This is a genomic window from Streptomyces sp. 3211.6 (assembly GCF_003634815.1).
In the GTDB taxonomy this organism is placed as follows: domain Bacteria; phylum Actinomycetota; class Actinomycetes; order Streptomycetales; family Streptomycetaceae; genus Streptomyces; species Streptomyces katrae_A.
On the sequence record NZ_RBXC01000001.1, the window covers coordinates 892,856 to 950,526 of the forward strand.

General features: G+C 71.7%; 43 protein-coding genes and 1 pseudogene (2 of these 44 running past the window's edge). 23 read left to right on the top strand and 21 right to left on the bottom strand.

Features of this window, described 5'->3' with window-relative positions; genetic code table 11:
* On the bottom strand, nucleotides 1-1,336 hold the 5' end (the start) of the coding sequence (locus tag BX286_RS04380) for a serine protease (protein ID WP_121014572.1). The gene continues 2,945 nt to the left of window position 1, outside the view; 1,336 of the gene's 4,281 nt are visible here — the first part of the coding sequence; its start codon is at nucleotides 1,334-1,336; its stop codon lies beyond the left edge, outside the window.
* A 1-nt stretch (nucleotide 1,337) separates the two neighbouring features.
* On the bottom strand, nucleotides 1,338-1,655 hold the full coding sequence (locus BX286_RS04385; protein ID WP_121014573.1) for a trypco2 family protein: 318 nt from the start codon (nucleotides 1,653-1,655) through the stop codon (nucleotides 1,338-1,340).
* Between the two features lie 309 nt (nucleotides 1,656-1,964).
* On the opposite strand from BX286_RS04385, the gene BX286_RS37365 reads away from it, so the two are divergent.
* Genes BX286_RS37365 through hemC form a run of 8 tightly spaced genes read left to right on the top strand, consistent with a single transcriptional unit; the run spans nucleotide 1,965 to nucleotide 9,415 of the window.
* Nucleotides 1,965-2,417, top strand: coding sequence for a hypothetical protein (locus BX286_RS37365; RefSeq protein ID WP_261993354.1), 453 nt, complete (start codon nucleotides 1,965-1,967; stop codon nucleotides 2,415-2,417).
* Nucleotides 2,414-3,793 carry a phosphotransferase gene (locus BX286_RS04390; RefSeq protein ID WP_261993355.1) on the top strand — a complete coding sequence of 460 codons (1,380 nt, stop codon included), beginning with the start codon at nucleotides 2,414-2,416 and terminating at the stop codon, nucleotides 3,791-3,793. The genes BX286_RS37365 and BX286_RS04390 overlap by 4 nt, the downstream gene beginning before the upstream one ends.
* A gap of 38 nt (nucleotides 3,794-3,831) precedes the next feature.
* The gene (locus BX286_RS04395) at nucleotides 3,832-4,311 is read left to right on the top strand and encodes a GNAT family N-acetyltransferase (protein ID WP_187344084.1); all 480 of its coding nucleotides are present in this window, start codon (nucleotides 3,832-3,834) and stop codon (nucleotides 4,309-4,311) included.
* Entirely contained in the window at nucleotides 4,308-4,814 is a 507-nt protein-coding gene (locus BX286_RS04400) for an NUDIX hydrolase (RefSeq protein ID WP_315974696.1), read from the top strand. Before BX286_RS04395 ends, BX286_RS04400 begins: the two co-directional genes overlap by 4 nt.
* Complete coding sequence (locus BX286_RS04405; protein WP_121014576.1) at nucleotides 4,815-5,480, top strand: M15 family metallopeptidase; 666 nt, start codon at nucleotides 4,815-4,817, stop codon at nucleotides 5,478-5,480.
* A 31-nt stretch (nucleotides 5,481-5,511) separates the two neighbouring features.
* Complete coding sequence (gene fxlM, locus BX286_RS04410; protein ID WP_121014577.1) at nucleotides 5,512-7,884, top strand: methyltransferase, FxLD system; 2,373 nt, start codon at nucleotides 5,512-5,514, stop codon at nucleotides 7,882-7,884.
* Entirely contained in the window at nucleotides 7,881-8,456 is a 576-nt protein-coding gene (locus tag BX286_RS04415) for an AAA family ATPase (RefSeq protein ID WP_121014578.1), read from the top strand. Before fxlM ends, BX286_RS04415 begins: the two co-directional genes overlap by 4 nt.
* Nucleotides 8,456-9,415 carry a hydroxymethylbilane synthase gene (gene hemC, locus BX286_RS04420; RefSeq protein ID WP_121014579.1) on the top strand — a complete coding sequence of 320 codons (960 nt, stop codon included), beginning with the start codon at nucleotides 8,456-8,458 and terminating at the stop codon, nucleotides 9,413-9,415. Before BX286_RS04415 ends, hemC begins: the two co-directional genes overlap by 1 nt.
* A gap of 285 nt (nucleotides 9,416-9,700) precedes the next feature.
* Here hemC and BX286_RS04425 read toward each other — a convergent pair whose 3' ends face one another.
* From BX286_RS04425 to BX286_RS04450, 6 genes are all read right to left on the bottom strand, one after another.
* Nucleotides 9,701-10,162: a hypothetical protein gene (locus tag BX286_RS04425; RefSeq protein ID WP_187344085.1), complete on the bottom strand. Its 462-nt coding sequence runs from the start codon at nucleotides 10,160-10,162 to the stop codon at nucleotides 9,701-9,703.
* A 2-nt stretch (nucleotides 10,163-10,164) separates the two neighbouring features.
* Nucleotides 10,165-12,330, bottom strand: a complete 2,166-nt coding sequence (locus tag BX286_RS04430) for an integrase (protein WP_148710254.1) — start codon at nucleotides 12,328-12,330, stop codon at nucleotides 10,165-10,167.
* On the bottom strand, nucleotides 12,330-14,072 hold the full coding sequence (locus BX286_RS04435) for a hypothetical protein (RefSeq protein WP_121014581.1): 1,743 nt from the start codon (nucleotides 14,070-14,072) through the stop codon (nucleotides 12,330-12,332). Before BX286_RS04435 ends, BX286_RS04430 begins: the two co-directional genes overlap by 1 nt.
* The gene (locus tag BX286_RS04440; RefSeq protein ID WP_187344086.1) at nucleotides 14,072-15,538 is read right to left on the bottom strand and encodes a site-specific integrase; all 1,467 of its coding nucleotides are present in this window, start codon (nucleotides 15,536-15,538) and stop codon (nucleotides 14,072-14,074) included. The genes BX286_RS04435 and BX286_RS04440 overlap by 1 nt, the downstream gene beginning before the upstream one ends.
* Before the next feature lie 90 nt (nucleotides 15,539-15,628).
* Nucleotides 15,629-15,982, bottom strand: a complete 354-nt coding sequence (locus tag BX286_RS04445) for a hypothetical protein (RefSeq protein WP_121014582.1) — start codon at nucleotides 15,980-15,982, stop codon at nucleotides 15,629-15,631.
* A 163-nt stretch (nucleotides 15,983-16,145) separates the two neighbouring features.
* Entirely contained in the window at nucleotides 16,146-16,853 is a 708-nt protein-coding gene (locus tag BX286_RS04450) for a hypothetical protein (RefSeq protein ID WP_121014583.1), read from the bottom strand.
* Between the two features lie 463 nt (nucleotides 16,854-17,316).
* On the opposite strand from BX286_RS04450, the gene BX286_RS04455 reads away from it, so the two are divergent.
* Nucleotides 17,317-17,844 carry a GNAT family N-acetyltransferase gene (locus BX286_RS04455; protein WP_261993356.1) on the top strand — a complete coding sequence of 176 codons (528 nt, stop codon included), beginning with the start codon at nucleotides 17,317-17,319 and terminating at the stop codon, nucleotides 17,842-17,844.
* A gap of 80 nt (nucleotides 17,845-17,924) precedes the next feature.
* Nucleotides 17,925-18,467 (top strand): NUDIX domain-containing protein, encoded by a 543-nt coding sequence (locus BX286_RS04460; RefSeq protein WP_121014585.1) that lies wholly within the window; start codon nucleotides 17,925-17,927, stop codon nucleotides 18,465-18,467.
* A 177-nt stretch (nucleotides 18,468-18,644) separates the two neighbouring features.
* Here the strand turns inward: BX286_RS04460 and BX286_RS04465 are convergent, their stop codons facing one another.
* A complete protein-coding gene (locus BX286_RS04465) occupies nucleotides 18,645-19,529 on the bottom strand; it encodes a DUF5655 domain-containing protein (protein ID WP_121017559.1) in 885 nt (294 codons plus the stop codon).
* Between the two features lie 1,660 nt (nucleotides 19,530-21,189).
* On the opposite strand from BX286_RS04465, the gene BX286_RS04470 reads away from it, so the two are divergent.
* The 3 genes from BX286_RS04470 to BX286_RS04480 all read left to right on the top strand — a co-directional run bounded on the left by BX286_RS04470 (nucleotide 21,190) and on the right by BX286_RS04480 (nucleotide 27,942).
* Nucleotides 21,190-22,212 (top strand): hypothetical protein, encoded by a 1,023-nt coding sequence (locus BX286_RS04470; protein WP_121014586.1) that lies wholly within the window; start codon nucleotides 21,190-21,192, stop codon nucleotides 22,210-22,212.
* 668 nt (nucleotides 22,213-22,880) lie between these two features.
* On the top strand, nucleotides 22,881-23,273 hold the full coding sequence (locus BX286_RS04475; protein WP_079423985.1) for a CU044_2847 family protein: 393 nt from the start codon (nucleotides 22,881-22,883) through the stop codon (nucleotides 23,271-23,273).
* A gap of 16 nt (nucleotides 23,274-23,289) precedes the next feature.
* The gene (locus BX286_RS04480; protein WP_121014587.1) at nucleotides 23,290-27,942 is read left to right on the top strand and encodes a serine protease; all 4,653 of its coding nucleotides are present in this window, start codon (nucleotides 23,290-23,292) and stop codon (nucleotides 27,940-27,942) included.
* Between the two features lie 222 nt (nucleotides 27,943-28,164).
* Here the strand turns inward: BX286_RS04480 and BX286_RS37370 are convergent.
* Together BX286_RS37370 and BX286_RS04485 are read right to left on the bottom strand one after the other, a co-directional pair.
* A pseudogene (locus BX286_RS37370) lies at nucleotides 28,165-28,299 on the bottom strand (integrase); the annotation flags it as partial.
* Nucleotides 28,300-28,877: 578 nt separating this feature from the next.
* On the bottom strand, nucleotides 28,878-30,578 hold the full coding sequence (locus tag BX286_RS04485; RefSeq protein WP_079423989.1) for a hypothetical protein: 1,701 nt from the start codon (nucleotides 30,576-30,578) through the stop codon (nucleotides 28,878-28,880).
* A gap of 412 nt (nucleotides 30,579-30,990) precedes the next feature.
* On the opposite strand from BX286_RS04485, the gene BX286_RS04490 reads away from it, so the two are divergent.
* The 5 genes from BX286_RS04490 to BX286_RS04510 all read left to right on the top strand — a co-directional run bounded on the left by BX286_RS04490 (nucleotide 30,991) and on the right by BX286_RS04510 (nucleotide 37,006).
* Entirely contained in the window at nucleotides 30,991-32,358 is a 1,368-nt protein-coding gene (locus tag BX286_RS04490) for an MFS transporter (RefSeq protein WP_121014588.1), read from the top strand.
* Between the two features lie 13 nt (nucleotides 32,359-32,371).
* On the top strand, nucleotides 32,372-34,273 hold the full coding sequence (locus BX286_RS04495) for a GAF domain-containing protein (protein WP_121014589.1): 1,902 nt from the start codon (nucleotides 32,372-32,374) through the stop codon (nucleotides 34,271-34,273).
* A gap of 110 nt (nucleotides 34,274-34,383) precedes the next feature.
* Nucleotides 34,384-35,265 carry a MetQ/NlpA family ABC transporter substrate-binding protein gene (locus BX286_RS04500; protein WP_121014590.1) on the top strand — a complete coding sequence of 294 codons (882 nt, stop codon included), beginning with the start codon at nucleotides 34,384-34,386 and terminating at the stop codon, nucleotides 35,263-35,265.
* Nucleotides 35,262-36,347 (top strand): methionine ABC transporter ATP-binding protein, encoded by a 1,086-nt coding sequence (locus BX286_RS04505; RefSeq protein WP_187344087.1) that lies wholly within the window; start codon nucleotides 35,262-35,264, stop codon nucleotides 36,345-36,347. Before BX286_RS04500 ends, BX286_RS04505 begins: the two co-directional genes overlap by 4 nt.
* Nucleotides 36,344-37,006 (top strand): methionine ABC transporter permease, encoded by a 663-nt coding sequence (locus BX286_RS04510; RefSeq protein ID WP_079423999.1) that lies wholly within the window; start codon nucleotides 36,344-36,346, stop codon nucleotides 37,004-37,006. Before BX286_RS04505 ends, BX286_RS04510 begins: the two co-directional genes overlap by 4 nt.
* A gap of 126 nt (nucleotides 37,007-37,132) precedes the next feature.
* Here the strand turns inward: BX286_RS04510 and BX286_RS04515 are convergent, their stop codons facing one another.
* Together BX286_RS04515 and BX286_RS04520 are read right to left on the bottom strand one after the other, a co-directional pair.
* Nucleotides 37,133-37,915, bottom strand: coding sequence for a bifunctional 2-polyprenyl-6-hydroxyphenol methylase/3-demethylubiquinol 3-O-methyltransferase UbiG (locus BX286_RS04515; protein ID WP_159036887.1), 783 nt, complete (start codon nucleotides 37,913-37,915; stop codon nucleotides 37,133-37,135).
* Complete coding sequence (locus BX286_RS04520) at nucleotides 37,912-39,123, bottom strand: MFS transporter (protein ID WP_121017561.1); 1,212 nt, start codon at nucleotides 39,121-39,123, stop codon at nucleotides 37,912-37,914. The genes BX286_RS04515 and BX286_RS04520 overlap by 4 nt, the downstream gene beginning before the upstream one ends.
* Nucleotides 39,124-39,195: 72 nt before the next feature.
* Here BX286_RS04520 and BX286_RS04525 point away from each other — a divergent pair, with 72 nt between their 5' ends.
* Entirely contained in the window at nucleotides 39,196-39,951 is a 756-nt protein-coding gene (locus BX286_RS04525; protein WP_079424001.1) for a DeoR/GlpR family DNA-binding transcription regulator, read from the top strand.
* A 90-nt stretch (nucleotides 39,952-40,041) separates the two neighbouring features.
* Here BX286_RS04525 and BX286_RS04530 read toward each other — a convergent pair whose 3' ends face one another.
* The 4 genes from BX286_RS04530 to BX286_RS04545 form a co-directional block, all read right to left on the bottom strand.
* Nucleotides 40,042-40,782, bottom strand: a complete 741-nt coding sequence (locus tag BX286_RS04530; protein ID WP_121014591.1) for an SOS response-associated peptidase — start codon at nucleotides 40,780-40,782, stop codon at nucleotides 40,042-40,044.
* Between the two features lie 70 nt (nucleotides 40,783-40,852).
* Nucleotides 40,853-41,149: an SHOCT domain-containing protein gene (locus tag BX286_RS04535; protein WP_121014592.1), complete on the bottom strand. Its 297-nt coding sequence runs from the start codon at nucleotides 41,147-41,149 to the stop codon at nucleotides 40,853-40,855.
* A 147-nt stretch (nucleotides 41,150-41,296) separates the two neighbouring features.
* A complete protein-coding gene (locus tag BX286_RS04540; protein ID WP_079424006.1) occupies nucleotides 41,297-41,962 on the bottom strand; it encodes a response regulator transcription factor in 666 nt (221 codons plus the stop codon).
* Nucleotides 41,959-43,164 carry a sensor histidine kinase gene (locus BX286_RS04545; protein ID WP_121014593.1) on the bottom strand — a complete coding sequence of 402 codons (1,206 nt, stop codon included), beginning with the start codon at nucleotides 43,162-43,164 and terminating at the stop codon, nucleotides 41,959-41,961. The genes BX286_RS04540 and BX286_RS04545 overlap by 4 nt, the downstream gene beginning before the upstream one ends.
* A 247-nt stretch (nucleotides 43,165-43,411) precedes the next feature.
* Here BX286_RS04545 and BX286_RS04550 point away from each other — a divergent pair, with 247 nt between their 5' ends.
* The 3 genes from BX286_RS04550 (at nucleotide 43,412) to BX286_RS04560 (ending at nucleotide 46,636) form a co-directional block, all read left to right on the top strand.
* A complete protein-coding gene (locus tag BX286_RS04550) occupies nucleotides 43,412-43,663 on the top strand; it encodes a hypothetical protein (protein ID WP_079424010.1) in 252 nt (83 codons plus the stop codon).
* Between the two features lie 168 nt (nucleotides 43,664-43,831).
* Nucleotides 43,832-44,332: a hypothetical protein gene (locus BX286_RS04555; RefSeq protein WP_187344088.1), complete on the top strand. Its 501-nt coding sequence runs from the start codon at nucleotides 43,832-43,834 to the stop codon at nucleotides 44,330-44,332.
* A gap of 159 nt (nucleotides 44,333-44,491) precedes the next feature.
* Nucleotides 44,492-46,636: a SpoIIE family protein phosphatase gene (locus BX286_RS04560; protein ID WP_121014595.1), complete on the top strand. Its 2,145-nt coding sequence runs from the start codon at nucleotides 44,492-44,494 to the stop codon at nucleotides 46,634-46,636.
* Nucleotides 46,637-46,701: 65 nt separating this feature from the next.
* Here the strand turns inward: BX286_RS04560 and BX286_RS04565 are convergent, their stop codons facing one another.
* The 4 genes from BX286_RS04565 to BX286_RS04580 all read right to left on the bottom strand — a co-directional run bounded on the left by BX286_RS04565 (nucleotide 46,702) and on the right by BX286_RS04580 (nucleotide 54,476).
* Nucleotides 46,702-47,922 (bottom strand): PP2C family protein-serine/threonine phosphatase, encoded by a 1,221-nt coding sequence (locus BX286_RS04565; protein ID WP_261993357.1) that lies wholly within the window; start codon nucleotides 47,920-47,922, stop codon nucleotides 46,702-46,704.
* Between the two features lie 100 nt (nucleotides 47,923-48,022).
* The gene (locus BX286_RS04570) at nucleotides 48,023-50,080 is read right to left on the bottom strand and encodes a prolyl oligopeptidase family protein (protein ID WP_100864705.1); all 2,058 of its coding nucleotides are present in this window, start codon (nucleotides 50,078-50,080) and stop codon (nucleotides 48,023-48,025) included.
* Between the two features lie 64 nt (nucleotides 50,081-50,144).
* Entirely contained in the window at nucleotides 50,145-51,059 is a 915-nt protein-coding gene (locus tag BX286_RS04575; protein WP_100864706.1) for an oxidoreductase, read from the bottom strand.
* Nucleotides 51,060-51,236: 177 nt separating this feature from the next.
* On the bottom strand, nucleotides 51,237-54,476 hold the full coding sequence (locus tag BX286_RS04580; RefSeq protein WP_121014597.1) for a TIM-barrel domain-containing protein: 3,240 nt from the start codon (nucleotides 54,474-54,476) through the stop codon (nucleotides 51,237-51,239).
* Between the two features lie 782 nt (nucleotides 54,477-55,258).
* On the opposite strand from BX286_RS04580, the gene BX286_RS37375 reads away from it, so the two are divergent.
* A protein-coding gene (locus BX286_RS37375) for a D-alanyl-D-alanine carboxypeptidase (RefSeq protein WP_261993358.1) crosses the window boundary here: on the top strand, nucleotides 55,259-57,671 show its 5' portion. The gene runs 527 nt beyond the window's last position; the window shows 2,413 of its 2,940 coding nt (coding positions 1-2,413); the start codon lies at nucleotides 55,259-55,261; its stop codon lies off the right edge, out of view.

Genomic DNA, 57,671 nt, shown 5'->3' on the forward strand with positions numbered 1-57,671 from the left:
CCACCTCGTCCGCGGTGAAGGTCCGCACCCCCGCGTAGAAGTGCCGGCTGTAGGCGTGCACGGCTGCCCAGCATTCCTCATCGTCGTACGACAGCAGGTTGACACGCCTGTTGGGCAGCTGGTCTTCCACACCGGTGGTGCGCAGGAGGGTGGCTTCCACCGGACGGCATGTCACCACCGTGGGAATGCGTAGCCGTACTAGTGAGGTCAACAGTTCGACAACTACGTTGCGGGTGTCGTCACTGTGTAAGAGCAGGTCGAGGGTGTCGAGGAGTAGGACTGGGCGCTTCTTCGACTGCGCCAGTTCCGCGAGTGCGGCGTGCAGCTGCGGCGGGGAGATTCCCGCCGTGCTCTGGCCTTCCCGCCTCAGGCCAGCGAGCAGATCGCTGGCGCGCACGAGCACGGGCTGCCGTCCTTGGGCGTTCAACTGATGGTGCAGACCCCACAGCAACGTGGTCTTGCCGTGTCCTGCCTCGCCGACGACCAGGGTGACCTTCCCCTCGTCTAGGCGGCGCAGGATATCCGCCTCGACGTGGCGGCTTACGTACATGCCGCCTGAGAGCGTCAGCAGCTGCTCGTCAGGGCCCTTGGCCACGACGTCCGCGTCGGAGACGGCGCCCTCCGACAGGCGAATCATCAGACCAAGGGCATACTCAGCTTGCGCGTTGGGCTGCCCATCCGCGGAGATGGTCCTCAGTACGGGCGCTTCCGCATGACGCTGCATCAGTTCGACGAATCCCGGATGGGTCACGAAGGTGTGGACCGGGCAGGCGTGGAGCCGACGGTTCGCAAAGGCGTCGTCGTCGTGGATGGCCACACCGACGAGATGGTCGTAGCAGAACACCGCGCTGCCCGAAACACCCCCCCAGGCCTTCTTGAAGTCCGCCGGCCCCGCCGGGGCGACATCCTGGTCCAGGGCATAGTTCTTGCCCGGGCTATTACCCCCGGTCAGTAAGGCCAGGGTGCCCCGGAGGTGCTCAGGCTCCCGTCGACCGTCGCCCTTGACACTTGCTTCCGGGAAACCCATCCCCTCGTACTGCAGTGGCTTCATTCCGACTGGTTGTGCCCAACGCACCTGACCCGATACCGATACCGGTTCGTCCAGCAGGAGCACGGCGGCATCCCGCTCGGGATGGACCCACGCCACCGTCGCGGAATACTCCACCCGGCTGCCCGGCCTCGGATGGCCGACGCGCACGGTGATCCGCGGCCACGCGGAAGCAACAACATGCCGGGCCGTCAGCACCAGCCTCGGAGCGATGAGGTACCCGGAGCCGAGTTCCCTATATCCGTCCGCGTCGCCGCAGCGGACATCCGCCAGCCTGTGATCGTCCAACTCAGTCCTCGTCGTCCCACGAGCCGGTCCGGTTGTGCGAGATTTCAGGGCTCGAGCCGCCAGCCGCCCTGTCCTTGACCTTCAGCTTGAGCGTCAGCTTGTGCGTGCGGGCCGAAGCTCGCGAACCCCCGAGGCCTCCCCTTACCACCCCGAACTCCAACTTTCCGTCGGCCTGGCCGGTATGGCGCAGCTCCAGCGTGAGCTCCAGCTGAGCCTCCTCGACCTGGAAGGAAAACTGTTCACCGCTACCTTGCTCCTGGGCCTGATACAGCTCCTCCCGCAGCTCCTCGATTGCCGCAGCCAGTCCGATCGCCGCCATCCGACCTCTACCTTCGTCCTCGCGGGGTTCGGGTTGTGCCGAACCAAGTGAGCCAGCAGTTTGCCAAGGGATCACCCTATTACAAAACAGCTTCGCAGCAGGCGAGTTGGGCCGAGCTGCCCAGCGGCCCGCCTGCGCAGACGACGCCTCCCTCCGACGGATCGCGGCTGCACATCACTCACCCGAAGGATTGATCGCTAGCAGGCCAGCAACCAATACCGAGTTCACCGACGAACAGGTGAGGGAGCACCCCGTGACGCTCCCCCGGCCACTCGACCGGAGGCAAAATTGTTAGTTCAGAGAAACTGGATGGACCGCCCGGCAGTGCTGGCCATGGCCGACCGGGTGGCCTCGCCGCACGCCGCCGTCGCGATCATGGGCGACGGCAGCCTGTGGACCCACCAGGCCGAATGGACCGTCGCGCTCCAGGGCCTGATCCAGTCCCACCTCGGAACAGACCGCCGCGCTGGCACCACCGGCACCTACCGCGAGCCCGGCCGCCGCTACGAAGACGACCTCTCCGAATCCGCGTTCAGCGACATCGCCGAGCACCGCATCCCCTTCACCCGCACGTGGACCCCCCGCAGCGTCCTGGGATGCCTGCGGTCCACCAGCTTCGCCAGGCCCGACCTCTTCGCCGACCACGCCGGATTCGAGGACCAGGCCCAGACGCTCCTGCTCCAGCACGCGCAGGACGGAGTCCTGCACGAGGACGGCGTGTTCACCGTGCTGCTCGCCCGCCGCCCCGGGGCCGCACGGTGAGCGGCGGGGCCCGGCACACGGTGCCGGTCGACGTCCACCTCATCCTGCGCCGCGACGGCGAAAGCGGACCGCAGGTGCTGCTGTCCCGCCGGGCCGGACCGGTGTACGCGTCGGGCCTGTGGCATCTGCCGTCCGGGCACCTCGACCCCGACGAGGACATGGTCGAGGCCGTCATCCGGGAAGCCCTGGAGGAAACAGGCGTACGCATCGAGACGGAGGACGTGACCGCGGCGGTCACCGTCCACCACCGCCCACCGGTGGGATCCCGGTCCCGTATCGGCGTCTTCTTCGAGGTCCGCCACTGGTCGCGCCGGCCCCGGATCATGGAGCCGGACCGGTGCGACGGCATGGACTGGTACCCGCTGGACACCCTGCCCGACCCGATGGTGGCGTACTGCCGGGCCGGTCTGGACGCTTACCACGCCGGTCTGCCCGCCGCCGTGCACTTCCAACAGCCGGGCGACGCCATCGAGCACCGGTCGGACGGCCCCGACCGCACCCGCCTGCTGAGCGGACCGCCCGTCGGCGGGATGGAGTTGCCGTACGGGCTGCGGGTGTTCGCCGAGCAGGCCGTCGGCCGGATCGTGGAGGCGACGGAGGTGTCCTGGGTGCGCACCGGCAGCCGGGTATGGCGACTGACCGGGCCCGGGGGCGGCACCTGGTACCTCAAGCGGCACCGAGGGGAGAAGTTCCATGACCGGGAGGTCACCGCGTACCGGTCCTGGGTGCCGGCCCTTGGAGGGCGCGCTCCCCGTCTCGTCGCCGCCGACACCCCAGCGCGAGCCGTCGTCGTCACCGCGCTGCCCGGACACCCGCTGCACGGCATGGTCCTCGGCGCCGCCGACGAGGCGCGCGTCCAGCAGGCCCTGGGCCGTCTCGTGGGCGTCCTTCACCGCAGCGCACCCGAGCGGCCCGCCGCAGCCGCCATGGCCGCGGACAAGATCAAGCGTCATCTGGACGGGGCCCGCCCGTACTTGGCCGACGGGGATGAGGATCTGGTCCTCGCCCTGGCCCGCGCATATGCGGACCTCCCGAAGCCCACGCTCGTGCCCACGCATGGGGACCTGCAGTACCGCAACGTCCTGCTGGACGGCGACGGTGAACCGCTGCTGTTCGACTTCGAGCGGTCCGAGTACAACACCGCGACCCGGGACATGGTGCGGCTGTGCGACACCTGGACCGGAAGGCCTGACCTGCGCGCCGCGTTCCTTGACGGGTACGGCAGGGTGCTCACCCCTGCCGAGGAGCTGCGCCTGGACTGCGACGCCGCCTTCGACGCCGTGTCCGGCATCGCCTACGGCACCAGCCACGACGACCCCGAGGTCACCGAGCGCGGCCACCGCACCCTGCGCCGACTCCGAACCCAACATCCCTAGCCTGTCTGCAACTTCTACCCGTTCGAGGAAGGACCCCCGTGCCCGAACCCCGCCTCGCCACCCCTGCCGATGCCGCCGAGATCGCCTGCCTGCGGTCGGAAAACATCCTCAGCGAACCCCTCGACGAAACCAGGCTCACCACGTGCACCGACCAGCTCGCCTTACGCCTCCAGAACGGCGGTGGCGCCCGCGCATACGTCGTCGACTCCCCCGCCGGCGGGCTCGCCACCTGCGCCCTCGGCCTGGTCCACCCCGTCCTTCCCGCCCCGAAATACCCCAAGGGTCTGGCCGCGCGAATCCACGCGGTCGCCACCGACCCCGCCCACCGGCGCCGCGGCTACGCCAAGGCCGCCCTCTCCGCGCTGCTCGACCACCTGGAGCACGAGGGGGTGACCTTGTACGAGCTGTACGCCAGCGATGGTTCCGCCCCGCTGTACGAGCAGCTCGGGTTCGCGGCCGACCCGGCGCTCATGCGGATGACGCGTTTCCCCGCCGCCGTCGAAGGGAGCGCGTCGTGAGCAAGCGGAAGTGGCTGCCTCCGGAGGAGTTCGCTGCGATGCTGCCGAAGGCCACGGTCTTCGGGGCTGTGTTCTTCACCGACGAGGACGAGCGGCCCGTCCAGCTGCGGGCCACGTACTCCACTACGCACCCCTGGCAGTGGCCGGGCGGCGTCGCCGACCCGGGCGAGCGCCCCTGGGAGACCGCGGTGCGGGAGTGCCTGGAGGAGACCGGCCTCCGCGTGGAGGGACCGCCGAAGCTCCTGGCCACGGTATTCGGGCTGCCGGGCAAGGACTGGCCGCTGGCCACCGTCGGGTGGGTTTTCGACGGCGGCCGGCTCACCCCCGGGCAGCTTGCGGGGATCGTGCTGGACCCGGACGAGCATGACGAGGTCCGTGCCCTGGCCGTCCCCGAGTGGCAGGGCCTGATGCCGGGACGCGACCACGCCCGGCTCGAGGCCGTGATGGCCGCCCGCCGCACCGGGATCCCGGCGTACTTCGACACCTGGGACTGGGAGGTCTAGATGAGCATCGTCCTGATGTCCGACCCTCGGGTCGCCGCGATCCCGGTCGCGGAGAACGGCGAGCCCCTGGCCGACGTTCGGGCCGGCGGAGAGCTCCTCCTTGATGACCGCCGCTCCGATCCCGCGTACGCCTTCGCGCACCTGCGCTCCGGCGTCCTCGACCGGCTCCTGGAGGCGCAGCTGCTGCTGCCCGAAGGGCTGCGCCTGCTCGTCGTCGAAGGGTTCCGCCCGCCGGCTCTGCAGCAGCGGTACTTCGAGGAGTACGCGGCCGAGCTGCGCGCGGCCCACGGCGACTGGCCGGCGGAGGAGCTGCGGGCGCAGGCGAGCCGGTACGTGTCACCGCCCGAGATCGCCCCGCACAGCGCCGGCGCGGCCGTCGACCTGACCCTCGCCACCGCGGACGGCGCCGAGCTCGACATGGGCGCCCGCGTCAACGCCAGCCCGGAGGAAAGCGGGGGCCGCTGCTACACCCTCGCCGAAGGCCTCTCCCCCGGGGCCCGGCTGCACCGCGCCACCCTCAGCCGTGCGCTCACCGCCGCCGGGCTCGTCAACTACCCGACCGAGTGGTGGCACTGGTCCTTCGGCGACCGCTACTGGGCCTTGATGGCCGGCAAGCCGGCAGCCCTCTACGGACCCGCCTCCCAGCATCCCTCCGAACTCTCCTGAGCCACCCGACGAACAGGGAGCCCCGCAGCACATGAGCACCACGCACACCGCACAGGACTGGCACGCCCACTACGCGGCCGGCCGCGACTTCCGCCCCCTGAGCGACACCGAGAAGACCATCCTCACCGAGCACCTGGCCCTGCCTGAGGACGCCCAGGCGGCCCGGGCCCTGGACGTGGCCTGCGGGACCGGTGAGCTCGCCCGCTTCCTCGCCGCCGCCGGGTACCAGGTCGACGCCGTGGACTGGGCCCAGTCCGCCGTCGACAAGACCAGCGCGGCCTCGGACCAGGTCAGCTGCCACCACCTCGACCTGACCAGCGGGGACCTCTCCGCCCTCTCCCCGGCCGGCACCGGCGGCTATCGGCTGATCACCATGCGCCGGGCCCTGGCCCACCTGCCCGACCGCACCCGCACGGTCGCCGAACTCGCCGCCCTCCTCGACGAGGACGGCACCCTGTGCGTGATCACCCCGCACGCCGACCACCACCCCGAGGAGCTGCGCGGGATCTGCCTGGACGACACCGAGATCGACCTCCTCGCCGACGGCTGGCAGCACACCGAGCGCATCGAGGCCGGCGACCTCACCGTCCTGCTGCTGCGCGGGCCCAAGACCGACCCCGTCGCCTACAGCGAGAAGCAGACCCCGAAGCCGTCCGCGATGGCCGGCGTCGCCGTCGTGGTCACCAACGACCGCGGGCAGGTCCTCCTCGGCTGGAACCCCTCCCGCACAGTGTGGGAACTCCCGGCCGGCAAGGTGGAGCCGGGCGAGGCCTTCGAGGCCACCGCGGTACGCGAACTCGCGGAGGAGGCGGGCCTGCACGCTCGGCCGGAGTCGGTGCTCCTGCTGGGCACGTTGTGCGACTCCACCCACGGATTCACCCGGGTCACCGAGATCGCCCGCCTCACCGACTACACCGGCGAGCCGACCGTCCTGGAGCCGGAGTTGATCACCCGGTGGGAGTGGCACAGCCCCTTCGCGGTGCGGAGCCTTCCCCAGCCGATCTTCACGGCTTCTGCCCAGGCCCTGAACGTGGTGTGGCCGGGCCTGCTGCCCGACGTCCCACCCGCGCACCACACGCCCAGGCCCACCGGGGACGTGCCTCTCAAGTTCGGCGAACCGGCCGCAGCGCTCCGGCTCCGAGAGCAGCTGGTCCAAGGCCTCACCGAGGCCAGCTGGACCGACACCCCGGAGCTGCGGGCGGCTTTTTCGGTCGTGCCCCGGCAGGCGTTCCTCCCCGAGCAGTCACTCGCCCGGGCCTACGTCAACGAGGCGGTGGCCACCGTGTTCGACGAGGGCAGCGGGCGGTCGATGAGCTCGGTGTCCCAGCCCGAGATGCAGGCGGTCATGCTGCGCCGCGCCAACCTCCGGCCGGGAGCGCACGTGCTCGAGATCGGAGGTGGCGGCTACAACGCCTGCCTGATCGCCGAACTCGTGGGTCCTCAGGGGTCGGTGGTGTGCATGGAGATCGACCCGTACGTGCATGCGCGTACGGAGCGGTTCCTGGCTGAGACCGGGTACGCAGGCCGGGTCCGGGCTGTCCTGGGCGACGGCACCCACGGCGCCCCCGGGCACCTGATCCCGGCGGACGGCTTCGACGCCATCATCGTGACGGTCGCCTCGAACGGCGTGGCGCAGCCCTGGACGAGCCAACTCGCCCAGGGCGGGCACCTGGTCTTGCCCCTGCGGATCGGCGGGTTCACCCGGGCCGTCGGTCTGCGCAATGAGGGCTCGGCTCTGGTGTCCACGGAGATCAGCCCGTGCGGGTTCGTCCCCATGCAGGGTGCCGGCCGGTGGGACGAGACCCCGGCCCCGATCGGGGACACCGGCTACGGAATCCGCTGGGAGGACACCCCGCCCGCCGCGCTCGACGGCCTGGACCGAGCCCTGGCCGCGGGCGGCGTAGAGCTGTGGACCGGGGTGAAGGTGCTTGGCGGGGAGACGCTCGAGGACCTGCAGCTGTGGCTGGCCACCTCCCTGAGCGGGTTCTGCCGGATGGAGGGGGATCCGGACCGGCCAGGGCCGGTGCGGCTGCCGAAGCGGTCGGGTGCCGAAGCGATCGTCCTCGGTCGCTCGCTGGCCTGCCTGATGACGGAGCGGCGTGGGCACGACGAGGCCGGCGGCCCGTCCACCTGGGAGTTCGGAGTCCAGGGCTTCGGGCCGGACGGCAAGGCCGCCGCCGACACCCTGGCCGCCGCCGTCCACACCTGGGACCGCGACCTGCGGGGCCGGGCCACGCCCCAGCTGACGGTGGCACCCGCAGGTACCCCCGACTCCGCGCTCCCCGCCGGAGACGTCGTGGAGAAGAACGACTGCCGCATCGTGGTCTCCTGGCCCGGCCGTGACGAGGCCCCCGGCCCTGCCGTTGGACGGAACACGGCCGAAGGGAGGTCCGACGAGCGGTGATCACCTGGATCAACGGGGCCTTCGGCAGCGGCAAGAGCACCCTGGCGGCCGGCCTGCATCAGGCACTGCCCGGGTCGGTGGTGGCCGATCCGGAGGAGATCGGCGACCTGCTGCGCCGCACCCTGGCCGGGCACCCCGGAAAGCTCCGCGACTACCAGGATTACCCGGCCTGGCGGCGCCTGACCACGGCCTACATCAGCGAGATCGCCGCGCACACCAGCGGTCACGTCCTCGTGCCCATGACCGTGCTCAATCCCGCGTACGCCGCCGAAGTGTTCGCGCCCTTGCGCCGCTCGCCCGGGCTCGTCCACCTCGTCCTCCACGTCGAACCGGACGAGCTGAAAGCCCGGATCGACGCGAGTGTGGAGTTTCCGGGAGGCGAGACCCGCAGCGAGGCCGTACGTGCGTACCGGCGGCGAAGGGCGGTGGACTACGCCACTGCCTCTGCGTGGATGCACGCCGACGGCCACGTCATCGACACCAGTGCCCTACCGGCGCACACGGTCCTCCAGGCCGCCCTCAGCCGTATCTCGCCCGCACACCCCGTAACCGCCGATGGAGCCCGACCCTGATGACCAGCAGCACCACCCGCACCACCGTCCGGCTGGGGACCCGGCCCAGCCCTATGGCCCTGGAACAGACCGGCCGCTTCGCCGATGCCTTCCGCGCCCGCTACCCGCAGGCGGTCCTCGACATCGTCGAGATCGTCTCCGAGGGCGACCGGCACCGCGGCCCGCTCTCGGCGATCGGCGGGAAAGGGGCCTTCACCCGCAACGCGGACCGCTACCTCCTCGACGGCCTCGTCCAGGCCACGATCGCGTGCGCCAAAGACGTGCCCGGCCCGCACGACCGGTCCCCCGGCATCTGCATCGGAGCGGTCCTGCCCCGAGAGGACACCCGCGACGCCCTCGTCCTCCCCACAGGCCATCCCGCGGCGACGCTCGCCGAACTCCCTCCCGGCACCAGGGTCGGAACCAGCGCACCCCGCCGCTCGGCCCTCCTCAAAGCCCTCCACCCGAAGCTCGTACAGGTGCCGATCCGCGGCAACGCCGACAGCCGGCTCTCGAAGCTGGACGAGGGAACGCTCGGCGCGGACGTGATGATCGCCGCCCTGGCCGGCCTGCGCCGCCTTGGCCACGAGGACCGGGCCTCCGAGATCCTCGACCCCACCGTGTGGCTGCCCGCGGCTGGCGCGGGAACCGTGATCGTCGAGCACCGTGCTGACGACCCCGCCACCGGTGAGCTGCTCGCACCGCTCACCCATGGCCCTACTCGGATTCTGCTCGACGCCGAGCGGGCCGCGCTCGCCACGCTGCACGGCGGGTGCCTGACAGCCGCCTCCGCCCACGCCACCCTCGACGCCGCGTCGGGAGTCGTCACCGTGCACGCCGCCGTTCTCGACCCGGCTGGCGGCGACCCTCTGCGCGCCTGCGCGTCCGGCCCCTCGGCGTCAGCCCATGAAGTCGGGCAGGACGCAGGCCGACAGCTGCTGGACGCGGGAGCGGAGCGTCTTCTGGGACGGTCCGCATGACCGATTCGAAGGCCCGGCAGGCAGTATTCGCGCCGCCGGCCCAGACGTCCGACCAGCAGCGGATGCGTAGCCGGCACGAGCGAGCTGCCCGTGCCTTCTCCGTGACCGTGTCCGGGCCGGAAGCCTGGGGGTGGGAGGGCCGAACCCTGGGGCGCCGAGCGGGCCGGTGGTGGCTGCGGCTGGTCAGTGCTCCTGTCGACAAGCGCAACGTCCGCCTGTGGGAGGGCACTGCCGCCGCGGACTCCGCCCTGCCCGGCTCCGTTCCCCGGCCTCGCCTGCACGACGTCACCGAGTGGACCGATGACGCCGCCGTCTACCGGGCCGAGCTGTCCGAGTACATCGCCCAACCGGCGCTCCAATCCGGCGGACCGGTCCTGACAGGCGACGTCGACCTGCCCCGCTCCTGGTGGGGAGACCTCGGGTGGCGATCCGCTTCCGCAGCTCGTCGACCTGTTGCTTGAGCCGCTCGACCTGGGCGTCCCGCGGGTCGACGATCTCTCCGGCAGCCCGGAGTTCCTGCAGCCGCCGTTCGAACTCCTCGGCGAGGTGCTGATAGGGCCCGGGCCTGGGGGTGCCGTCGCGGTTCTTCTTCGGGTAGAAGCCGGTACGGGTGACGCCGGCCGTCGCGGCGAGGGTCTTCAGGTCGGCTTTGCCGCCGGGCGGGAGACTGCCGGCCAGGATACGGTCCATGGCGGTGCGGATCGCGGCCTCGTTACGGGCCTTGTCCGTTTCGGTGAGGCGGGCCACGGTCAGCTCCTCCCTGCGGGGACGGGGGCGGCGGCGTCGATCTCCGCGACGACCCGCAGGGCACGGTCGAGTTCGGGAACGAGCCGCTGCTTCTCGCCCTTGGCGATGCGGGGGCTGGTGATGAAGACGTCGATGGTCTGGGCTTGCCCGGCCCAGACCGGACGGTGACAGGGGTGGTGGGTGGCCTGCGGGCACCGGGCCGAGTCGCACATCCCCACCAGCGGTCTCTTCGCGTCAGGGGTTCCGGCCAGCCGTAGGCACAGGGCCTTGGACGGGTCCCTAAACCAGCAGAAGTTCGCCGGCCCGACGTGGAGGGTCCTGGCGAGCTTGCGCAGCAGGTTCTCCAGGTGCCTATCGGCGTGAAGGATTTTCGGATCGGTGCGGGCGGCGTCCTTGAGCTCCCCATCGATGTGCGTGAAGGCGTCGATGAGGCCACGGGCTCCGGGACCGGCGGGCATGATCCCGGCCTGGGCGTCGCGGAATGCCTGGACAGTCAGGCCCAGGTGCTCCTCTTCCTCCGCGGCCTCGACCTCCGCGTGGAAGATGCGCTGGGAGCCGCCGGGGCGCGCGGCATATCCCTCGGTGGTGGCCACGCTGATGTGCTTCAGCGCCACCTTGGCCGCGAGCAGGCCGCCGGGCCGCTTGGCGATCGACAGCGCCAGCGTCCGGCGGAGCATGCGGGAGCCGCACGGCCCGCTCGGAATCACGGGCAGTCCCCAGCGTGCGCGCAGACCGGTGCGTTCCAGCCAGGCTCGCATCGTCCGCACCCGCACGGTGAGGTCGACGTTGCCGAACAGCGCCGTGCCGCGGGGACGGCCAACGAGCCGTTCGGCCAGGGCGATGGCCCGGTCGACCTGCTCGACGACCACCCACTCGTCCGGGGCTCCGCCGAACCGCTGGTTCTTGATGACCTTGCCGGACAGTCGGAAGCGGCGGCCGCCGCCGGCCACGGTCCGTGCGGGTGTGCGGCAGCCCACCTCCAGTTCCAGCAGTTCGGAGGAACGCATCCCGGAAAGCGCCGAGGTCACCACGGCGCAGGCGGCCATCATGTTGCCCACGGCGGTACGCAGGTCGTCGGCAGCCAGCGGCGCCGTCCACGGGACTGGCTCGTCGTCCCCGTAGCGGGGGATGCTCGGGGCGTCGCGTGCCCAGGCCCCGGCGAAGCCCACGTCCTCGGCCACCTCCAGGAGGGCGGGGGCCAGATGCGGCTTGGCCGTATACGCGATCTTCCGGAAGCCCGCGAGGCTCACCAGATGTCCCCAGGCCAGCGGGCGCAGAAGATCATCGTGCCGGTCGGCGTACCGGGCGATCTGGTTGGCGGCGACCTTCGGCAGCGGCTCCGCCCGCTCGCGGAACTCTTCGCACAGCGCCTGGAGGCGGGGGACGTCGGCGATACGCGCCACCGGCCCCTTCGCCCGGGCCGCCTCGTGGGTCCGCCGGGCCTCCACCACCTCGGCGAGGCGCGGACCGACCACGTCGACCAGGTACAGGCACGTCGCCAGAAGCGGCTGCAGCAGCTGGTCCGGCACGGGCGGCACGGCGTTCTCCCCGCGGGGCTTCGCGCCGACCACCGCCGCAGCGGTCCGTCCGTTCCACGGGACGAACCCCGCCTCGTAGGCGTCGGTGGACAACAGCTCGGCGTACAGGGCGACCACCTGCACCGTCCGCACGACGATGGTCACGGACTCCGGTTCCAGGCGCCAGCGCGGCAGTCCCAGGGACGGGGCGGACCAGAACTGCTCCTCCAGATGCCGCGCGCACATCTCCTGCGTGACCTCGGCCAGGCAGTTAATCCCGTAGCTGGTCAGGTAGTTGAACCACAAGGTCAGGTAGACGAGATAGCGGTAGCAGGTGCGCGGGCTGCGCACGGTGCGCGGGACATGGGGGCACTGAACCACCGCCTCGTGCTGGGGCGCCAGGAGACCCAGGAGGATCTCCTTGGCCACCACCCGCCACGTGGGATTGAGGATCTGGGCGAAGTCCCAGTCCAGCTCGTACGGCTGTATCTGCCGGTGGGCGTCGGCAAGCTCCATGCGCCACCGGTCCTGGTCGAAGATCACCCGGCGCGCACCGGGAGCGAGGCGCAGGCCGGCGACGTCGCACACATCGGCCCCGGCGAAGGCGGAGCGTGCCCGACGCGGTGGGGGAACGGTTATCGGTCGGGGCATCATGCGCTGAGCTCCTCGGGACGCAAGGGAAGTTCGCCGTCGTCGTCGGCCACATCCAGGCGGGCGCGGGCCACCGCGTCCTGCGACAGCTGGCCGAGCTTGGGCAGGATCTCGTTGTCCAGGCGGTCGGCGTACGGGCCGAAGCTGCGCAGGAACTGCTCGACGGGCATCTGCCGGAACTGCCGGGCGAAGAACGCCTTCAGCCGCAGGAGATTCGCCGCGTGGCGAGGCAGGAACAGAGCCAGCGGGCACAGCAGGCACACCCAGGGCCTGGCCGGGCACGGCTTGCCCTTCGGGCCGTGCAGCCCGGCGAGCTGGTCCGCGCACGCGGCGGTGAACACATCCCTCTCCCCGCCGAGCAGTTCGGCAAGCGCCCCCTCGTCCAGTTCCAGGCGTCGGACCGTCTCGGGAAAGGTGCGCGCGGCCTCGGCGGCGGACTCGCTGGACAGCAGGACCGGCGGGAGTGCCTTGAGCGCTATGTCCGCCTGCCCGTCCTCGATGATCGACTCGACGGCCTCGAGCTGCTCGGGTGTCGTCGGCGTCACGTAGTGGTCGCCCTCGGTACGCGAGGTGTGGTTGGGGTCGATCGTCGTCCGGCCGGTCCACCCCCGTCGTGCCAGGCGCTCCTCGTAGGTGGCGCGGATCCGGCTGCGGTTCACCTCCAGCCGCTCGCCCCGGTCGTCGAGCAGGCCCATATCTCGGATGAACGCGCGCTGAGGTGCGTTGTTCTTCTGCATCCCCAGCACCCCGTTGACGCCGTGCGGTTCGCAGGCGATCCAGAGCGCCTCGCGCAGCTCCTCGGGGGCGAAGCGCCGCAGCGGCTCGGCCTGGGCCAGCCATCGCTGAAGGAGCCGGACGGCGTCGCGCGGCGGGGTGGCGCCTTCCGGCCCCGTGCGGCCCTTGTAGTAGCTCAGCAGAATCGTCGAATCGCCGGCCCACTCGATGTCGCCCAGCTCCAGGTCGGCGATGCCGTCCGGGACGATCCCGCTGTACATGCCGAACAGGAGCCGATACGCCGTCTGCACGCGCGGAGTGGGGAACAGCGCCTCGCGTACCCTTCGCAACGCCGCGTACGTCCCATCCGGTCCTTCGGCGCGTCTGCGCACGTAGCCCTTGATGTACTCCCGGTGGGCCGTTGCGGACATCGGGCCATCGCGCAGCAGGAGGTAAGCGATGTCGGCTTCGCTGTGCCGACGGCTCACGCGCGGGTCCTGTCCGGTCTCGGCTGCTTTGAGCATCTGCCGCTGCCGAGCCTGGCTGTCCTCGATGACCGTCCGGCAGGCGGAGAGCAGCCTCTCCCACTCGCCGTCGGTGTACGCCTCGTACCGCCCGGTCGGCGGGTGCGGAAGGATCGCGTGCCCCTCCAGCAGAGCACGGACCTCCCGCCGTAGGCACCCGGTCTCTTCGTCCAGCCCGGTCAGCAGCATCCGGGTGTAGCACTCGCGCTCGTGCGTCCCCGACATCCAGTAGCGCAGCAGCACCGCCTTCGTCAGGTCCGCCGCGGAGCCGGTGAAGCCGGTCTTCGACAGTGTCTTGACCATCTGCCGCATCGAGGTGGCGTACTTCCTCGCCGTGTTCTCCGCTCCGATGCCGCCGTGCGGATGGGCGCATCCGGCCAGGCCCACCGCCAGATCACGGGCGAGCTGCGGGTTCGGCAGCCCGGCGAGGTCCGCCGTCCACACACTGCCGTTGCGCAGCACGAAACGGACCGCCAGAGGGTCCTCGATCATGACCGCGGGCATCAGGCGCTCACCTCGTCCCCGTCGAACTCGGCATCCACCTCGGCGGAGACCGCCGCCGGCACGTCGAGCCCCATCCGCTGTGCGGATTCCCTGTACGCCTCGCGGTAGATCCGGGTCACATCCAGGCGCGCGATGTAAATTTCCGTCGACAGGACACTGGAGTGGCCCAACAGATCCCGCAGCACCAGCATCGGATCGTGCTTGGTCAGATACAGGGCGAGCGCCGCGTCCTCACCGGTCGCCAACACCAGCTCGGCCGCCCGCTGGTAGTAGCCGCCGATCAGCCGCTGCAGGGTCGCCATCGCGAAGCTGTGCCGGCATCGGTGCGGGGAGACCGTGGGGAACCGGGGCTCGAACCGCTCCCGGACTCGCGCCGCCGTACGGCGGAAGACCGTAGCCCAGTCCACGAACGGCTTGCCCGAGGACTGCAGGCCCACCAGTGGCGACTGACCCTCCGGTGTGACCAGGCACAGTCGCTCCCGCAGCGTCACCTTCCGCCACGATTTGCGTGCCCCGTTGATCGTGGCGCCCTCCCAGTCCGGCGCCTCCACGAGCAGTGGCTCACCCAGCCGCCACGGCGGCCGCCACACGAACCCCTCGGCCGACGCTGCCCGGTCCAGGTCGATGTACTGGTGCATGCGCGCCAGCGGGTCGTACTCGACCCACGTCGTCCGGTCCTTCTTGCCCTTCGTCAGCGCCCGGCCCAGCGGGAACAACACCGGCAGCGACGACCGGCGCCGGGGCAACGGCGGCACCTCGTAGATCGTCAGATGTGTGAACTCCTGCCTCCGGGGGCCGCTGGACAACACGAACTCGCCCATCGCGGCATTCCGCGCACACTCACGGCCCCGGAAGACCCGGTCCGGGGAACCATCGGGCTCAAGGCCCGCCAGAGCACGGACGAACAGGCCACAGAAGTCCTGCTCCATGTACTTGATCGAGGTGTGCGGCCGCGGGCTCCGCACCCGGGCGAGGTTCCGCTCGACATCCACGAGGACGCCATCGGCGACGCGCTTCCCCATCCGGTAGGTGAACGGGATCGACTGCGCGAACCCTTCGGCACGTGCCCACTTGTAGAAGGCGGACAGGTGGCCGACATGGAGGTTCCAGGTGCTGCCGTCCCACCGCTTCTTCAGCGGCCCGGCAAAGCGGTACTCCGCATACATGCTCAGCGCGGCACGCAGCTCCCGCCGCTCGCCCAGCGGGTGAACTCCACGCTCCTGCAGATAGGACATCCACTCGCACAACGTATTCGCGTGGTTCCGCCACGTCCGTTCCGCCGGCGCTCCGTCGAGCGGGAGCTCCCGGAGCCACCAGTTTGCGACCATCGCTGGCCGAGGCACGCCCGGGGCGTCCTCGAAGCGAAGGTCGTCATCGACGATGACGGGCATCCGGTCACGGATCAGCGGCTGCCGATCAAGACCCCAGGATTCCCACCCGCTCGCAGAGAAGTTGATCAGGTGCATGACGTTGGACCCTAGGTATCCGACATGACCTGCTGCAACAGACTGCCGCACTCACTGCGAGAGGGGTGTACGGGGAATGGGACACGCTGACTAAGCAGCGACTTCGGCGACGTTCGCGATCGGGGGCCCGATCTCGGTGGTGAACGCAGGCACGTCGGCAACAGCACTACGGAGGGCCTGGACCAAGTCGTGGCGCTCGTCAACCCCGATGTCTGTAGCAGGGGCGTCCGCGACCATCTCCAGGGTGACGTGCAAGGTGCCCGGGTCGCCGGCGCGCGCCGGGCATGCGGGATCGATGGGATAGTCCAGGAGCGCAGGCCTGCAGGCATGGGCAAGGTCCAAGAGGGCCCCATCCGTGCCCGCGCGAGGCGTGAGGTAGACATGCAGGACGTCCATCCCCTCGGTCCATGGCCTGCCCTGGAACCGCGGCGTGAAGCGCTGCACGAAAACCTCCTGCTCGGGCCTATACCCCTGCCGGAGAACCTAGCGGCCGGGCCAAACGCGAACCCTGGCTTCCGGGCAGACTGGCTCAAACTCCACCAGGCGCCCGCTGCGGGCTGGAGCGCCTCGAAGGTGCCGCGCCTGCCGCCGTCGCATCGGTCGTCGGTCAGCTCCGCTCGTCGATCAGACGGTTGATTCGCGCGAAGATGTCGTCGCGCCCGACGATCGGGTGCTCCGGTTCCCTCAGGAACCAGTTGGCTTGCCTTGGATCGCTGTGCCGGGGCAGCTGCGTCGAGCCGACCAGCAGTTCCTGGAGCTGGTGCTTCCCCTGTACGGAAGGATAGGCCCCCATTGCCTGGGCGGCAGCCATCCTCACCCGCGCAGCCTCAAGCTCCCAGTGCCCCGAGGTATGCCCTTGCTCGCACTCGAGGGTCGCCTCGGGGCCGTCGACGCGCACCATGCGCACCGGGTCGTCCTGCGAGCAGCGGAGGGGTCTGAGGCTCTTGGCGGTCACGATCTGGATCCGGTCGGACTCGATGATGAGGGGGCCGGGTGCGACCGCCGGTGCAATGGCCTGCTCGCGGGCCTGCTCCGGGTACGCGTCGAGGAATTGGGCGAGGCGTGCGGCTGCGGCCCGCATCGGGGAGGGGCCGGGGCCGGGAGGCTCGATATCGTCGGCGAGGAGGCTGGCGCCGATGCGCCCGCCGTACTGGTCGTGGGCCTCGTTGAAGATGCTCCACAGGGGTGTGCTCCGCCGACCGGCGGGGTCGTAGCCTTGCCCGGTCTCGGTTAGTGCTCGGTCGATCTCGTCGACGATCCGCGGCTCCCGATCCGCCGGCCCGGAGAGGGCCTCACGCAGCTCGGTGACCGGCACGTCCCGGGGTACGCGGTCGCCGCCATGTGTCCGGGCGAACAGGAGCAGGGACAGCGTGCACAGGTCTACGGATGCCCCGCTGCCCTGTTGCCATGGCTTGTCGACAAGGATGCAGGCCGCCTCGTGGACCGCGGCCCCCCCAGGAGGCCGGCGCGGAGGAGGGGAGCAGCAGGCTCATCTCCAGTTCGAGGCCGTATGCGCTGTGGTCGGCGTTCACCATCGGGGTATCAGGCATGAGACCCATCCTGTCGGGTATCTGCCGGCCCCGGAGCCGGGTACGCAGAATTCGTACGCTGATGGCCGCCTTCCTGCACCGCCCTTGCTCCCCGCGAGCCGGCTGACGTTCTCCCAGTTCGGGACGCTGCACGGGCGGGTGCCCTGACTTCGCCAAAAACGGGCCGCGCCGACAGCCTCGACCCCAGTACGCTCCGTCGCCTGTCCGCTGCAGAACGGAGCCGCACCTGTGATCCTCACCAGCGCCCGCCTGACCCTCCGGGCCCCAGAAGAAGACGACATCGACTGGATCACGGCCGAACTCCAGGACCCCGAGATCCAACGGAACACCACCGTCCCCAGCCCCTACAGCAGACCTGACGCCGAGCAGTTCGTGGCCACCGCGCGCCACCACGACAGCCACAGCACCTTCGTCATCACCACCACCGCCACCGGCCAGCCGGCCGGAGCAATCAGCCTCCACCAGCGCCCCAAGCACGCCCCCTCGATCGGCTACTGGATCGGCAAGTCCGCCCGCGGCCAGGGCATCGCGACCGAGGCCGTCATCTGGGTCTGCCGCTGGGGCTTCGAAGACCTCGACCTGCCGATCATCACGTGGATGGCCCGCGTCGGGAACGACGCCTCCCGCGCCGTCGCCCTCAAGGCCGGATTCCAGATGGAGGGCACCCTCCGCCTGCGCATCACCTCACAGGGCCGCCTGCGCGACTGCTGGGCCGGATCCCTCCTCCCCGAAGAGTTCAACCCGAACGCCAGGTAGAGGAGCCCTTCACGCCCAGGGGCGGGCGGGGATGCCGCCGCACCACCCAAAGGCCACCCACCGGCCCGACGAGGAGCACGATGCCCGAGAACACCGCCGCCTTGGCACGCAGCTACGCGTCCCACTACGCCGACGTCCACCTCCTGCTCCGCCAGGGCGACGCGATCCTCATGAGCCGGCGCCGACAGCAACAGGTCTTCCCCGGCATGTGGCAGATCCCGGCCGGGCTCATGGAAGAACACGAACCCGCCCGCGCAGCAGCCGCCCGAGAGTTCACCGAGGAGACCGGCGCCGCCGTCGACCCCGGCCACCTGCGCTTCGTGCACCTCATGCACCACGTCTCCACCGGTTCCGGCTCGCGAAGGATCGCGTTCTTCTTCGAAAGCGACCGCTGGCACGGCAGCATCGGCAACCCCGAGCCGGACAAATGCGAAGGCTGGCTGTGGCACAAAGCCACCAGCCTGCCTCAGCCGCTTCCGCCCTACCTCGCTGTAGCGCTCCAGCACATCGCCGACGGCACCCGGTACAGCGAGTACGCCTGGCCCGATAGCGCGACCCCGGGCACAGCCGTTCATCCGTCGAGCCGAGCCCAGGCGGCGCGCGGCCTTTCCCCACTCGAGTAGGCCAGGCTCAACCGTTCGCCAAACGGCCGTACGTATAGCAGGCGATCCCCGGTTAGCCAAACCGGGGAATCGCCGCGACATTGAATACCCACCGCCACTCGACTATCCGCACCGCCGAAAGGCCAGAACCACGCCCCAGACCCGCCACGACGCGTGCCGCACTGGCCATTCGCGCGTCTACGCCGCGGCGTAGCTCATCCTGAACAGCTCCTGGGCGCGCTCAAGGTCTCGCTCGGTGTGCAGCCGTACCTCCAGGTTGCCCGTGCCGTGGTGGCCGAGCCCCGTCACGTCCCGGCTGAAGCCGGGGACGAGCTCGACCTCGGCCGGGCTGGCCTTGAGGTAGACCAGCAGCCTGCTCTTCCGCGGGCACACACAGGCGAAGTTCTGCAGCCGCTGGTACGCCGTGTAGGTCTGGTTCTCGACCTTGGTGACGCCCTCGCCGAGCCCGAGCAGCACCTCGTCGACCGCCGCAGCCATCTCGCCCATCGCTCCGTCCGGCCGCTCGGCACCCTTCCGGGCCGTGGCCCGGCGGCGCCCCACCCTCGCCGGCACACGGGTCCCGCCTGCCGAAGCGACGGTCTCCATGCCGAAGTGCTCGTCACCGAAGATCCGGTAGCGCACCAGGTCGATGGAGTTCCTGTGCTCGCGGACCGCGTGGAGGTCGTAGCGTGTGAAGTCGCCGGCCACGCAGATCAGCCTCGGCGCGCTCCACCGCACGCGGCCCGCAGCCTGTGCACCGAGCCCGTCGCGGACCAGGCGCCGGAAGGCATCCCGATGATCCATTAGCCAGGCCAGATAGAACAGACCCTGGTTGGTCACACCCGGATCAGTCGAACGCTTGTACTCGACCACCACGGGCGCGCCGTTCTCGTCGATACCCAGCGAGTCGACGCGACCTCCGTGCACCGGTCCGGTGCTGTACTCGCTCGCCAGGAACGTCACCCCGAGCATGGCCTCCATGTGCGCCTCGACGAGGTACTGCACATCGGCCTCGACCTCGGCGAGCCGCGGCACGACCTCCGTCACGTCACCCTTGAGGTTGAACAGTCTCAGCCCCGACACCTTCCCTTCCTCGGCTACGGGGCTGCAACGACAGACGGTGATCGGATTATTTCCATCAGCGTCTTCGGGCTTGTGAAGAAGGCGTGAGGCTACCTCCGCCCCGTCGGGGACGCCCGCGTCCCACGACACCGACGCGCCGCTGAACGCGGCGGACACCTCGGTGTCAAAAGTCCCCCGCCGGAAACGGTTGAGCTCTTCCCGGCGGCTCGCGGCCACCCGACGTAGGCGTGCGACTGTGTCATGGCGTCCGTGGCAGTTCGGGGTGCACTCGGCAGTCATGCCCGGCAGGCTGCCGGTTACTTTTACGATTTCGCCGCTCGGGCTGCCTGTGAAGGCGAGTACCTGGTTGTACTCGGCGACCTCGCAGTCGTCGCAGGCATCCGTCATCTGCAAGTCGAGGCGCCCTGATGCTCTTTCAGGGCCGTCGAACCAGATTCGGCATCCTCGCTCCCCGTACGCGCAGGCACAGGTGCGCATGTCCTCCTTGACCGCGATTCCACAAAGCGGGTGCGTCAGGTGCTCGATGATCACGTCGTGGTCCGTCCAGCGTGCACGGGCAAAGGTGAGACGCAATCCGTAGGTGCTGGTGTGCTTGGTGAAGCCGGCCATGTCCAGCCAGTTGGCTGCGGAACGGAACATCGGCAGCCTGCGCAGCAGGGCACTTCCGAGGGCTGCTGCCTCCCGCCAGGCTTCTTCATGCCAGCGGTGCTCGTGCGCGAAAGCCCGTTCCTCCGGCGTCAGACCCGGATACCTGCAGGGGGACGATTCTCCGTGCTCAGCCGCGGTCAGGTGCCTGATCTCTTCTGCCTGGCTCCAGGCCCGACCGGGAACACCTTCGAGCCGGAGGCTTGCCGTAGTTCCGTGGAGTCCGATGTCGAGCCTGCCGTGGCCGGCGCCGAGCACGCGTAGACCGCTAATCCCGCGAAGGTCGTCCTTGCCACCGGACGAGAACAGCCCCCAGGCGATCAGCTCGGCCAGGCCTTCGGGGTCGGAGTCTGCCGCGAAGCGGATGACGGGACGCCGTTCGTCTGGGATGACTCGCACGATGCGAAGCGGTCGGGTGGTGTACGTGGTACTCCAACAAGGCCCGCAGGACCTGTCCTTCGAGGAACGCCTGATCGCCTCGGGCGGAGGGGATGAGGGGGCTTCCTTCTGGAAGCCGATCAATGCGTTCCTTGGCGCCGGCCCAGGTTTCCCCTGTGTAGCGGCGGCACAGGTCGACCACTTCGCTCTTGGGCCCGACAGTCTCCTTCGTGCGCTGCCGGATCCCAGCGCGGGAAAGAGCTGCTGCCAGCGAGAACGACAGTCATGCACGGTACGGGAGAACACTGGAGGGCACCTGGGGCTTTCGACACGCTGCGCCATCGATCCGTACAGGCGCACGACGAGGGTTCCCTCACCCGGACCGGACGGTAGACGAGCCGTAGCGGACAACGCAAGCACTGGCCCCCATCCGGGTGAAAGGCGCCTCCGGAATCGCCACGCAGGCACCCGTCGACTCCGAGGCCCGCTAGATTTCTGCTGCGGCTGACCACCGCTCCCCGGAGATGCATCGGCCCTTCTTCTCTCCACGCTCGGGTGAACCGGTCCCCAGTAGCCCCCCGCGCATCCTTTCGGATCTCAATTCCGCACGTCCTGGGCCGAGACGTTCAGGAGACCCATGAGCGCGATGCACCAAGACGTTTCCTTGCTCCGACGCCTCTACACAGGGGAGAGCGTCCAACAGGCCTGCCGGGCGATTGAGTCGCTTGAGCCCGATGGGCCCCCGATCCCCTCGGCCGCTTCGCCGACTCAGCAGCATTTTGAGGCGCGCGCGCTTCTCGGCCTCCTGGAGTTCCGGAACGTCTACACCCGCTATCCCCTCGGCATCACCGCGGTGCACCCAGAGCCTGAAGGCATTGCCCTGCGCGTAGAGAGTGAGGAGCGGGCGGCCGAAATCCTCTTCAACCTCCTCCCCGCGTACGTATCGGACAACGAGGTCCACGGTGTACCTGGGCTTCGCATCACGCAGCGAGATCGGACGGCAATTGAACTGCGCGTGCTCGGCGAGCCGGCCCGACTGCGACTGACCGGCCTGCCGGCGAGACTCTGGCGCAGCGTCATCGCGATGATGCTCGACAAGTGGATCGACCCGGACGCCACGCTCCTGTGCTGGAAGTCCTCACCGAAAGCATGGACAGATGCCGAGCGTGGGCATCAGGCTCAATGGGAAGGCCGCAGCGACCACTTCACGCAGGTCCAGCAGCGTGGCGCCTGGCTCGGCAGCGGGCTCCTGCGCCGAGCCGCCCTTCTGCACACCGTGTCCAACACGTTCCTCCTTGATGGCTACGGCGGCGCTTCCGACGTGGCACGGCTGGTCCTGCGATCCTCCCACGTGCGCGGACAGGGGCCCGGGCCACACCACATCGTCGCCGCCCTCACGGACCCGACGTTCGGTCTGCCTCTGCATCTCACTCGGTTCCGCGGTGACACCGACGAAACCTACGGCGGCGACCAGCAGTTCGTCCTGGTTGACGTCGGCAAGACGGCCATCCTCGATCTCCGGGCCACACCAGAGGGACCCCACTCCCGCCTGCAGCCGGAACTCTGGCAGGCGATCCTGCGTCGGCTACCCGACTCAGGATTCACAAGCAGTCTGTCTCCGAGCACCCTCGCCGGGCTCTGCGGCCTCGGGGCGGCCTAGAAGGGTTGGCGTCGGCGGAACAACCCCGCCCCCCAGTCGCTCTAGTGGGGAGCGGCTGGGGAGTTTGCCTGCCGCCCGGGGAGTCCGTGGGGAGTTTGAGCGGCATAAACAGGGAAGCCCGTGAAAGCCCCTGAAAGACGTATCCTCGCAGGTCAGCGCCCTTTGACGGCACAGAACCGCAGGTCGCGGGGCTGACCTCGGGGCCTACATGACGAAGTCCTCCAGGCCCACGCGGACGAATGGCATGGCTCCAACACCACAGCCGTGCCAACACAGCCGAGAAGCTCCCCGAAGCCCTCGACGAGTCCAGGTCCGATCGAGTCTCAGCAGCGCCCCGGCCCGCCCGCAGGACCTGACACCCCGACAGAACAGCATACGGGCTCGCCAGTCCGCGCAAACAGTTCAGTAGCCCACGATGCACGTCCGGATCACGACTCGCCACGAGCCCTGCGCGCCGGAACTCTCTCGATGCCACGCATGACCCCAGCGTGGCGCTGCTCTCACCTCGCTTCGGCGGCATCCCCGAACCGGCCACGGCCGTCCAGCAGTTGCAGTAGTCCTACGCAGAGCAGACCTTGCTACGAGGTAGGCTATGCCGTCGCGGCTGGTAGCGGCGAACCACGTCGGCACGAGCCCACAAACGGCTGCTGCGTCACTTGGGGGAAACGATGTCCGACTTCGTCGAGTTCAACTTTCCCGACGGACAAGCCGTGCTCATCGAGGTCTGGCCTACCGACGAAACCAAGGTCGGCATCGATGCCGAATACCAGCTCCCCGGCAGCGCCGGGGTCGAGGCAGTCGGCCTCGGTGCCCGCATTGTCGAGCAGGCAGGCAGGACGCTTAGCGAGGCGTTCGCTCCACTGGTCCCGGTCCTCTCAGGTTTGCACGATCAGGTCAGGAGTCTGCCACGGAAGCCCGAGGAGCTGACAGTCGAGTTCGGCGTCAAGCTGACCGCCGGTCTGAAACTGGCCGTGGTGAGTGGCGGCGAGGCCAGCTTCAACGTCTCTGCCACGTGGCGACTCAGCGACGACGACCGCAACACCACCTCCGTCGCTGAATGAAACGGAAGCGGACGCCATGTATCCGGTCTCCGCGGATGATTCCCTGCGCACCGCCTTCGTCTCCTTCCTGAAACCGGACGGCGCTGTAGTCGGCGGCGGCGTTTTGGTCACCGACGAGAACGCCGTCGTGTCCGTCCTCACCTGCGCCCATGTCATCAACATGGCATTGGGCAGGCATCAGTTCGCGAGCGACAAGCCCACTTCCGACTCGGTGACCGTGGCCTTTCCGTCCGTTCCCGGCCAACGCTGTTCCGCCCATGTGACCGGATGGTGGCCGGCACGTTCTCTCCGCGATGAGGAAGGGACGCTCTCTGGCACGGAGAGACGATGGCGTGGAGACATTGCCACGCTCCGGGTGACTGACGCGCTACCCAAGCAAGTACGGCCAGTGCGCCTCGCAGCTCCATCCCTCGGACAGTCGGCATGGAGCTGGTTCGGCAGCGGCGAACCGACCTCCGTTGTTCGGGTGCACGTGTCCGCAGTGGCTGACGACTGGCTGGTCCTCAGCGGCGCCCCCACGGGACATGCCGTCCAGCCCGGCTACAGCGGCAGCCCTCTGTGGGACAGAAAGCTGCAGGCAGTCGTCGGGATTCTCGTCAGCGCACATCACTCGCTGCCATACAGTCGGCTGACCACGGCGGACATCACCCGGCAGAGCTACGCGATCCGGGCAGACATCATCGCCGAGCGCTGCCTAGCACACAGTCCAAAGCAACGTCTCCTTCCTGCCGACGTGCAGTCCCTGCTCAACGCACAGCGCAGTGCGGCGCGAGCCTTCCCGTATCGTGCTGTCGGCCTCCACGGCCGTGATCCCTCGGCGGTCTACGTACGCCAGCAGGTGTCCACATCCGATAATGCCGCTGCGGCATTGGCCACCGACCCCGAGCATGCCGGCGCGGCACCCGACCCCGTGGTCCTGAGACCGAAGACAATCGAAGAGGCCCTTGCCACACACCGGCACCTGTTCCTGACGGGCGTTGCAGGTTCCGGAAAATCCACTCTGACCCTTCAATTAGCGACCCGAGCCGTCGTGCTGCCAAGGGATGGCGCCGCTGCCGCTACCCTCCTGCCCGTCCGGTTACTGGCGAGGGATCTGGCAGCCCGTCCCGGAATGCGCCTTCTCTCCGCGGTGTCAGATGCCCTCGGGGCGAGCCTTGTGAGGTTCCTGGCACGCGACCTCGATCCGCGACTGTTGGAACGGCGCGTGCCGGGATCGCGCTGGCTCTTGGTCATCGATGGCTTGGACGAGGTCACCTCGCGAGCAGATCGCGCCGACCTAATCGAACGCCTACGGGTCTTCATGGAGGAGGAGCGCGAGTACCACGTTCTGATCACCAGCCGTCCCTTACCTGACGACGAACGCCGAACCTGGGACAGTGACAAGGAGCTCACGCATTACGCCATCGAGCCTTTCCAGCATCATCAGCGCGCCCAGTTCGCACATTCCTGGTTCGCGGATGACGTGGATCTTGCCGAGTCATTCCTTCGCGAGCTGGCCGCATCCCGGCTCGAGGAGGAGGCATCCGTCCCGCTCCTTGCCACGGTCGCAGCAGTTGTGTTCGCTGAGGCGCCCAGCCAGCCTCTTCCCGCAAGCCGCTTCGACCTGTACGAACGGTACTTCTCCCATCTGTACGACTCCCGAGCCCGCCAGCTACTCAGTGACACGCAGTCCCGGCTCGCTGGCCGACCGATGGCGGAGAAGCTGGCTCAGGAACTGGTCGAAGCACGAGTCGCACTGATCGAACACCTTGCACCGCTGGCCCTGAAAGCCCGGTCTCTGCTGTCCGAAGCCCTCCAATGGCTGGCCGACCGGGGCATCACTCCCACTCCGGCACCAGCGGACTGGGCCGAAATCGTTGGTTCAGTTCTCACGTCCACCGGGTTGCTGCTGCCAGACGGCGAAGGTCTCATCTTTGCCCACCACACCTTTGCCGAGCACATCTGCGACCTACTCGACGCCCGCCGCCTTCCGTCCCGATTCGATCCCGACGATCCGATTTGGTGGAAAACCCTCAGCCTTGCGTGCACGGACGGGGATCTCACAGCGCAGCGGACGATCCTCCACAGAGCACTGATCAATAGCGACGCCTCTGAACTTCTCGACTGGCTGCTCGCGGGTAACGACATCGCCCGGAAGCTCGCTGCCGCACTGGTTTCACGTGGTGTTCGGGCGACAGCAGGTCAGCATGAAGCCCTGGCTCGCACCTTCGACTTCTGGCTGTGGCGGGCATTGCGCGGCGGCAACGGCCGGTTTGTAAACCAAGTGATCAGTAACCAAGTGGTCGGTGCACTGAGTCTGCTGCGCAGCCTTGATCATCCCCTCCAACGAGTGATCCACGGCGCTGCGGAGAACGCGGCCTTGCCCGACGTCGTGCGCGAGGCCGCCGTGCACGCTCTACTGCGCTCGGGCGAGCCGCATAGATCCCGCGGCCTCGCCCTTCTCCGCCGTTTCGCCTGCGATCCACAGCTCGCGGGTGCAGTACGTGTCCGGGCGGCTCAAGCACTGGAGTTTGCAGGCGCTTTGCCGGCAGCGAGGGAAAGCCTCACTTTCCTGTCACAGGACGAGGCGTTCCTCCACGAGCATCACCGCAACATGGCCGAGCAGCTACTGAGCGACGCCCCCGGGTGGATCTCGCTACCTCACAGGCCAGCCGCCGGCCCCTCACCCATCGATCTACGCCCGATTCCAGCAGACCTATCCATCGAGGAGGAATATGCAGAGGACTTGAGCACCCCGCCGGGCTTCATGGAGTCCCCTCGCGACTCAGATCAGGTGGTGCCATGGTCCGCCGAGGCAGGTCTCCTGGACCTGCCCGTCGACATCTCTGCGCTTCTGTCTCTCTCTCCGACGGCGGATGAAGAAAAGGTGGCCGCAGCAGCAGTCCGGGCGGTGGCCGCAGATTTGTTCTGCATCCTGCGAGGGCAGTCCCCACCTGGCGCACGTCAGGCTGCAAGCGCATGGTCGCGGCTCGCGAAGTGGCTCGGCACCCGACCTGCGCCTCCACATTCCGCGCACGCGGCATCGGTGATACGGCTCCTGGAAGCCGTCACTGGTCACCAACACCAGATGGATGACCGACCCGGCCTTCTCGTCAGCCATCCACAGCGAGCCGTCCTGGCCGCGCTGCTGCTGCGAGCTCAGCCTGAGCACCAGCTGGCCGGGCTGCGGCTACTGACTGGGCCGATGGCCATCTGGGACGTGAACGTCGTCCGATTCTTGCTGCAGGTCGCGGCCTCGTACCAACCAGGGCTACGCGAGCAGGTGGTCGCCCAGCATTGCCGCATTCTGCTGGACTCGCGCCTACCGAATCTATGCAGGCAAGACATTCTGATGTCGGTCCGGAGCATCGACGCCGATGCTGCGGCCACCTTCCTCACCCAGCGCTGCACAGCCGACCCCTACATGGTGACCACGAATGTCCTCTGGCTGGGCCGCCAATACCGAGCGGAAGCGGTGGGCTACGTGCAGCGTAGGGCCCTCGGCTCGCTGGATGGCGTACTCGAAAGCTGGTGCAATGCAGCCAGCGTCCTGCTGGGGACCGGCTCGCGCGGTGACCGTGAGGAAATGGCCCGCATATTGAAGGAGGTTGCGCTTCGTACGGAGGTTGGCTCTACGCAAGCGCTTGCCGTGACCGCAGTCCTCGCCAGTCACAATCGGGCGGAGGCAGGGCCCTGTGCGGGACACATAGCGAGCTCCGCTGCGGCATCCGACACGCACCGAATGGCAGCGGCCAGCCTCCTTGCCCGCCTCGGCGCCGGGCCGGACTACGAATCAGTCGTCCTGAACGTTCTCGACAGGCTTGACGCCCAACAGCCACCCCAGGGGGCAGTGGCTTTCGCCGCCGAGGTCGCATGTATCAGCTCGACAGTACGTGATCGGTCCGAGGCATTCCTGCGCACCTGTCTGGAGTCTGGTTCGGTCGGACTCCCCACGGAGCTGGTTGTGGCCGAGCTGGCCAGTCTCGGCCCCTCCGCCCGAGCCCGCCTTTGCCGCGATCTTGTACGGCTACTACGAGGCTCAACGGACCGGCGGCAGTGGTCTGGGCTTCTGGAGGGCATCGCCCTGCTCGGGCCCGACTTGCACGAGGCCACCCAAACCCTGCTGTCTAGCCGAGTTCGGACATCGGAAACCGCGGCTGATCGCTTTGGTGCCATAGACCTCATCAATCACCTGAATTGGCAAGGCTCTGGAGCTCAAGCAGCGGCGCTCCTAACGACCTTGGCCGACACCGAATCCGAGCCTCCGACGACGCGCGCCCTCGCAGCACGCCGCCTATACAAGTACGGTCCGCAGCACCTCCCTACAGCGCTGTGCACCTTGCAGGCTCTAGCTGCAAATCACCACATCTTGCCGCCTCTGTTGAGCATCCAGATCGCAAGAGAACTCGCCACCGTCGGTGCCATCGAGCAAGCCGAACAGGTGCTCGCCACGCTTGCCCGGAACAGGGCCCTGTTGGAACCCGACCGAGTCGAGGCCGCGCTACTGCTGCTGGTCCTTGATCCCTCCTGCTCAGGAAGCACAAGGCAGACGCTCGCCGCTATGGCCCATGACCGGCGACTCTCCGCCGATACCCGAAGTTGGGCTGCCGAGGCACCATCAGCCCTAGCCCGGAGTAATCGGCACGCCGCTCTGCTGGGTCAGGCCCGTCGGCCAGCTCCGCACGGCTGAAGGGCTGCGGTGCCGCCATGGTGCGCACTTATATCGGCGGTCGGCAGTCCAGCGTCATGGCGGATGGGTTAAAGGCCAGCCGCGTCTTCATCCGCGCTTTCGGCCGCATCAAGGTTCCTGGCGCCCGCCGAAACTGGACCGCCGCGAAGTCGCAAGGCGCTCGTCCGACCTGCCCCGGCCCACTCCTCCCCGTCGAGGTCGGGAGCGGCTTCCAGAGGCGTGTCACGCTGCTTCTCCGAGGCCGGCATCCAGAATCCGGGCAGCCTTGGTGATGTTCCCCGGCATCAGGGGCCGATAGGTTCGATACGTCTCCTCGATGGACTTGTGCCCCATCCATTCCGCTACGTCGGTGATGGGTTAACCCGAGCCCGTGCAGGGCGTGGCTATTCCCGGCCGCCGCTGCTGCGTATGCCAGGTCCTCGGCGCGCTGATGGTGACCTCGTCCTTCGCTGTACCATGACATCCGCTCGAGAGCCTTCGGGTGCTTCGCAGCGGCAGCCGCACTGTAGAAACACGCGGCAGTGGCGTGGTCACGGTGATAGCGCGATGGGCCGCAGCCTGCGGCTGGCCGGCCGGGCGCAGTCAGAGAGCTTGTGCGGGGGAAGACGCAGCCGCACGTCTCGTGGCCGGTCCAGCGTGGAAGTTCTTCAACCGGTGGGTTGCCCGCTCCGCTGTCCAAGCCCTAGCGATTCACTCTCTCGTAGCGCGTTGGATCGAGGCATGCTCCGTGGAGCCCTGTCGGCCCGCCCCTCGTTTGTGTGCCGGCTCGCCGCCGCCACGGGCCATCGGGCAGGGACCCACTCCGCGCCGACCAAGATCCGGGCCATACGCGGACCAGCCGCCTGCAGCCGGGTCGAATCGTGGCCGTTTCCGCTGGTCAGCGGCCATGCGAGGCGTGTACCACCAGCACACGAAGAACCTGCTGGCCTGCAGTCTCAGGATGTGCGGGAACTGGGGCCGGGGATCGCCAGTGGTGTGGGTGTCAGGGTGCTGAGGTCGGTGGCGTCGCCGGGACGGGCCAAGTAGAGCCGGTACGACTCTCCGTCAGCGGGGCGGAGCGTGACCTTCTGCCCCTCCGCGTGGCCCGCGGCCAAGGCGTGCAGGACCTGTTCGGCGTCTTCCGCCCGGACGTGGGGGTGGTAGATGTGGACGGGACCGAGCGGTAGCTCGCGGTCGGCGAGCGGGAGGTTGAAGGTCGGCAGCAGTGCTCTGTTGGCCGCGCCTTCGCCCATCAGGAGTGCGCGCAGGGCTGGGGAGTCCTGGCCGTTGAGTTCTATGGTCAGGCTGGCGAGGAACGGGTTGGCGACGCAGTGTCCCTCGATGAGGAGTCGGGCGATGCGCAGTAGTACGCGGTCGGCCGGCCGTAGCTCGCTGGGGACGGAGAAGTAGTGGCATGCGTGCTGCTGGACGACGTGCAGGTCTTCCACGGTCAGCCGGAGCCTGGCGAGCCGTTCGATGTCGTCACGGGTGACAGCGGCCCCGGGGAATGCGCCTGAAGCCAGCTCCTGGCCATTGAGGCGGAGGTGGAAGGCGCTTCCTTCCAAGACCAGATCGTAGATGTCGAGTGCCTGGAGCGCGTCGGAGCAGGATAGCCCGGTCAAGTCGACGTCGCAGTTCGCCGCTGTCGGTACGCCTGCGTCGTCGGCGTGGTAGATCGTGAGCCGGAAGCCGGTGAACGCAAGGTCGAGGCTGCTGCCGAGTTGGCCCTTGCCGTGGGCGCGCACAGTCCCCTCGTGCGCCGATCGCACCTTCCCGGCATCGTCGAGGAAGACCAGCTCGGCACTCTGGCCCTCGCCTGGTGCGGGCGACACCGGTGCCATCCGCACCTCGGCGTTCTCTCCGTCGAGGTGGAGCCAATCGGGGCCGTGCACGCTGAGCTCCTCGATGGCTGACGCGGGGAGGACGAGTTCCTCGGCCGTGCCGAATCCCACGACGCGCCGCACCGCCGCCGCCAAACCCGGATCGGCGTCCCTCAGGTGGCCGCGGACGGTGAAGTAGATCGGGCTCACCTGCTGCGCACGGGGGTGTTTCGGCCGCAGGGTCTGCACTACGGCGCCGTTACGATAGGCGACGTCGATGGACCAGTGCAGATCGAGGCGGTCGATCCGCCGGCCCAGAGCACCAACCCGTTGGGCGATGTCGTCGGTCCCGCCCGCCAGGAACGCCAGTTCCGCCCTGTAGTCGCGCGCCGCCTCCCTCAAATCGTCCCGGATGAACGAGCTCTCCAGGTCCGCGTGCAGGGCCAGCTTGTCGTCCAGCCAGGCCCGGTCCAGGACACGGATACGCGGCCGCTCGGCGCCGGTGCCGAGGTTGTTGACGAAGGCGCGCTCCTGCGGCGTTAGCGCACAGGGGACGACCAGCACCCAGTCATCAGGGTCGTGCTCCACGGCTTTCTGAAACGACCGTTTGATGCCCGCCCTGCGACCTTGGTACGAGCCGGGGAAGCCGTCCGGGAAGTACTTCAGCTGGTAGATCCACACACGGCCGTCCACGCTCACTTTGATGTCGATGCCGCCGTCGCCGCCGCGCCCGTTCATCACCTCCACTTCGGCGTCCTCGGCGTAGAGCCGGTGCACCAACGCCTCCACGATGCGGTCGAACCGAGGCTGGGTGAGGTGGTCCCAATCGATCGCCATGTGAGTGCGCCTCCTATGCCGGTGCTCAAGCGTCTCACCACCCGCTGACACTCGGCGTCGCAGCGGCAGGCTGCGGACCCGATGCGCGCCGAAGGTCGGAGTTCAACGCTGCGTAGTCAGCACCGAACCAGCACGGGAGGGGGGATGAGGTGGGATGACGTGGGCTTTTGGTCAGCACCGAACCAGCACGGGAGTCAGCACCGGCCTTCCAAAACGGGCGGAATTCTGCAAATCCGGCGCCATACGGAAGGGGCCCCTCCGTGGGCGAAAATGAGCCAGCGGCTGGTGAGTGGTGATGTGGCACACAAGGTGGGCTGGGATTGTGATGGTCTGCCACATATGCCGTTGACCTGGGGACTTCTACGTTGTGGCGACACCCGACGTCCCCGCAGACCCCCTGGAAGTGGTGCACATGGTCTCCCCCGCAGCGAGCAGAACGAGCCCGTCCGGCATACGGAGGATCGTCGCCGCCAGTCTCGTCGGGACCACCATCGAGTGGTACGACTTCTTCCTCTACGGATCCGCCGCCGCCCTCGTCTTCAACACCCTGTTCTTCCCGGCCGACGACCCCCTCGTCGGGACCCTGCTGGCGTTCCTCACCTATGCCGTCGGGTTCGCCGCGCGGCCGCTCGGCGGGGTGGTGTTCGGGCACTTCGGGGACCGGGTCGGGCGCAAGCGGCTGTTGGTGGTGAGTCTGCTGATGATGGGCGGGGCCACCTTCGCCATCGGGCTGCTGCCCACGCATGCCGGCGTCGGCGCCCTCGCGCCCGTGTTACTGACCCTGCTGCGGCTGGTGCAGGGGTTCGCGCTGGGCGGGGAGTGGGGCGGGGCCGTGCTGCTGGTCGCCGAGCACGGGGACGACCGCCGCCGGGGGTTCTGGGCCTCTTGGCCGCAGGCCGGGGCGCCCGGCGGGAACCTGCTCGCCACCGGGGTGCTGGCGCTGCTGGCAGCCGTGCAGTCGGACGAGGCGTTCCTCGCCTGGGGCTGGCGGGTGCCGTTCCTGCTGTCCGGGGTGCTGGTGATGGTCGGACTGTGGATCCGGATCTCGGTGTCGGAGTCGCCGGCGTTCCTGGAGGCGCGGGCGCGGGCGGAGGCCGAGGAGGCGGCGGGGCACAAGCAGCGGCCGCCGGTGCTCGAGGTGTTCCGGGTGCACGGGCGGGAGGTCGTGACGGCGATCGGCGTGCGGCTCGGGGAGAACGTCTCGTACTACGTCCTGACCGCCTTCCTGCTCGTCTACGTCACCGTGCACCTGCACCTGCCCAAGTCGGACGCCCTCAACGCGGTGCTGATCGGTTCGGCGGTGCACTTCGTGACGATCCCGCTGTGGGGTGCGCTGTCGGACCGGATCGGGCGGCGGGCGGTGACGCTGGTGGGGTCGGTCGGGATGGCCGTGTGGGCGTTCGCGTTCTTCGCGCTGCTCGACTCGCGGTCCTTCGCGGTGATCGCCGTCGCCGTCACGGCGGGGCTGCTGCTGCACGGGGCGATGTACGGGCCGCAGGCGGCGTTCATCTCGGAGATGTTCGATACCCGGGTGCGGTACTCCGGGGCGTCGATGGGCTCCCAGCTGGCCTCGCTGCTCGGCGGGGCGCTCGCGCCGATCGTCGCCGTCGAACTGCTCAAGGACTACGGCTCGTCCGTTCCGGTGTCCGTGTACCTGTGCGCGGCGGCGCTGGTCACGACGGTGGCCGCCGTGGCCGCCCGGGAGACCAGGGGCCGCAGTCTCACCGGGGCGCGGAGGACCGCACCAGTGGCCACGGCCGGTACCCCGAGCGGGCGTTGAGGGGCGGCCCCGTATGCTCGGCGGCGTGAGCGACGCGGGGCTGCGGGAGCTGCTCGGGCTGCTGGCCCAGGGCGCGCCGGCCGAGGAGTTCTCCCGGCCGGCCGCGGCCGCGCGCGCGGCGGGCGCGTCCGCGGCCGAGGTGGCCGCCCTGGAGGAGGCCACCGGGGTGGCCCTGGAGATCCACCGGACGCTGGCCCAGCACCGCACGCGCGAGGCGGAGCTGACCGCGCTGTTCGACACGGCGGGTGACCTCGCGGCGCTGCGGGACCTGGACTCGGTGCTGCGGGCCATCACCCACCGGGCCAAGCAGCTGCTGCACACCGACGTCACCTATCTCTCCCTCAACGACGAGGCGGCCGGCGACACCTTCATGCGGGTCACGGACGGTTCGGTGTCGGCGGCGTTCCAGCAGCTGCGGCTCGGCATGGGCGAGGGGCTGGGCGGGCTGGTCGCGCAGACCGCCCGCCCCTACGCCACCGGCGACTACCAGCGCGACCCCCGCTTCCGGCACACCGGGCCCATCGACAGCGCGGTCGGCGAGGAGGACCTGCACGCCATCCTGGGGGTGCCGCTGCGGCTGGGCGCCCGGGTGATCGGGGTGCTGTTCGCCGCCGACCGCAGCCCGCGCGAGTTCGGCCCGCGCGAGGTGGCGCTGCTGTCCTCGCTCGCCGACCACGCGGCCATCGCCATCGACGGGGCCCGGCTGCTGGAGGAGACCCGCCGGGCGCTGGCCGAACTGGGCGTCGCCTCCCGCACCATCCAGGAGAACAGTGACGCCCTGCGCCGCGCGGAGGAGGCGCACGACCGGCTCACGGGCCTGGTGCTGCGCGGCGGGGACCTGGGCGAGGTGGCGGCGGCCATCGGCGCACTCCTCGACGGGGGCACGCTCGTCCACGACGCCGAGGGCGTGGAGCTGGCCCGTTCGCGGACCCGTGCCGCGGCGCCGCCCGACCGGGCCGTGACCGCCTCCCGGACCAGCGGCCGGGCCGTCGCCGCGGACGGGAGCTGGGTGTGCGCCGTCCTGGCCGGCCCCGAGCTCCTGGGCAGCGTGACCCTCACCGGGCGGCCCGGTCTGGACGCGGCCGGGCGGCGGCTGTTCGAACGGGCGGCCATGGTCACGGCCCTGCTGCTGCTCCTGCGGCGGTCGGTCGCGCAGACCGAGGACCGGATCCGCGGGGAGCTGCTCGGTGATCTGCTGGGCCCGTCCGGGGATCCGGCGGGGCTGACCGAGCGCGCCCGCCGGCTGGGGGTCGATCTGGCCCGCCCGCACGCCTTGTTCGTGCTGCACAGCGACACCGCCCCGCGTCCGCGCCTGCTCGCGGCCGCCGCGCACCAGGCCCGGGAGCGCCGGGGCCTGGCGGGGGTCCACCACGACCACGCGGTGCTGCTGGCGCCCTCTCAGGAGACGGGTGCGGACGCCGCCGGGCTGGCGGCGGCGCTGGGCAGGGCCCTGGGCGCCCCGGTGACGGTCGGCGCGGCGCGGGCCGGGGGAGGTCCGGCGGCGCTGCCCGCCGCGCACGCGGAGGCCCTGCGCTGTCTGACGACCCTGTGCGCCCTGGGCCGGGCCGGTGACGGCAGCACGCTCGCCGAACTCGGTTTCCTCGGCGTCCTGCTGGGCGACCGGCCGGACCTGTCCGGGTACGTCAGGTCGGCGCTCGGGCCCCTGCTGGACTACGACGCCCGGCGCGGCAGCGAGCTGGTGCACACCCTTCGGGTCTACTTCGCCTCGGGGATGAGCCAGGCGCGGGCGAAGGAGGTGCTGCACGTGCACGTGAACACCGTGGTGCAGCGTCTGGAGCGGATAGGCCGCCTCCTGGGTCCCGACTGGCAGTCGCCCGACCGCGCCCTGGAGCTCCAGCTCGCCCTGCGCCTGCACCAGGTGTCCGTACCTCAGACTCCGACCCATGACCTTTGATTCATTGCAGGATCGTGAATACGATCTTTCATAGCAAGCCAATACCGGGATCCATCCCTACTGTTCAGAGGTATCTCGCTTGACGCGTTCCTCTACCACTGGATCCCACGATGTCTGCAGCAACACCGCGCCGCCGTACCGCGCTCGCCCTCACCACCACCGCCGCCACCCTCGCGCTGCTCCTCTCCGGCTGCGGGCTCGGCGCCTCGGACGGCAAGCGCATCCGCGTGGGCGTCTCCGGCGACTCCCCCGAGTGGGACGTCCTCGCCAAGGAGGCGAAGAAGGAGGGCCTGACCGTCGAGACGGTCGTGTTCGACGACTACTCGCTGCCCAACAAGGCCCTCAGCGCCGGCGACATCGACCTGAACGCCTTCCAGCACCTGGTCTTCCTCGCCCAGTCGAACACCGCGAACAAGACCGACATCACCCCCGTCGCCGCCACCACCGTGGTCCCGCTCGGCCTGTACTCCGGCAAGCACAAGCAGCTCGCCGACCTCCCCGACGGGGCCTCGGTCACCCTGCCCAACGACCCCTCCAACCAGGGCCGCGCCCTGCACGTCCTGGAGCAGGCGAAGCTCATCACCCTCAAGCCCGGCGCCGGGCTCTTCGCCACCCCCGACGACATCACCGCCAACCTCCGGCACGTGAAGATCACCCCGGTCAACGCCCAGCAGACCCCCCGCACCCTCCAGGACGCGGACGCGGCCGTCATCAACGACGGGGTCGCGGAACTCGCCGGGATCAAGGCCGACACCGCCCTGTTCAAGGACGATCCGGCGAGCCCCCAGGCCCTGCCGTACCTCAACGTCATCGCCGCCCGCGCCGACCGGAAGGACGACGCGGACTTCCGGAAGATCGCGGAGCTCTACGCCTCCGGGCCCGTGCAGGACGAGGTCCGCCGCACCAGCAACGGCACCGCCCACCACATCGAGCTGCCCGCCCCCGAGCTGCAGGCCGAGCTCGGCCGCATCACGAAGCAGCTGGCCCGGTGACCGCCCCCGGCACCCCCGCACCCCCGGTCGTCGAACTGCGCGACGTCCGCAAGGAGTTCCCCGGTGGGTCCGTCGCCGTCGACGGGGTGAGCCTGACCGTCGACGCGGGCACCGTCTTCGGCGTCGTCGGCCACAGCGGCGCGGGCAAGTCCACCCTGCTGCGCCTGGTCAACGGCCTGGAGGAACCTACCTCGGGCAGCGTCCTGGTGGGCGGCCAGGACCTCGCCGCCCTCGGCGAGCGCGGACTGCGCCCCGTGCGCAGGGAGATCGGCATGGTCTTCCAGCAGTTCAACCTCTTCCGCTCGCGCACCGTCCTCGGCAACGTCCTCTACCCGCTGCGCCTGGCCGGACTGGACCGCGCGGCCGCCCGGGCGCGCGCCGAGGAGACCCTCGACTTCGTCGGACTGTCCGGGCACGGCGGGCGCTACCCCGAGCAGTTGTCGGGCGGACAGCGCCAGCGCGTCGGCATCGCCCGCGCCCTGGCCACCCGTCCCGGGGTGCTGCTGTGCGACGAGGCCACCTCCGCCCTCGACCCGCAGACCACCGGCGAGGTGCTGGCCCTGCTCCGCCGGGTCAACCGCGAGCTCGGGGTCACCATCCTGCTGGTCACCCACGAGATGGAGGTCGTCCGCGGCCTCTGCGACCGGGTGGCCGTCATGGAGGAGGGCAGGGTGGTGGAGAGCGGCGAGGTCTACGAGGTGTTCGCGCGCCCGCGCCACGCCACCACGGCCGCCTTCGTCCGCTCCGCCCTGCACAGCGCCCCGGAGGGGCCGCTGCTGGAGCGGCTGCGCGCGCGTCATCCCGGGCGCCTGGTCACCGTGCCGGTGGTCGACGGCGTCCCGGCCATGGACGCCCTCGCGCCGCTGCTGCGCGGGCACGGGGTCGACTTCGCCTTCGTGCACGGCGGGGTCGGCGAGGTGCGCGGGCGCCCGCTGGGCAGCGTGACCCTCGAACTGCGGGGTGAGGAGGCCGCGGTCGAAGCGGTGGCCGCGGGCCTCGCCACCGCGTCCGCGTCGCCGTCCACCTCCCCGTCCGCGGCCGCCTCCGCTTCCGCGGCCGGTGTGAAAGCGGGTGCGCGGTGAGGGCGGACTGGAGCACCTTCTGGCCGAAGGTCCTCGACGCGACCGGCGAGACCGTCTACATGGTGCTGATCACCCTGGCGCTCTCCACCGTCGGCGGCCTGGCGGTCGGTCTCGCCCTCTACGCCACGCGCAAGGGCGGGGTACTGCCGAACCGGGCCGTACACGCGGTGCTGGGCACGTTCATCAACGTCATCCGCCCCGTCCCCTTCATCATCGCGATCGTGGCCCTGGCCCCGGTCACCCGGGCGGTGGTCGGCACGATGATCGGCACCGACGCCGCCGTCTTCCCGATGACGATCGTGGCCACCTTCGGCATCGCCCGGATCGTGGAGTCCAACCTGCTCTCCGTCGAGCCGGGCGTCATCGAGGCGGCCCGCTCCATGGGCGCCGGCCCGCTGCGCATCCTGCTCACGGTGCTCGTCCCCGAGGCGCTCGGGCCGCTGGTGCTCGGGCTGACGTTCATGCTCGTCGCGCTCATCGACTTCTCCGCGGTGGCGGGGACGGTCGGCGGCGGCGGGGTGGGCAACCTGGCCATGACGTACGGGTACTTGCGCTTCGACACCTCGGTGATGGTGGTCACCGTGCTGGTGCTGATCGCCCTCGTGCAGTCGGCGCAGCTGCTCGGGAACCTGGTCTCGCGCAGGATCCTCAGGCGCTGAACGGCGGGGCGGCGGCGCCCCCTCCTCGGAAAGGGGACGCCGCCGCCGGTCTGCCGACGTTCCGTCAGTAGGTGTAGCTCAGACCCGACTTGTACGGGTCAGGGTGCCGAAGTTCACCCAGACGGCTCAGGCCGCCAGCGCCGTGGTCACCACGAGCGGGGGACGCTCCCGCTCGGCGGTCCAGGGGCGGCTTCGGACCAGGTCCGGGTCGGCGGTCTCCAGCGCCTCCGCGACCGTCGGGCGCTCCTGGACCACCTCCCGGAAACCGGCCCGTTCCAGCAGCCCGGGGAGCCTGCCGACGGGCCAGGCGTGGTTCCGCACCTCCTGCCAGGAGCCGTCGGTGCGCCGCAGCCGCACGGTCAGGCCCTGGCCCGGCGTGTGGACCGTGCCGGGATCGCCGATCCGCAGGGAGGCGTACTCCGCGCCCCCGCAGTCGGGGTCGGTGGACAGCAGGACGAACGGTCCTCCGGGGCGCAGCAGCCGGCGGACCTCGGTGAACACCGACAGCACCGCCGGCTCGTCCGGCAGCGAGGCGAGGACGTGGCTGCACATCACCGCGTCGGCGCAGGCGTCGTCGAGGCCCTCCGTCCGCCCGTCCTCGACCAGGTGGAACTCAGCGACGGCGGTTCCGGCGGCGCGGGCCAGTGCCAGCATCTCGGGCGAGGCGTCCACCCCGATCACCCGCGCGCCCAGCTGCCGGGCCGCCTGGTCGGCCACCTTGCCGGGCCCGCAGCCGTAGTCGACCAGGACGGCGCCCGCGCCGATCCGGCGGGACAGGGCCCGGAAGACGAAGGGGTAGCCGAGCAGCCAGTCCGTGGCCGCCTCCACCGCGGCGAAGGCCCGCGCGCCCTCGCTCCCGGACCAGGCCGCGCCGGCCCCTCGGGGGTCCCACGTCCGTTCGTCGCTCACAGCTCCACTATCGGCCCACCGTGGGGACCGGGCACGGTGGCCGCGCCGGTGGCGGCCGGGTCGGGGCGGAGGGCGGGCGCGGCCAGGGCGGCGAAGGCGCAGCAGGCCACGGGCAGCAGCAGGGCCGGGCCGAGCGGTACGAGGCGGGTGAGCGGGCCGATCACGGCGGGGCCGGCGAGCATGCCGAGGTAGCCGAGGCCCGCGACGCGCGAGACGTTGGCCCCGGCGGCGTCGGGGTCGGCGTGGCCCGCCGCGCTGAACAGCTGGGGGACGCAGCCGGAGAGGCCCGCGCCGAAGAGGGTCCAGCCGGCCAGGGCCACCGGCGCGGCGGCCGCGGCGACGGCCAGGGCGAGGCCGGCCCCGGCGAGCGCGGCGCCGTAGCGCAGGACGGCGACGGGACCGGTCCGTGCGGTGATGCGGTCGGTGAGGAGCCGGCCGGCGGTCATGGCGGTGGCGAAGGCCCCGTAGGCGAGGGCGGCGGTGGCTGCGGGCGCGCCGAAGGAGTCGCGCAGGTGGAGCACGCTCCAGTCGTTGGCGACGCCCTCGCAGAGCATCAGGAGGAAGGCCAGGACGGCGAGCATCCGGATGCGCGGCGGGGTCCGGCGGCGGGTGGGGGCGGCCGCGGGGTGCGGGGTGGCGGCCGCGGGTTCCCCGGGCAGGAGGGCGGGGGCGAGCAGGAGCGCGAGGAGGAGGCCGCCGAGGGCTGTGGCGCCCAGGGTGGCGGCGGGGGGAGTTCCGGCGCCGAGGGCGAGGGCTCCGGCCAGGGCGGCGAGGACGCCGCCGATGGAGAACACGGCGTGGAAGGCCGACATGACGGGCCGGCCGTAGCCGCGTTCGACCTGGACGGCGTGGGTGTTCATGGCGACGTCCAGGCAGCCGTTGCCGAAGCCGAGCAGCAGCAGGGCCCCGCCGAGGGAAGGGGCGTCGACGGCCAGGGCGGGCAGCACCACCGCGGCGCTGCACAGCCCCGCGCCGGCGGGGACGACCAGGCGGGCGCCGAAGCGGTCGGTGAGCGGGCCGGCGATCCGCATCCCGGCGAAGGCCCCGGCCCCCAGGAGGAGCAGGAGCCAGCCGAGCAGGGCGTGGCCGACGCCGGTGCGCTGTTCCACCGGGGGGATGTGGACGATCCACATCCCCATGACGAATCCGTTGAGGGCGAAGCAGGCCGTGGTGGCGGCGCGCGCCTTCCTGAGTGTGGTCATCTCCATGAGATCGAACATATCAAACATCATTCGTGTTCGAAACTTGCGTTTCAAACACGCTGGCTGTTCAATCGGAGTATGAGTGCAGACCGCCTGAGGCAGATCACCGACGCCGTGCGCGCCGGTGGCAGCCGTAGCGTCGCCGAGCTCGCGGAGCTCACCGGCGCCTCCGAGATGACGATCCGCCGCGACCTGGAGGCCCTCGCCGAGCAGGGGGTGCTGGAGCGCTACCGGGGCGGGGCCCGCAGCCTGCTGCTGCGCGGCGAGGAGGCCCCGTTCCCGCTGCGCGCCCGCGACGGGCTGGAGGTGAAGCGCCGCCTGGCCGCCGAGGTCGCCGCCCTGCTCGCGGACGGGGAGTCGGTCGTCCTGGACAGCGGGACCACCTGCCTGGAGGTGGCCCGCGCGCTGCACCACCGCAGGCTGACGGTCATGCCGCTGTCCCTGCACGCCGCCAACGCCCTGGCCGACGCGCCCCGCCTGACGCTGCTCCTCCCCGGCGGGGCGCCGCGCCGCGGGGAGCTCGCACTGACCGGGCCGCTGACGGAGGCCTCGCTCGCCGCGCTGCGGTTCGACACCGCGGTGATCGGCTGCTGCGGGCTGTCGGCGGCGGACGGGCTGACCGCCTACGACCTGGCCGACGCCGCCGTCAAACGCGCGGCGATCGCCTCGGCCCGCCGGGTCGTCGCCGTCACCGAGTCCGTGAAGCTCTCGCGCACCGCCCTCGCCCATGTCCTGCCGGCCTCCGCGCTGCACGCCGTCGTCACCGACCGGGCGGCGCCGCAGGACGCGACCGACGCGCTGGCGGCGGCCGGCGTCACCGTACGGAAGGTGTGACGGGATGACCCGGCTCGTCGAGGCGGCCGGAGCCGAGCGGGCGCCGTTCAGGCCCTCGGCCCGGCCTGAGGGTGCGGCCGAGGGCGGCCGTCACCGCGCGCCGGGGGCGTCGGCCAGGAGTTCGGGGCCGTTGTTGCGGACGTTGTTGACGGCCGTGGTGACCGCGCGGGCCGCCAGGCGGCCCGCGGCCGGGGTGGTCAGGAGGGCGCGCAGGGCGGACGGGTCCTCGTGCGCGGGGTCGAGCCAGGCGTCGTAGTGCGCCGGGGTGACGGCCAGCGGCATGCGGGGGTGGACGCGGCCCGCGGCGTCGGTGGCCTCGGTGGTGATGACGGTGCAGGTCGACCACCAGGCGGCCGGGTCCTCCGGGTCCGGGACGGCGGGGTCGCGCCAGAACTCGTACAGGCCCGCCATCGCCATCACCGAGCCGTCCTGCGGGCTGATGAAGTACGGCTGCTTGTAGGCCTTCGCGGTGGCGGTGGCCGGGACGGCCTCCCACTCGTAGAAGCCGTCGGCGGGCAGCAGGCAGCGGCGTCTGGCGAAGGCACGGCGGTAGGCGGGCTTCTCCGCCACCGTCTCGACCCGGGCATTGATCATTCTGGCCCCGCCGTCCGGGCTCTTGGACCAGGACGGCACCAGCCCCCAGCGAAGGGCCCGCAACTGCCGCTCCAGGACCCCGCTCTGCCGGTCCGCCCGCTCCAGCACCGCCCACACCGGGTCGGTGGGGGCGACGTTCCAGCTGGGCGGGAGGACCAGGTCGGGGGCGGGCGGGACGGCGTCGAAGAGGCCCGTCAGGTCCTCGGGGCTGCGAGTGGAGACGTAACGGCCGCACATGGCCCCAGCCTCCCACGCGCCGCCGGCCCGGGCGCGGCGCCGGGTGGGCGGGTCGGGCCGGCGGGCCGGGTCAGGCCGGGCCGCCCTTGAGGGGGCGGCCGAACTGCTCGTCCAGGACGGAGAGGCGGCGCCAGTACTCGTCCTCGTCGATCTCGCCGGAGGCGAAGCGCCGGCCCAGGACGGCGATCGGCGAGGGGCCGCCGTACGCGGCCTCGCGGGCCGCCTGCCACGGTGCCCGGCGGCCGCCGCGCCAGGCGGTGCGGCGCAGCACGGTGACGACCGTGACCACGACCGCCGCCCAGATCAGGGGGGCGAACAGGATCCACGGGCCGGGTCCGTCGTAGGCGAGGGTGGTGAGGGGGTTCATGGTGGTTCAGCTCCTCGGGAGTGCCGGTGTCTCGTTCTGGTCCGAGAGTGGCCCCCGGGAGGGGTCCGGGGCGTCGTACGGCCGGCTGCACCTCGGGTACTTCCGCGGGAGTACGCGGGATCGGGGAGCGGGGGGACGGGGCGGTCGTCAGCCCAGCCAGCCCGGCCGGACCAGGCCGGACTCGTAGGCCAGGACCACCAGCTGGGCCCGGTCGCGGGCGCCCAGCTTGACCATCGTGCGGCTGACGTGCGTCTTCGCGGTGAGCGGGCTGACGACCAGGCGGCGGGCGATCTCCTCGTTGGACAGGCCCATGCCGACCAGGGCCATGACCTCCCGCTCACGGTCGGTGAGCCGCTCCAGCCCCTCGGCGGAGGCCGGTTCGCGGGACCGGGCGGCGAACTCGGAGATCAGGCGGCGGGTGACGCCCGGGGAGAGCAGGGCGTCTCCGGCGACCACCGCCCGCACCGCGCGCAGGAGTTCCGCGGGCTCGGTGTCCTTGACCAGGAAGCCGGAGGCGCCGGCGCGGATCGCCTCGAAGACGTACTCGTCGAGCTCGAAAGTCGTCAGCATGACCACCCGGGTGCCGGCGAGCGTGCCGTCGGCGGTGATGGCGCGGGTGGCGGCGAGCCCGTCGGTTTCCGGCATGCGGATGTCCATCAGGACCACGTCGGGGCGCAGTTCCCGGGCCAGCCGGACCGCCTCCCGCCCGTCGGCCGCCTCGCCGGTCACCTCGATGTCGGGCTGGGCGTCGAGCAGGGCCCGGAACCCTGCGCGTACGAGCAGCTGGTCGTCGGCGAGCAGGACGCGGATCACGGGGCCTCCCGGTCGGGGTCGGGGTCCAGCGGGAGGGTCGCCTGTATACGGAAGCCGCCGTCGGGGCGCGGGCCGGCCTCGATGCCGCCGCCGAGGGCGGCGGCCCGCTCCCGCATCCCGGCGAGGCCGTTGCCGCTGCCGCCGGCGGGGCTGCCGGTGGCCGGGCCGTCGTCGTCGACCCGCAGTTCAAGGGCCTCGGGCCGCCAGCCGATGCGGATGCGGGCGGTGCGCGATCCGGAGTGCCGTACGACGTTCGTCAGGGCCTCCTGGAGGATGCGGAAGGCGGCGAGGTCCGCTCCCGGCGGCAGGGTCCGGGCCCGCCCGACGGTCTCGGTATCGACCCTGAGCCCCGTGGCTGCGGCCTGCTCGACCAGCTCGGGGAGCCGGTCGAGGCCCGGGGCCGGGGCACGCGGGGCGGCGCCGGGGGCGCGGAGGGTGTCGAGGGCCTGGCGGATTTCGCCGAGCGCCTCCTTGCCGGCGGCCTTGATGGTGGTCAGGGCCGTGCGGGCCTGCTCGGGGTCGGTGTCGAGCAGGGCCAGTCCCACCCCCGCCTGGACGTTGATCACCGAGATGCTGTGGGCGAGGACGTCATGCAGCTCGCGGGCGATCCGCAGCCGTTCCTCGTCGGCCCGGCGGCCCGCGGCGGCCGCCCGCTCGGCCCGCTCGCGCGCCCACTGCTCGCGGCGCAGCCGGACCAGCTCGAAGACGGCGAACATGGCGAGCACCCAGGCCGTGACGCCCAGCTCCTGCCCCCAGGGGGCCGGACCGTCCCCCGCGGGAGGCAGCCGGCGGTACAGCCAGTGGGCGATGAGCAGGTGCCCGGCCCAGAGCAGGCCCGCCGCGCCCCAGGCGGCCCCGCGGTGCCCGGCGACGACGGCCGCGAAGCAGGCCACCGCCACGGCGGCGAAAACGGGGCCGTACGGGAAGCCGGCCGCGAGGTACACCAGGGTGACGGCGCTGACCCCGTACGCGACGGCGACCGGGTACCGGTGCCGTACCACCAGCAGGGCGGGGCCGGTCAGGAGCAGGATCCGGGCGAAGGCGTCCAGCGGGACCCGGCCGGTGTGCGCCTGCGCGGCCCATCCGGAGCCGGCCTGGGCGACGACGGCGACGAGCAGCGCGGACCGCCAGGCCGGGCCCCGCCCGGTCCGCTGCACCCACTGCCGCCACGGGGGTCCCGGGCGTACGCTCCGCGTTTCCATACGATCACGCTAGACCGGCCCCGCCCTCACCCGCGTCACCCGGGCGTAGCGTTCCCGGCGTACTCCCCAGGTAGTACACCGGTGTACGCCGCCCCGGGCGGCGGCGGCCGGGACCCCGCGCCCGGGCCCGGGCCGCCCGCCCGGACTCCGGCACTCCCGCCCCGTCCTCGGCCGCCCCGCCCGGAGCGCCCGGCCGGCCGGATCCCGTCCGGATGCGCCCGGCCCGGGCCGGATCCACGGTGGAGGGATGGAGCACGCGCCGATCGTCGTACACCGTGTCTCGCCGTCGGGCGGCCGCCGGGTGAGCCTGCGCACCGAGGGCCGCGAGACGGTCCTGGGCGTCGCGCACTCGGACCCCGACGTCATCGAGTTCCTGCGCCGCGCCGAGGTACCGGACCCCGACGAGGTGGTCCTCGGCGGCACGCTCCCGCTGATCGAATGGCAGGGCGACGCCCCGCACGTGTACGAGGCCGAGACGGCCGCCGCCGACCTCCCCTGACACCGCGCGCGCCCCGCCCCGGCCCGCCGGTGGGCGTCGCATTCCGGCCATACTTGACACGGGCATGACATCACTCGCGACTTCTCAAGACCCCTGTGGCACGCTCCCTGCGCACTCGGTACCGCCCTCGCACCACACCCCCACAAGGACGTGCCACAGAGGAGCGACATGATCAACCGCGCGAAACTCGCCATAGCGGCCCTGGCCCTCGCGGCCACCGTCGGCAGCATCACGAGCGCCGCAGCCCTCGGCCCCACCGCCGACCAGCAGGCCGACGGCGTCATCGTGGTGGCGGGCAACACCTGCACCTGGACCAACGCCCGCACCAGCGCCAATCCCCCCAGCGCCCTCACCGTCGACCGCACCAGCATCAACAAGCCCGGCGGCAACCTCGCCTGCGACGGCGGGATCACCGCCTCGCTCAACAACAACCCGGCCTTCACGTTCGACGACGCGACCGCCACCGCCCGCACGGACCTGATCGACATCACCGGCCAGCAGAGCTTCGTCTCCTGCCGCTACAAGGCCACGAACATCGTGTGGGACCGTGACGGGACCACCCGCAAGTACGTCAACCGCGCCTTCACCGCCACCAAGGCTTCGGGCAGCTTCCTGTGCCCGGCCTCGGTCACGACGGCGGCCGGCGGCGCCTCCATGCTCTTCCACTGACCGCCCGGCCGGGGGTGCCGCCCGGCGCGGCGGCGCCCCCGGCCCTCACCCACTTCCCTCGCCCCCGGCCCCACCGGTCCCGATGGCCCCCGCCGGGTCGCCGGGCCCGGCGCGGGGCCTCAGCATGGAAGGAGCTCCGTCCGGGTGAGGAGGCCGGTGATGGCCGATGCGCAGCCCGCTCCGCCGGCCGAAGGCCCCGGGGACGAGCCCCCCGCGCCCGCGCCCGGCCCCGCCGCGCCCCCGCCGGCCCCGGCCCCGCAGCCGGGACCCCCGCCGGCCGGGTCCCCCTCGGCGGGCGGTCTCCTCGACGTCCTCGGGGTGGCCGCGGTCGTACTGGACGCCGAGGGCCGGATCCATCTGTGGAGCCCGCAGGCCGCCGCCCTGTTCGGCTACCCCGCCGAAGAGGCCCTGGGCCAGTACGCGGCGACCCTGCTGGTGGCGGAGGACAACCGCGAGGAGGTGCTCGGCCTGTTCGCCCAGGTGATGGCGGGCCGGGGCGCCTGGGCGGGCACCTTCCCCGTCCGCCACCGCGACGGCCACACCGTGCTCGTCGAGTTCCGCAACATGCGGCTCCAGGCCGACCACGGCGGGACGTTCGCCCTCGGGCTCGCCTCGGAGCAGGCCACCCTGCGCCGGGTCGAACGCGACCTCGCCCTCTCCCTCCGGCTGGTCGACCAGTCCCCCATCGGCCTGGCCGTCCTCGACGCCGACCTGCGGTACGTCCTGGTCAACCCCGCCCTGGAACGGATCAACGGGGTGCCGTCCGAACGGCACCTCGGGCAGCGGATCGGCGACATCCTGCCCTTCGTCGACGCTCCGGCCGTCGAGGCACGGATGCGCGAGGTCATGGAGAGCGGCGTGCCGGTGCTGGACAACTTCACCACCGGCACGATCTCCGAGGACGAGGGCGAACGCGCCTGGCTGCTGTCCATCTACCGGCTGGAGGACCAGTCCTCCCGGGTGATCGGCGTCGCCGTGTCGGTGGTGGACGTGACCGAACAGCACCGGGTCGCGGTCTCCGCGGCCCACGCCCGGCGCCGCCTGTCACTGATCGCGGACGCCTCCGTGCGCATCGGCACCACCCTCGACCTGGACATCACCGCCCGGGAGCTGGCCGACGTCGCCGTGCCGGAGATCGCCGACATCGCCGCCGTCGACGTCCTCGACACCGTGCTCACGGGCGGCCGTCCGGGCGACGGAGCCGACGACCGGACCGTGCGGTTCCGGGCGCTGGCGGTCAAGGCCGGCTACCGCACCCCCGCCGAGGACGCCGCCGACCCCGTCGGGGACGTGGCCCTGTACCGCACCGACCGGCTGGTGGCACGCTGCGCCCGCACCGCCCGGCCCGTCCTCGTCCCGCACGTCACCGCGGAGGACCTGCCGCGCATCGCCCGCGACGAGGAGGCCGCCCGGCAACTGGCCGAGGCGGGGGTGCACTCGTACCTCGCGGTCCCGCTGATCGCCCGCAGCCAGGTACTGGGCACCCTCGACCTCAAGCGGGCCCGCAACCCCGTACCGTTCGGCCAGGACGACGTGCTGCTCGCCGCCGAACTGGCCGCCCACGCCGCCGTGTCCATCGACAACGCCCGCTGGTACCAGCGCCAGCGCCACGCCGCCCTCGCCCTCCAGCGCCATCTGCTTCCGCAGCACCCGCCGGACGCCCCCGGCCTGGACATCGCCTACCGGTACCAGCCGGCCGGAGCGGCCGACGAGACCGGCGGCGACTGGTTCGACGTCATCCCGCTCACCGGCGACCGGACCGCGCTGGTCGTCGGCGACGTGATGGGCAGCGGCATCAACGCCGCCGCGACGATGGGACAGCTGCGCGCCACCGCCCGGGCGCTGGGCCGCCTCGGCCTCGATCCGGCGACGGTCCTCACCCACCTCGACGCGGCGACGGCCGACCTGGGCGAGGCCATGGCCACCTGCGTCTACGCCGTCTACGACCCGCACTCACGGCTCTGCCACATCGCCACGGCCGGCCACCTGCCGCCCGTGCACCTGCGCAGCGGGCGCCAGCCGAGGCTGGTCCAGCTGACCACGGCCGTGCCGCTGGGGGTCGGCGGCGTCCCCTTCCACACCACGGCGTTCACCCTGGACCAGGGCGACGAGCTCGTCCTCTACACGGACGGGCTGGTCGAGACCCGTGACCAGGACATCGACACCCGGCTGCTGACCCTGACCGACCTGCTGGCGGGCCCGCACCGCCCGATCGAGGAGACCTGCGACCTGCTGCTGTCGGCCCTGCGCCGTCCCGACACGCACGACGACGTCGTCCTGCTCATCGCCCGCGCCCACGCCTGAGCCCGCCTCGCGCCCGAGACCGCCCCACGCCCGAGACCGCCCGACGGGTGCGCGGGTGCGCGGGCTCACGGGTGCGCGGGCGGCCGGGAGCGGATCCTGGCCGTGAGGACGGCGACGTCGTCCTCGGCGTGGCGGGCGTCCAGGCCCGCCACCAGCGCCTCCACGGCCTCCGCCGGGCTCGCGCGGGCCGGCAGCCGCAGGGCCGTCAGGCGGGCCAGGGAGTCGTCGATGTCCTCCCCGCGCCGTTCCACGAGCCCGTCGGTGTAGAGCACCAGGGTCTCCTCCTCGGTGAGGGGGTGCGCCGCGGACTCGTACCCGCCCAGGCCCGTGCCGAGCGGCGGCCCGACCGGCACGTCCAGCAGCCGGCCGGTGCCGTCGGCGGCGAACACCGCGGGCGGCAGGTGGCCGGCGTTGGCGAAGAGGGCGGTGCCGCGCGCCGGGTCGACGCGGGCGAGCAGGCAGGTGGCGGGGCGGCGGGCCGCGTCCTCGGCGACCAGGGCGTCGAGCTGGCGCAGCACGCGGTGCGGGGCGAGCTCGGTGGAGGCGACCTCGCGCAGGGTGGAGCGGTAGGCGTTCATGTCGACGGCGGCGTCCAGGCCGTGGCCCATCACGTCGCCGACGACCAGCAGGGTCCGCCCGAAGTGCAGCCGGACCGTCTCGAACCAGTCGCCGCCGACCAGGGCGCTCGGTCCGACGGGCAGGTAGCGGCCGGCGATCAGCAGGTTGGGGTGGGGGCGGCCGGGGGCGGCGACGAGGGCCCGCTGGAGGTCGAGCGCGACGCGTTCGGTGGCGGCGAGCCGGCGGGCGTGGCGGATGTGCACGGCCGCGACCCGTGCCGCGAAGTGCAGGGCGGCGGCCTCGTGGTCGGTGAAGGCGGTGCCGGTGCGCACCGCGAGGAGGGTGCCGTACGAGGTCCCGTGCCGGGTCAGCGCCACGGACAGGCCGTGCACCGGGGAGCCACCGGGGCGCAGGGTCCAGCTGCGCAGCGGGTGGCCCTCGTCGACCGCGCGGACGGCGGGCCGTCCGGCGGGCACCGGGGCGGGAGCGGGGGCGCGGAGCAGGCCGACGGCCCCGGCCGCGGCGACGCGTTCGGTGCGGCCCTCGACGGTCAGGTCGACGGCCGCCGCGTCGCCCAGGGTGCGCAAGACGAAAGCCGCGAGTTCCCGGCAGGTGGTCGTCTCGTCGTCGCCGGTGCCGATGGCCTCCAGGGTCTCGGCCGGCGACGGCGTCCGGTGCGCGGCCCCGTGGCGGGTCCGGCCGGTGGGGTGCCCGTCGCGATCCGACACGTGTCCTCCTCTCCCGCGCCCGGCAGGCGGCCCGGTGCGGGCCGCCTGCCGGTCCATTCCACCAGGCCGGGGGCGGCGGGCGGGGCAGCGCGCCGGTCGGTCACCTCGGCGGGGTCAGGCGCTCCCGGAGGAAGGTGTGCACCAGGGCTTCGTTGAAGGCGGTCTGCTGGTGGTCGGTGGCTCCGGAGTGGCCGCCTCCGAGGTGCTCGTGGAAGAGGACCGGGTGCCCGAGTTCCCGCAGCCGGGCGGCCATCTTGCGGGCGTGGCCGGGGTGGACCCGGTCGTCGCGGGTGGAGGTGAGCAGCAGCAGGGGCGGGTACGGGGGGCCGTCGGCGCGGATCCGGTGGTAGGGGGAGATGGCTTCGAGGTGGGGCCGGTCCGCCGGGTCGTCGGGGTCGCCGTACTCGGCGGTCCAGCTGGCTCCGGCGAGGAGCTTGTGGAAGCGGAGCATGTCGAGGAGCGGGACGTGGGCGACGACCGCGCCGAACAGCCCGGGTTCGCGGGTGAGCATGGCGCCCATCAGGAGGCCGCCGTTGCTGCCGCCCTCGATGCCGAGCTGGGCGGGGGTGGTGATGCCACGGGCGGTGAGGTCGCGGGCGACGGCGGCGAAGTCCTCGTAGGCCCGGACCCGGTTCGCGCCGAGGGCAGCCTGGTGCCAGGCGGGCCCGTACTCGTGGCCGCCGCGGATGCCGGCGACGACGTACGTGCCGCCGCGTGCGAGCCAGGCCCGGCCGGTGACGGCGCTGTAGGAGGGGACCATGGAGATCTCGAAGCCGCCGTACCCGTAGAGCAGGGCCGGACCGGGGCCGGGGCGGTCCTCGGGGCCGACGACGAAGTAGGGCACGCGGGTGCCGTCGGGCGAGGTGGCGAAGTACTGGCTGACGGTGAGCCCGGAGGTGTCGAAGAGGGCGGGGGCCTGCTTCAGGACCTCCAGGCCGGCGGTCCCGGCGACGCCCCGGTAGAGGGTGGAGGGCTGGAGGTGGCCGGTGACGTCGAGGAAGTACTCGTCGCTCTCGTCCGGGTCGGTGCAGGTCACCGTGGCCGTCGACAGGGGCGGTACGCCGGTGAGCGGGGCTCGGGTCCAGCCGTCCGGGCCGGGGGTCAGGAGCTCCAGGCGCGAGGAGACGTCGGCGCGGGTGCTCAGGATGAGGTGGTGGCGGGTCCAGCTGTAGCCGGCGAGGGCGGTGCGCTCGTCCGGGGTGAACAGGACCTGCGGGGTGCGGTCGCCGGCCCGGTAGGCGTCGAAGCCGAAGGCGAGGAGGCTGCCGGCGGGGTGTCCGAGCCAGGGCGAGCGGGGGTTGACGAGGAGCCAGTCGCGGTGGACGCCGGTGCCGGCGTCGTCCGGTACGTCGATCTTCTCCGGCGGGGCCGCGCCGTCCTCGGGGAGGAGGAACAGCTCCTGGTTCCAGAAGTCGATGTTCCGGACGGCGAAGTCCCGTTCGAAACCGGGGGTGTGGTCGCGCCAGCCGGTGGCGGAGAGGTCGGTGGGCCGGCCCTCGTAGACGAGTTCGGCTTCGTGCAGGGGGGTGCCGCGGCGCCAGCGGCGGACCTGGAGGGGGTAGCCGGAGGGGGACAGGGTGGCGGGGCCGAAGTCGGTGCCGATCCAGAGGTGGTCGGGGTCGATCCAGCCGACGCGGGTCTTGGCCTCCTCGACGGTGAAGCCGTCCTCGACGAACTCCAGCGTCTCCAGGTCGAACTCGCGGACCACGCAGGCGTCGGCGCCGTCGCGGGACAGCATGACGAGGGCGTGCCGGTGGCCGGGAGCCAGGACGCTGCTGCCGGCCCAGGCCCACTTCTCGCCCTCCGCTTCGGCGAGCGCGTCCAGGTCGAGGACGGTCTCCCAGTGCGGCCGCTCGGTGCGGTACTCCTCCAGGGCGGTGCGGCGCCAGATGCCGCGCAGCCGGTCGGCGTCCTGCCAGAAGTTGTACAGGTGGGGGCCGCGCCGGACGGTGTAGGGGATCCGGCCGTCGTCGTCGAGGACCTCGCGCACCTCGCGTTCCACGATCTTGAACCCGGGGGCGGCGGTCAGCGCGGCGACGGTTTCCGCGTTGCGCTCCCGCACCCAGGCGAGGGCGGCCTCGCCGGTCACGTCCTCCAGCCAGAGGTAGGGGTCGTGGGGGGAACCGGGCGCGGGGACGCGGGGGGCTTCATCGCTCATCCGCCGATTGTGCCGGACGCGGCCGGGGAGGACGGTCGCCCCCGCCCGCCCCGGCTCCCGGGGTCTAGGACCCGGTGTGGTGGAGGGTGTCCAGGCGGGCCAGGTCCTCCTCGGTCAGGCGCAGGGCGCCGGCGGCCACGTTGGCCTCGAGGTGGGCGGGGTTGCCGGTGCCGGGGATGGCCAGCATGTGGGGCCCCCGGTGCAGGGTCCAGGCGAGGCGGACCTGTGCGGTGCTCGCCCCGTGGGCCCGGGCGACGGCCAGCAGCTGCTCGCTCTCGGCGCTGCCGGCGCCGCCTTCGGCCCCGGAGGCGGCGATCGAGAAGAAGGGCACGAAGGCGATGCCCTGCTCGCCGCAGAAGCGGACGAACCGGTCCTGCTCCGGGCGGACGCCGATGCCGTACATGTTCTGCACGCAGACGACCGGGGCGACCGCCCTGGCCTCGGCGAGCTGCTCGGGGGTGACGTTGGAGACGCCGAGGTGGCGGATGAGGCCGGCCTCGCGGAGCTCGGCGAGGGCGCCGAAGCGGTCGCTGACGGAGTCGGTGCCGTTCACGCGCAGGTTGACCAGGTCGAGGTGGTCGCGGCCGAGCTGGCGGAGGTTCTCCTCGACCTGGCCGCGCAGCTCCCGCGGGGTGCGGGCGTGTTCGCTCCACTCCCCCGAGGGTGCGCGGTGGGGGCCGACCTTGGTGGCGATGACCAGGTCGTCCGGGTAGGGGCCGCCGAGGGCGCTCCTGATCAGCTCGTTGGCGGAGCGGAGCGGGGAGAAGTAGAAGGCGGCGGTGTCGATGTGGTTCACGCCGAGCTCGACGGCGCGGCGCAGCACGGCGATGGCCCGGGCGCGGTCGCTGGACAGGGAACCGGCCTGGAGGGCGGGCCCGTCCTGGGGCACGCGCATCGCCCCGAAGCCGATCCGGTTGACCGTCATGTCCCCCAGTGTCCAGGTGCCCGAGGCGGCTGCGGTGATCGTTTCTGTGGTCATCCGGGGATGATCTCCCGCGCGGCGTGCTCAGCACCAGGGGGGCATCTCCTTTCGCCCCGGACGCCGCCCCGCCCCGTCCCCGCCCTGTCGCCGCGCGCATCGGCGTGGCTGGGCGGGAGGGGACGGGGCCTGGTGGCCGCGGGTGCGCGCGGGCTGCGTCGGGGACGCGGGGTGGCGTCAGGGGGTGAAGGTCCAGCGTTGGGACGGGGTGGCCTTGCAGGGGGCGCGGGTGAGGGCGGAGCCGTTGGCGGTCAGGCACTGGCCGGTGGTGCGCAGGCTGCCGTCCGGGCCGGGTTGCCAGGTCTGGGCGGGGGTGGCCGCGCAGGGCTGGACGGTGATGCGGGCCGGGTCGGCGGCGTCGAGGCAGACGCCGTTGAGGCCGGTGAGGCGGCCGTCGCTCTGGAGGGTCCAGCGCTGGTTGGGGCCGCCGTGGCAGGAGTAGAGGGTCGGCACGGTGCCCGGGGTGGTGGCGCTGTGGGGGAGGTCGAGGCAGGTCGCGGTGGCCGCGTTGACGAGGGTGGCGTCGGCGGGGAGGGGGGTGGGGCGGCCGGTGAGGGTGATTTCCGCGGCGCTGGTCCACGGGCCCCTGCCCCCGGCTTCGGTCAGGGCGCGCAGGCGCAGGTAGCGGCCCGTGCGGGGGGCCAGGGTGACGGATTTCGCGGTCGCGGTGTCGGCGAAGGTGCCGGTGGCGGCCGGGGTGCCCCAGTCGGTGGTGGTGTCGGAGACGTAGACCTCGTAGCCGCCGATCCGGCCGTTGACGCCGCCGTCCTGGCGCGGCAGGTAGCCGAGGCCGTCGACGGTGTAGCGGGCGCCGAGGTCGATGCGGATCTCGTGCGGCAGGGGGGCCGGCTTGTTGGAGGACCAGGCGGTGTGCCAGAGGGTGGCGGGGTTGCCGTCGAAGGCGTTGACGGCGGCCCCGTTCTCCGCGGCCGTCTCCTGGCTGTCGGCGGAGAGCAGGGTCCAGGCGGACTGGGAGATGGGGGACGAGGTGGTCGGGATCGGGTCGGCGGCGGGGAGGGTGGTGCCGGTGGCGGTGACCGTGAAGGCGGCCGTCCTGGTCCCGGTCTTGACCCAGAGGACGCCGCCCCGGTCGGCCGGGTCGAAGAACCAGCCGGTGGTGGCCGAGTCGTAGGCGGCCTTGCTCGCCAGACGGGTGAGGGCCGTGCCGTCCAGGGTGAGGGCGGTGGGCGCGGTGGCCACGTGGAGGGTCAGCTCGTAGCCGCGGCCGGCGGGCTGTCCGGCGTAGCTGCCGGTGGGGGCGCCGACGGAGACGCTGACCGTGCCGGAGCCGCTCGCCGGGGCGGTGACGTCGACGCGCTGGCGGGCGTAGGCGCCCGAGGCGTAGGCGCGGGTGCGGCCGTCGTCCTCGTACAGGCTGAAGGAGGACGTGCCGCGGGGGTGGATGTCGTAGGTGAGGGTGGAGAGGGGTTTTTCGCCGCTGTAGTTCATCTGCGGCCACATCGGGACGACGGCACCGCCCTTGACGAAGAGGGGCAGGGTGTCGAGGGGGGCCTGGTAGCCGTTCAGCCAGCCGGGTCCGGCGTACGTCCTGCCCGTCCAGTAGTCCGTCCAGGTTCCGGCGGGCAGGTAGATGCCGTCGCGGACGGAGGTGTCGGAGACGACGGGGGCGACGAGGAAGGAGTCCCCGGCCATGAACTGGCCGCTGGTGAGGTTGCCGCGGGCCACCGGGTCGTCGGGGTACTCCAGGACCATGGCGCGGGTGCTCGGGACTCCGGTGTCGTGGGCGACGCGGCTCATCGTGTACAGGTAGGGCATCAGCCGCATCTTGAGCTGGAGGTACTTGCGGTTGACGGAGAGGTACGGCTCGGCGAAGCGCCAGGGCTGCTTGTCCTGGTAGCCGGCGGACGGGTTGGTCGCGCCCCAGCCGGACATGGTCATGAAGGCGGGGGTGAAGGCCTTCCACTGGAGGTCGCGGACGTACGTCTTGGGGCTGCCGCCGAAGATGCCGTCGACGTCGCCGGAGGCGTAGTTGATGCCGGACAGGCCGGCTCCGGCGATGGCGGGGACGTGCCAGCGCATGTCGTCCCAGGTGCCGTTCGTGTCCCCGGTCCAGACGACGGCGTTGCGCTGGGTGCCGGCCCAGCCGTCGACGGTCCAGACGTAGCGGCGGGCGTCGGAGTTCTTCTCGATGCCGTCGACGGCCTGCTGGACGCCCTGGAAGGCGGTCTTGTAGCCGCCGCCGATCCAGGCCACGTCGGTCTTGACGCCGCGGGAGCCGGCCGTGCCCACCTCGTCGGCGATGGAGCCGAGGCCGGTGGAGGTCCACAGGCCGGTCTGGAATCTCTTGGCCTTCAGGGCGTCGACCGTGGACTTCAGGGGCGCGGTGTAGCCGCAGCCGTAGCCGTCGTTGGGCAGGAACCAGCCCGAGGGCATGTCGGCGGCGCGGGCGTCGGCGGCGTAGCCGACCACGTCGGGGGTGGTCTGGTGGCGGAGCCTGCCGTGGTCGCCCTGGTAGGCGGGGTTGGAGGCGTTGAAGCAGTCGGCGTTGCCGAGTTCGAAGCCCCACATCGGCGCCATGAAGGGTTTGCCGCTGACGTCGGTGTAGGCGTCGAGGACGGATTTGAGGGAGTCGCCGGTGAAGTACCAGGCGTCGAACCGGTTCTCGTCATGGGTGAGGGTGGTGGGCGAGTTGAAGGCGTACGAGCCGGGGGCCCAGGTGTTGCGCATGACGCCGTAGTCGTTGGTGGACATGTAGAAGGGGGCCGGGCTGGCGTTGTCGTTCTCGCGCCAGTTGTTGTCGACGGCCACGGGAACGGTCTTGTCGCGCAGCGCCCATTCGCCGAGGCGCAGGCCGGTGCCGTAGAACTGCTCGTCGGCGCCGCGGGCGAGGGTCTGGACGGTCTTGCCGCCGCCCCATTTGGTGGGCTGGGTCTCCTGCCAGACGGGGGTGGAGTCGTCGGCGCGGTAGACGGAGAACATCAGCGGCGACTTGCCGACGTGGATGGACAGGGAGCCGGTGGTGATCCGGTAGTAGGTGCCCGCGTCGGTGTAACTCGCGGCCACGGGGCCGAAGTCGGTGGTGGGGGCGAGGTCGGAGCCGGCCGGGTCGTCGGTGAAGGAGCCGTCCGGGGACAGCCAGAGCCGGAAGATGTCGGCACGGGCGATGGACACCCGGGCCTTGGCTCCGCTGGTGGTGCTCACGGTGAAGGTGCCGCCCGACTGGGACAGGGCGGTGACCGAGCCGGCGGTGGAGGACGGGGCGGCGGGGGCGGCCGCCGCGCGGGCGGTGGCTGGGCCGGCGGCCGCGAGGCCCGCGACGGCCAGGGCGCCGGCGAGCAGGGCCGCGAGCCGGCTGCGGGCCCGGGTGCGGAGGTGCGGGGGGTGGTCGTGCCGGGTGCGGGGGTGGCCTTGCCTCGTGGTCGGTCTCGTCGTGCTCGGCGGAGGGGTCTGACTCATGGGGCAGCTCCTCGTGCGGTCCGGATGGCGGACTACCGCTTTGGCATGCACCCGGAAAGATAGCGACCCCGGCGGAGTTGGTGAAGGAACTTGCTCGAAGTGGTGCGTGACCGCGCAGTTTCGAGCAGCGGGGAGGGGCCAAAGGCCTGGCCGGGAAACGGCGTTTACCCCGGTCCCTGCCAGGGGAAGGCAGGGCAGGCAGGCCGTCGGTGGGCGGCCCCGGTCAGGATCAACAGGATTGCCTGCCGGCGCCGTTGGGCCGACGTGTGCGGTGGCGCGGCCCGGGGGCGGCTCGATGCCACAGGCCCGCAGCGCCTGCCTCCCCGGGAACGCCGACCGGAGCCGGACGGCGCTCGGGGCGGGTCCGCGGCGGCCGCGATGAGCCCGCCGTGATGTCCGCGCGCTCCGGGCCGGCCCCGAGGGCGCGGGGCCGGGCCGGTCGGCAAGCGCGGCGCGCAGGGGCCGAATGCGCCGCCGCCCGGGGGTGGGAGTGCGAACGCCGGCCGAAGGTGCCCGTGCCGGGGCGGGGTTCGGGGCGGGGTTCGACGGGCCGTTCGCGTTCGACCACCTGTCGAGGGACCGGCTGCCGACGGCCCGTGAGGGGGTGGCGGCCGGCGCGACCGGGGCTGTCAGGCGGCCGAGTATGACCGAACGGTCACAGCCCGCCGGGCGCGGAACGCGGATGCCGGGTCGAACATCTAGGTGATCAGCGGGCCGGAGACGGCCGTGCCGACATGACGGCGAGACCGGCGCGGCCGGGTGTGAACAGCAAGGTGGCGTGGATGAAGGCGGAAACGGTGACGGGCGGCGACGGAACCCTTGTCCTGACCGGACGGGAAGGGGCCGACGCGGACGCCCGTGCCCGGGCCGGGCGGGAACAGGGCGGAGCGGAGCCGGAACCGGATACCGCCCCCGCCGTGGAGGGCACGCCGACCGCTGCCACACCACCCCGGGCCGCGGACTCCGCAGCACCGGAGGCCACGGAGCCCGGGGCCACCGACACCCCCGCCAGGACGGCACGGAACCAGGACGACGCCGACGAGCCGGACGCCGGGCGGGGGCCTGCGCGAGCGCAGACGGCCCCGGGTGGCAGCGCCGACGGCGGGCCGACCACACCCCGGAGCGAGGACTCCGCCGCACAGGACGGGCAAACCGACACCGACGCCCCGGCCCGGCGGAAGCCCGCGCCGGCGCAGACGGCGCCCGGCGGCGCCGACGGCGGGAAGGCCGACCCCGTCGAGCCGACCGCACCTCAGGACGAGGACTCCGCCGCGCAGGAGGGCACGGAGCAGGGGGCCGCTGACGCCCTTGCCGCGGGCGGGCAGGAGCCGGCCGACGCCGATGCCCCGGCCGGGCGGAAGCCCGCAGGCGCGAAGACGGCGCCGGGTGGCGCTGCCGAGGGCGACCCGGCCGGTGTCACGGAACCCTCGGCCACGGCCCGGGACACGGACTCCGCAGCGCCGAAGACCCCGGACCCGCGGAAGCCCCGGGACACCCACACCGTCGCAGGTGCCGGCGCCCCGGCGGTGGCAGAGCCCCGCAGCGGCTCCGCCGAAGGGGATTCCTCCCGCCCGACCGGATCCGTGGACGCGCGGGAGCAGAAGCAAACCCCCGCGGAGGAGGACTCCCGTCCGGCCGAGGACGAGATCACTGACCGGGGAACCGAGGCCGAGCCCGCAGCCGGGAACGCCCCGGCGGAGGATCCCCGTGCCGCGCCGGGCGACGCACCTGGCCGGGGGGCGGCAGCCGGGCCCGGAGCCACGGACACCACCCCGGCGGAGCGGGACGCCTCCGGCCCACGCGCCGACACCCCCGGCCCGGAAGCGCCGGAGGGCGCCCCTGCCACCCGGGCCGGTGCCACGGACGGAGAGGGCCCGGACGAGCACGAGCAGCAGAGATCGGCAGCCGGAGCCCGCGGCACGCGGACCGACGGTACCGACCCGCAGGCGGACGACGAGTCCGCGGCGGCCACCACCGGCGCCGGCCCGGCCAAGGCGGGCGGCGCGGCACCCGTGCGCCGTCCCACATGGGCGGAGCGGGGCGACCAGCCGGACGAGGAGGACCCGCGCCCTTCGGGGCGCGACGGTGGAGCCGCATCGGCCACGGAGGACCCGGACGGCACCGCACCCGCCCGCCGCCCCTCCTGGGCGAAGGGCGACGACGGGCCGGAGGAGGGGCGCAACACCCCCGAGGAGCGGGCCCCGCACCGCCCCCGCGGGCCCGGGCCCGAGGACCGCGACGCCGCCGGGCCGAAGCCCGCGCCCGCCCCCGCGGCCCAGCCGTCGCCCCCGGCCCCGGAACCGACCCGGGAAGCCCCCCGCCCCGTCCCCGAACCCACCCGGCAGGCCCCCCGCCCGGCCCTGGAACCCACCCGGGAGGCCCCCCGCCCCGTCCTCGAACCCACCCGGGAGACCCCCCGCCCGGCCCTCGACCTGCTCGCCGAGCTCACCAACACCCCTCCCCCGCCGGAGACCCCGGCCCGTACCCTCACGCGCCGCGTCAAGGTGTGGACCCCGATCGTGCTGCTGCTCGGGGCCGCCGTCGCGGGGGGCCAGATGCTGCGCCCGCTGCCGGCCCCGCAGCTCGTCGGCGCCCAGGACTCGGTCACCCTGGACGGCACGCTGTCCATCCCCTGGCCGGCCCAGGGTCAGGGGGCCGTCCGCCTCTCGGGATCCGGTGACATCGCGGCCTTCGGCGAGCAGAAGCCGGTGCCGACGGCCAGCGTGGCGAAGGTGATGACGGCGTACGTCATCCTCCGGGACCACCCGCTCCGCAAGGACGAAGCCGGTCCCCAGATCGAGATCGACGCGCAGGCGGCCGCCGAGAGCAATTCCGACGACGAGTCGCGGATCAAACACCTCACGGCCGGCCAGAAGTTCAGCCAGCGGGAACTGCTCAAGATGGTGATGGTCCCGTCCGCCAACAACATCGCCCGCCTGCTCGCCCGCTGGGACGGCGGCAGCGGCGGCGAGGCGGCCTTCGTCGCGAAGATGAACGCGGCCGCCAGGGAACTGGGGATGCGGGACACCACGTACACGGACCCCAGCGGCCTGAACTCCGGCACGGTCAGCACCGCCGTCGACCAGCTCAAGCTCGCCGAGGCCGCGATGCAGGACGAGGTCTTCCGCGCGATCGTGACGGTGACCGACGAAAAGATCGATGGGGTGGCCGAGCCGCTCCACAACAACAATGATC

What these genes read in the sequence shown, in the direction of transcription:
- BX286_RS04385 (WP_121014573.1), bottom strand. Translation starts at nt 1,655, where the DNA reads ATGGCGGCGATCGGACTGGCTGCGGCAATCGAGGAGCTGCGGGAGGAG.
- BX286_RS37365 (WP_261993354.1), top strand. Translation starts at nt 1,965, where the DNA reads ATGGACCGCCCGGCAGTGCTGGCCATGGCCGACCGGGTGGCCTCGCCG.
- BX286_RS04405 (WP_121014576.1), top strand. Translation starts at nt 4,815, where the DNA reads ATGAGCATCGTCCTGATGTCCGACCCTCGGGTCGCCGCGATCCCGGTC.
- fxlM (WP_121014577.1), top strand. Translation starts at nt 5,512, where the DNA reads ATGAGCACCACGCACACCGCACAGGACTGGCACGCCCACTACGCGGCC.
- hemC (WP_121014579.1), top strand. Translation starts at nt 8,456, where the DNA reads ATGACCAGCAGCACCACCCGCACCACCGTCCGGCTGGGGACCCGGCCC.
- BX286_RS04430 (WP_148710254.1), bottom strand. Translation starts at nt 12,330, where the DNA reads ATGCCCCGACCGATAACCGTTCCCCCACCGCGTCGGGCACGCTCCGCC.
- BX286_RS04435 (WP_121014581.1), bottom strand. Translation starts at nt 14,072, where the DNA reads ATGCCCGCGGTCATGATCGAGGACCCTCTGGCGGTCCGTTTCGTGCTG.
- BX286_RS04440 (WP_187344086.1), bottom strand. Translation starts at nt 15,538, where the DNA reads ATGCACCTGATCAACTTCTCTGCGAGCGGGTGGGAATCCTGGGGTCTT.
- BX286_RS04460 (WP_121014585.1), top strand. Translation starts at nt 17,925, where the DNA reads ATGCCCGAGAACACCGCCGCCTTGGCACGCAGCTACGCGTCCCACTAC.
- BX286_RS04470 (WP_121014586.1), top strand. Translation starts at nt 21,190, where the DNA reads ATGAGCGCGATGCACCAAGACGTTTCCTTGCTCCGACGCCTCTACACA.
- BX286_RS04475 (WP_079423985.1), top strand. Translation starts at nt 22,881, where the DNA reads ATGTCCGACTTCGTCGAGTTCAACTTTCCCGACGGACAAGCCGTGCTC.
- BX286_RS04480 (WP_121014587.1), top strand. Translation starts at nt 23,290, where the DNA reads ATGTATCCGGTCTCCGCGGATGATTCCCTGCGCACCGCCTTCGTCTCC.
- BX286_RS04485 (WP_079423989.1), bottom strand. Translation starts at nt 30,578, where the DNA reads ATGGCGATCGATTGGGACCACCTCACCCAGCCTCGGTTCGACCGCATC.
- BX286_RS04490 (WP_121014588.1), top strand. Translation starts at nt 30,991, where the DNA reads ATGGTCTCCCCCGCAGCGAGCAGAACGAGCCCGTCCGGCATACGGAGG.
- BX286_RS04495 (WP_121014589.1), top strand. Translation starts at nt 32,372, where the DNA reads ATGCTCGGCGGCGTGAGCGACGCGGGGCTGCGGGAGCTGCTCGGGCTG.
- BX286_RS04500 (WP_121014590.1), top strand. Translation starts at nt 34,384, where the DNA reads ATGTCTGCAGCAACACCGCGCCGCCGTACCGCGCTCGCCCTCACCACC.
- BX286_RS04520 (WP_121017561.1), bottom strand. Translation starts at nt 39,123, where the DNA reads ATGGAGATGACCACACTCAGGAAGGCGCGCGCCGCCACCACGGCCTGC.
- BX286_RS04525 (WP_079424001.1), top strand. Translation starts at nt 39,196, where the DNA reads ATGAGTGCAGACCGCCTGAGGCAGATCACCGACGCCGTGCGCGCCGGT.
- BX286_RS04530 (WP_121014591.1), bottom strand. Translation starts at nt 40,782, where the DNA reads ATGTGCGGCCGTTACGTCTCCACTCGCAGCCCCGAGGACCTGACGGGC.
- BX286_RS04535 (WP_121014592.1), bottom strand. Translation starts at nt 41,149, where the DNA reads ATGAACCCCCTCACCACCCTCGCCTACGACGGACCCGGCCCGTGGATC.
- BX286_RS04545 (WP_121014593.1), bottom strand. Translation starts at nt 43,164, where the DNA reads ATGGAAACGCGGAGCGTACGCCCGGGACCCCCGTGGCGGCAGTGGGTG.
- BX286_RS04550 (WP_079424010.1), top strand. Translation starts at nt 43,412, where the DNA reads ATGGAGCACGCGCCGATCGTCGTACACCGTGTCTCGCCGTCGGGCGGC.
- BX286_RS04555 (WP_187344088.1), top strand. Translation starts at nt 43,832, where the DNA reads ATGATCAACCGCGCGAAACTCGCCATAGCGGCCCTGGCCCTCGCGGCC.
- BX286_RS04560 (WP_121014595.1), top strand. Translation starts at nt 44,492, where the DNA reads ATGGCCGATGCGCAGCCCGCTCCGCCGGCCGAAGGCCCCGGGGACGAG.
- BX286_RS04570 (WP_100864705.1), bottom strand. Translation starts at nt 50,080, where the DNA reads ATGAGCGATGAAGCCCCCCGCGTCCCCGCGCCCGGTTCCCCCCACGAC.
- BX286_RS04575 (WP_100864706.1), bottom strand. Translation starts at nt 51,059, where the DNA reads ATGACCACAGAAACGATCACCGCAGCCGCCTCGGGCACCTGGACACTG.
- BX286_RS04580 (WP_121014597.1), bottom strand. Translation starts at nt 54,476, where the DNA reads ATGAGTCAGACCCCTCCGCCGAGCACGACGAGACCGACCACGAGGCAA.